This window comes from Vibrio tubiashii ATCC 19109 (assembly GCF_000772105.1).
Taxonomy (GTDB): Bacteria; Pseudomonadota; Gammaproteobacteria; order Enterobacterales; family Vibrionaceae; genus Vibrio; species Vibrio tubiashii.
In genome coordinates this window covers 1-47973 of sequence record NZ_CP009359.1, presented here as the reverse complement: position 1 = coordinate 47973, position 47973 = coordinate 1, and the positions used below count along the sequence as shown (strand labels likewise).

Annotated in this window: 58 protein-coding genes; 53 read left to right on the top strand and 5 right to left on the bottom strand. The window is 40.6% G+C overall.

Annotated elements, in window-relative coordinates; translation table 11 throughout:
- Positions 1-709 precede the first annotated feature (709 nt).
- The 10 genes from IX91_RS25575 to IX91_RS25525 all read left to right on the top strand — a co-directional run bounded on the left by IX91_RS25575 (position 710) and on the right by IX91_RS25525 (position 7168).
- Positions 710-1465 (top strand): SprT-like domain-containing protein, encoded by a 756-nt coding sequence (locus IX91_RS25575; protein WP_004745286.1) that lies wholly within the window; start codon positions 710-712, stop codon positions 1463-1465.
- Positions 1466-1662: 197 nt separating this feature from the next.
- On the top strand, positions 1663-2169 hold the full coding sequence (locus IX91_RS25570) for a J domain-containing protein (protein ID WP_004745284.1): 507 nt from the start codon (positions 1663-1665) through the stop codon (positions 2167-2169).
- 269 nt (positions 2170-2438) lie between these two features.
- Positions 2439-3041, top strand: a complete 603-nt coding sequence (locus tag IX91_RS25560; protein WP_004745281.1) for a hypothetical protein — start codon at positions 2439-2441, stop codon at positions 3039-3041.
- Positions 3042-3044: 3 nt separating this feature from the next.
- Positions 3045-3236 (top strand): hypothetical protein, encoded by a 192-nt coding sequence (locus IX91_RS25555; protein WP_004745279.1) that lies wholly within the window; start codon positions 3045-3047, stop codon positions 3234-3236.
- Between the two features lie 149 nt (positions 3237-3385).
- Complete coding sequence (locus IX91_RS25550; RefSeq protein ID WP_004745276.1) at positions 3386-4720, top strand: hypothetical protein; 1335 nt, start codon at positions 3386-3388, stop codon at positions 4718-4720.
- Between the two features lie 342 nt (positions 4721-5062).
- Positions 5063-5884 carry a hypothetical protein gene (locus IX91_RS26925; RefSeq protein ID WP_004745273.1) on the top strand — a complete coding sequence of 274 codons (822 nt, stop codon included), beginning with the start codon at positions 5063-5065 and terminating at the stop codon, positions 5882-5884.
- Positions 5885-5888: 4 nt separating this feature from the next.
- A complete protein-coding gene (locus IX91_RS25540) occupies positions 5889-6095 on the top strand; it encodes a hypothetical protein (protein ID WP_004745271.1) in 207 nt (68 codons plus the stop codon).
- 18 nt (positions 6096-6113) lie between these two features.
- Positions 6114-6296: a hypothetical protein gene (locus tag IX91_RS25535; protein ID WP_236643056.1), complete on the top strand. Its 183-nt coding sequence runs from the start codon at positions 6114-6116 to the stop codon at positions 6294-6296.
- A 123-nt stretch (positions 6297-6419) separates the two neighbouring features.
- Positions 6420-6722 (top strand): hypothetical protein, encoded by a 303-nt coding sequence (locus tag IX91_RS25530; RefSeq protein ID WP_004745268.1) that lies wholly within the window; start codon positions 6420-6422, stop codon positions 6720-6722.
- A gap of 11 nt (positions 6723-6733) precedes the next feature.
- A complete protein-coding gene (locus IX91_RS25525) occupies positions 6734-7168 on the top strand; it encodes a hypothetical protein (protein WP_004745265.1) in 435 nt (144 codons plus the stop codon).
- Positions 7169-7626: 458 nt separating this feature from the next.
- Here IX91_RS25525 and IX91_RS25520 read toward each other — a convergent pair whose 3' ends face one another.
- The gene (locus IX91_RS25520; protein WP_004745264.1) at positions 7627-8769 is read right to left on the bottom strand and encodes a GIY-YIG nuclease family protein; all 1143 of its coding nucleotides are present in this window, start codon (positions 8767-8769) and stop codon (positions 7627-7629) included.
- A gap of 894 nt (positions 8770-9663) precedes the next feature.
- Here IX91_RS25520 and IX91_RS25505 point away from each other — a divergent pair.
- From IX91_RS25505 to IX91_RS25305, 40 genes are all read left to right on the top strand, one after another.
- Positions 9664-9951 (top strand): hypothetical protein, encoded by a 288-nt coding sequence (locus IX91_RS25505; protein ID WP_236643054.1) that lies wholly within the window; start codon positions 9664-9666, stop codon positions 9949-9951.
- Between the two features lie 12 nt (positions 9952-9963).
- Complete coding sequence (locus IX91_RS25500; protein ID WP_004745258.1) at positions 9964-10215, top strand: hypothetical protein; 252 nt, start codon at positions 9964-9966, stop codon at positions 10213-10215.
- Positions 10216-10381: 166 nt separating this feature from the next.
- Positions 10382-11077, top strand: coding sequence for an MmcB family DNA repair protein (locus IX91_RS25495; protein WP_236643052.1), 696 nt, complete (start codon positions 10382-10384; stop codon positions 11075-11077).
- Positions 11078-11128: 51 nt separating this feature from the next.
- Complete coding sequence (locus IX91_RS25490) at positions 11129-11368, top strand: hypothetical protein (protein WP_004745254.1); 240 nt, start codon at positions 11129-11131, stop codon at positions 11366-11368.
- 7 nt (positions 11369-11375) lie between these two features.
- Entirely contained in the window at positions 11376-11666 is a 291-nt protein-coding gene (locus IX91_RS25485) for a hypothetical protein (RefSeq protein ID WP_004745252.1), read from the top strand.
- A 246-nt stretch (positions 11667-11912) separates the two neighbouring features.
- Positions 11913-12266 carry a hypothetical protein gene (locus IX91_RS25475; RefSeq protein WP_004745249.1) on the top strand — a complete coding sequence of 118 codons (354 nt, stop codon included), beginning with the start codon at positions 11913-11915 and terminating at the stop codon, positions 12264-12266.
- Positions 12253-12483, top strand: a complete 231-nt coding sequence (locus IX91_RS25470; protein WP_004745247.1) for a hypothetical protein — start codon at positions 12253-12255, stop codon at positions 12481-12483. Before IX91_RS25475 ends, IX91_RS25470 begins: the two co-directional genes overlap by 14 nt.
- 4 nt (positions 12484-12487) lie before the next feature.
- Positions 12488-12784 carry a hypothetical protein gene (locus IX91_RS25465; protein ID WP_004745246.1) on the top strand — a complete coding sequence of 99 codons (297 nt, stop codon included), beginning with the start codon at positions 12488-12490 and terminating at the stop codon, positions 12782-12784.
- Positions 12785-13851: 1067 nt separating this feature from the next.
- Positions 13852-14424: a recombinase family protein gene (locus tag IX91_RS25460; protein ID WP_004745244.1), complete on the top strand. Its 573-nt coding sequence runs from the start codon at positions 13852-13854 to the stop codon at positions 14422-14424.
- Complete coding sequence (locus IX91_RS25455; RefSeq protein WP_004745243.1) at positions 14414-14998, top strand: single-stranded DNA-binding protein; 585 nt, start codon at positions 14414-14416, stop codon at positions 14996-14998. Before IX91_RS25460 ends, IX91_RS25455 begins: the two co-directional genes overlap by 11 nt.
- A gap of 131 nt (positions 14999-15129) precedes the next feature.
- Positions 15130-15453, top strand: a complete 324-nt coding sequence (locus IX91_RS25450; RefSeq protein WP_004745240.1) for a helix-turn-helix transcriptional regulator — start codon at positions 15130-15132, stop codon at positions 15451-15453.
- Positions 15454-15617: 164 nt separating this feature from the next.
- Positions 15618-15815, top strand: coding sequence for a TraY domain-containing protein (locus IX91_RS25445; RefSeq protein WP_004745239.1), 198 nt, complete (start codon positions 15618-15620; stop codon positions 15813-15815).
- A gap of 335 nt (positions 15816-16150) precedes the next feature.
- The gene (locus IX91_RS25440; RefSeq protein ID WP_004745237.1) at positions 16151-16483 is read left to right on the top strand and encodes a TrbC/VirB2 family protein; all 333 of its coding nucleotides are present in this window, start codon (positions 16151-16153) and stop codon (positions 16481-16483) included.
- On the top strand, positions 16483-16869 hold the full coding sequence (locus IX91_RS25435) for a VirB3 family type IV secretion system protein (protein WP_138922205.1): 387 nt from the start codon (positions 16483-16485) through the stop codon (positions 16867-16869). Before IX91_RS25440 ends, IX91_RS25435 begins: the two co-directional genes overlap by 1 nt.
- Positions 16826-19216, top strand: a complete 2391-nt coding sequence (locus tag IX91_RS25430; RefSeq protein WP_456243275.1) for a VirB4 family type IV secretion/conjugal transfer ATPase — start codon at positions 16826-16828, stop codon at positions 19214-19216. Before IX91_RS25435 ends, IX91_RS25430 begins: the two co-directional genes overlap by 44 nt.
- On the top strand, positions 19167-19829 hold the full coding sequence (locus IX91_RS25425; protein WP_157781663.1) for a type IV secretion system protein: 663 nt from the start codon (positions 19167-19169) through the stop codon (positions 19827-19829). The genes IX91_RS25430 and IX91_RS25425 overlap by 50 nt, the downstream gene beginning before the upstream one ends.
- A gap of 8 nt (positions 19830-19837) precedes the next feature.
- Positions 19838-20794: a type IV secretion system protein gene (locus tag IX91_RS25420; protein WP_004745230.1), complete on the top strand. Its 957-nt coding sequence runs from the start codon at positions 19838-19840 to the stop codon at positions 20792-20794.
- A gap of 150 nt (positions 20795-20944) precedes the next feature.
- Positions 20945-21700, top strand: a complete 756-nt coding sequence (locus tag IX91_RS25415; RefSeq protein WP_004745228.1) for a virB8 family protein — start codon at positions 20945-20947, stop codon at positions 21698-21700.
- The gene (locus IX91_RS25410) at positions 21697-22461 is read left to right on the top strand and encodes a TrbG/VirB9 family P-type conjugative transfer protein (RefSeq protein ID WP_004750047.1); all 765 of its coding nucleotides are present in this window, start codon (positions 21697-21699) and stop codon (positions 22459-22461) included. The genes IX91_RS25415 and IX91_RS25410 overlap by 4 nt, the downstream gene beginning before the upstream one ends.
- On the top strand, positions 22454-23668 hold the full coding sequence (locus tag IX91_RS25405; RefSeq protein ID WP_004745333.1) for a TrbI/VirB10 family protein: 1215 nt from the start codon (positions 22454-22456) through the stop codon (positions 23666-23668). The genes IX91_RS25410 and IX91_RS25405 overlap by 8 nt, the downstream gene beginning before the upstream one ends.
- A complete protein-coding gene (virB11, locus tag IX91_RS25400; protein WP_004745331.1) occupies positions 23668-24684 on the top strand; it encodes a P-type DNA transfer ATPase VirB11 in 1017 nt (338 codons plus the stop codon). The genes IX91_RS25405 and virB11 overlap by 1 nt, the downstream gene beginning before the upstream one ends.
- Positions 24685-24686: 2 nt before the next feature.
- On the top strand, positions 24687-26468 hold the full coding sequence (locus IX91_RS25395; protein WP_004745330.1) for a type IV secretory system conjugative DNA transfer family protein: 1782 nt from the start codon (positions 24687-24689) through the stop codon (positions 26466-26468).
- Between the two features lie 107 nt (positions 26469-26575).
- Entirely contained in the window at positions 26576-27085 is a 510-nt protein-coding gene (locus IX91_RS25390) for a hypothetical protein (protein WP_004745328.1), read from the top strand.
- 22 nt (positions 27086-27107) lie between these two features.
- Positions 27108-27662 carry a conjugal transfer protein TraL gene (locus tag IX91_RS26760; RefSeq protein ID WP_174329859.1) on the top strand — a complete coding sequence of 185 codons (555 nt, stop codon included), beginning with the start codon at positions 27108-27110 and terminating at the stop codon, positions 27660-27662.
- A 13-nt stretch (positions 27663-27675) separates the two neighbouring features.
- The gene (locus IX91_RS25380) at positions 27676-28464 is read left to right on the top strand and encodes a TrbG/VirB9 family P-type conjugative transfer protein (RefSeq protein WP_004745323.1); all 789 of its coding nucleotides are present in this window, start codon (positions 27676-27678) and stop codon (positions 28462-28464) included.
- A gap of 59 nt (positions 28465-28523) precedes the next feature.
- Positions 28524-28859: a hypothetical protein gene (locus IX91_RS25375; protein ID WP_004745321.1), complete on the top strand. Its 336-nt coding sequence runs from the start codon at positions 28524-28526 to the stop codon at positions 28857-28859.
- Positions 28856-29725, top strand: coding sequence for a hypothetical protein (locus tag IX91_RS25370; protein ID WP_004745320.1), 870 nt, complete (start codon positions 28856-28858; stop codon positions 29723-29725). Before IX91_RS25375 ends, IX91_RS25370 begins: the two co-directional genes overlap by 4 nt.
- A 7-nt stretch (positions 29726-29732) precedes the next feature.
- On the top strand, positions 29733-31223 hold the full coding sequence (locus tag IX91_RS25365; protein WP_236643059.1) for a hypothetical protein: 1491 nt from the start codon (positions 29733-29735) through the stop codon (positions 31221-31223).
- Positions 31220-32347, top strand: coding sequence for a hypothetical protein (locus IX91_RS25360; RefSeq protein ID WP_004745317.1), 1128 nt, complete (start codon positions 31220-31222; stop codon positions 32345-32347). Before IX91_RS25365 ends, IX91_RS25360 begins: the two co-directional genes overlap by 4 nt.
- Positions 32337-32972 (top strand): hypothetical protein, encoded by a 636-nt coding sequence (locus IX91_RS25355; RefSeq protein WP_004745315.1) that lies wholly within the window; start codon positions 32337-32339, stop codon positions 32970-32972. Before IX91_RS25360 ends, IX91_RS25355 begins: the two co-directional genes overlap by 11 nt.
- A gap of 9 nt (positions 32973-32981) precedes the next feature.
- On the top strand, positions 32982-34580 hold the full coding sequence (locus tag IX91_RS25350; RefSeq protein ID WP_004745313.1) for a GspE/PulE family protein: 1599 nt from the start codon (positions 32982-32984) through the stop codon (positions 34578-34580).
- Positions 34573-35655, top strand: coding sequence for a hypothetical protein (locus IX91_RS25345; protein WP_004745311.1), 1083 nt, complete (start codon positions 34573-34575; stop codon positions 35653-35655). The genes IX91_RS25350 and IX91_RS25345 overlap by 8 nt, the downstream gene beginning before the upstream one ends.
- A gap of 24 nt (positions 35656-35679) precedes the next feature.
- Positions 35680-36171, top strand: coding sequence for a type II secretion system protein (locus IX91_RS25340; protein ID WP_004745310.1), 492 nt, complete (start codon positions 35680-35682; stop codon positions 36169-36171).
- Positions 36172-36179: 8 nt separating this feature from the next.
- On the top strand, positions 36180-36680 hold the full coding sequence (locus IX91_RS25335; RefSeq protein ID WP_004745309.1) for a hypothetical protein: 501 nt from the start codon (positions 36180-36182) through the stop codon (positions 36678-36680).
- Positions 36681-36691: 11 nt separating this feature from the next.
- Positions 36692-37645 carry a pilus assembly FimT family protein gene (locus tag IX91_RS25330; protein ID WP_004745307.1) on the top strand — a complete coding sequence of 318 codons (954 nt, stop codon included), beginning with the start codon at positions 36692-36694 and terminating at the stop codon, positions 37643-37645.
- 14 nt (positions 37646-37659) lie between these two features.
- On the top strand, positions 37660-38013 hold the full coding sequence (locus tag IX91_RS25325; protein WP_004745306.1) for a hypothetical protein: 354 nt from the start codon (positions 37660-37662) through the stop codon (positions 38011-38013).
- Positions 38014-38128: 115 nt separating this feature from the next.
- A complete protein-coding gene (locus IX91_RS25320) occupies positions 38129-39124 on the top strand; it encodes a trypsin-like serine protease (protein WP_004745304.1) in 996 nt (331 codons plus the stop codon).
- Positions 39117-39431 carry a helix-turn-helix domain-containing protein gene (locus IX91_RS25315; RefSeq protein WP_004745302.1) on the top strand — a complete coding sequence of 105 codons (315 nt, stop codon included), beginning with the start codon at positions 39117-39119 and terminating at the stop codon, positions 39429-39431. The genes IX91_RS25320 and IX91_RS25315 overlap by 8 nt, the downstream gene beginning before the upstream one ends.
- Positions 39432-39468: 37 nt before the next feature.
- Complete coding sequence (locus IX91_RS25310; RefSeq protein ID WP_236643057.1) at positions 39469-39990, top strand: lytic transglycosylase; 522 nt, start codon at positions 39469-39471, stop codon at positions 39988-39990.
- Positions 39991-39992: 2 nt separating this feature from the next.
- Positions 39993-40238, top strand: coding sequence for a hypothetical protein (locus IX91_RS25305; protein WP_004745299.1), 246 nt, complete (start codon positions 39993-39995; stop codon positions 40236-40238).
- 99 nt (positions 40239-40337) lie between these two features.
- Here the strand turns inward: IX91_RS25305 and IX91_RS25300 are convergent, their stop codons facing one another.
- Positions 40338-43982 carry an LPD7 domain-containing protein gene (locus tag IX91_RS25300; RefSeq protein ID WP_004745298.1) on the bottom strand — a complete coding sequence of 1215 codons (3645 nt, stop codon included), beginning with the start codon at positions 43980-43982 and terminating at the stop codon, positions 40338-40340.
- Positions 43976-44347: a plasmid mobilization protein gene (locus tag IX91_RS25295; RefSeq protein WP_004745296.1), complete on the bottom strand. Its 372-nt coding sequence runs from the start codon at positions 44345-44347 to the stop codon at positions 43976-43978. The genes IX91_RS25300 and IX91_RS25295 overlap by 7 nt, the downstream gene beginning before the upstream one ends.
- Before the next feature lie 129 nt (positions 44348-44476).
- Here IX91_RS25295 and IX91_RS25290 point away from each other — a divergent pair, with 129 nt between their 5' ends.
- From IX91_RS25290 to IX91_RS25280, 3 genes are read left to right on the top strand one after another with little or no spacing between them, the layout of a single operon-like run.
- Positions 44477-45109: a hypothetical protein gene (locus tag IX91_RS25290; protein ID WP_004745295.1), complete on the top strand. Its 633-nt coding sequence runs from the start codon at positions 44477-44479 to the stop codon at positions 45107-45109.
- Positions 45110-45118: 9 nt separating this feature from the next.
- Complete coding sequence (gene stbB / locus IX91_RS25285) at positions 45119-45856, top strand: StbB family protein (RefSeq protein ID WP_004745292.1); 738 nt, start codon at positions 45119-45121, stop codon at positions 45854-45856.
- Positions 45849-46256 (top strand): hypothetical protein, encoded by a 408-nt coding sequence (locus tag IX91_RS25280; RefSeq protein ID WP_004745289.1) that lies wholly within the window; start codon positions 45849-45851, stop codon positions 46254-46256. Before stbB ends, IX91_RS25280 begins: the two co-directional genes overlap by 8 nt.
- Positions 46257-46328: 72 nt before the next feature.
- Here the strand turns inward: IX91_RS25280 and IX91_RS25275 are convergent, their stop codons facing one another.
- Together IX91_RS25275 and IX91_RS25270 are read right to left on the bottom strand one after the other, a co-directional pair.
- The gene (locus IX91_RS25275) at positions 46329-46592 is read right to left on the bottom strand and encodes a hypothetical protein (protein WP_004745288.1); all 264 of its coding nucleotides are present in this window, start codon (positions 46590-46592) and stop codon (positions 46329-46331) included.
- A 367-nt stretch (positions 46593-46959) separates the two neighbouring features.
- Complete coding sequence (locus IX91_RS25270) at positions 46960-47973, bottom strand: replication initiation protein (RefSeq protein WP_004745287.1); 1014 nt, start codon at positions 47971-47973, stop codon at positions 46960-46962.

Here is a 47973-nt window from a genome sequence, read left to right as displayed (position 1 = left end):
AACTATTATCAATTGTTCCTAATTATCTAGCCAACTATGACGGTTTACTCTTCATAGCGATAAATTATTACTGTTTACTCCTAACAATGGGGAGTAAGTAGTAATATTTAGTTTAATAATGGGTAGTAATAGCGGAGTAAGTGGTAATAGTAAAGGGCAAATATTAGGTTTTGGGGGCTAAAGCGGAGTAATAAGTCATAATTAATCGCAAAAATGTAAAACGATTCGATTTAATCCAAGATATCAACACCCAAAGCAGCGATTACCGGAGTAAGTAGTAATCTTATCCGGAGTAAAGAGATAGTCATACAGGAGTAAAGCGATCTAGTTTAGGAGTAAAGCGATCTAGTAACCGGAGTAAAGCGATCTAGTAACCGGAGTGAAGCGATCTAATAGCCGGAGTAAACAGTAATGTTAAAGTCCATAAGTCATTGAAAAGTATAAATAAAACAAACCTTATAGATCTTATAGATCTTATAGAGATCATAGAATATACATATAAAGAATAGAGATATTATATAAATGTGGATTTGTGGATAACTGCAAGCAGTTACCCACGAACCCCACATAACAAACAATTGATTTTTTTCTTTTTTAATGAGCTTAAAAAACTAAAGCGATACGATGTCGAGTGATGGATATTTGTACATTTTTAAAAATGTATAGTACGATACAATTGTATAGTACGATACAACTCAAGGGGTCACATATGGAAACACCAACACAACAATTATATGGAGCACTTCAAATAGCCTACGACCATTTCAACGCTAACCTTTTTGACTACAGCTTGCCTCCTGTTTTGTTTACCACTCAAAGACAAAAAAGCGTGATGGGATATTTTGCTTGTAATCGGTGGGTTGATGCGAAAGGCGAAAAGTGTAGCGAAATAGCAATTAACCCTGCTTATGTGGGGAGGTCGGCTTTACTTGAGTTGTTACAAACGATCGTTCACGAAATGGTGCATTGTTGGCAATATGAACACGGCTCACCAAGCCGTCGAACTTACCACAATAAAGAATGGGCGCAAATGATGGAAGATATTGGTTTGATGCCATCAAGCACAGGCCGACCAGGAGGGAAAAGAACAGGCCAAAAAATCAGCGATTATCCAATACCAGGCGGTCTCTTTATCAAAGAATGCGAAAAATTAGTTAGGCAAGGTTTTGCGTTCCCGTGGGTTGATCGCTTTGCGGTGGCCACCGCTTCAAGTGTTGATAATCCATTACTTGGTGAGATAGTAGAATCTCTCGATCTCGATGACGAGCTAGCAGAACAGTTAACCGCTAATATAGATGAACTCATGGGCGAAGGGGTATTAGCTGAACCGGGAGAAAACGCAACAGTTAGCAAACCGAAAACACGATATACATGTCCCAATTGCAATTTAAATCTATGGGGTAAGTCAGGGTTAAGCGTTAGTTGTAATGATTGTCAGAAAGTATTGGTACAAAACAATAAATGAAGCTTTATTTGTGATTTTATGAATCGAAAGGCAATAAAAATGCAAACTAAACGCAATAGAAAAACAATAAAAAGACAAGAAAAAAGCAATAATAACATTGACAGTTGCTAGGAAAAAAACGATAATACATCCAGAAGTTAAGGCAATTAACTTCCAGTAACGCCCACTAGGGCAACAACCCGAAAGGATGTAAAACAATGTTTGTAAATGATGCTTTAAACCTACTTAATCTAACCTCTCCTGCTACACAAGCAGAAATCAAAGACGCTTATAAAAAAGCCGCTATTAAGTACCATCCAGACCGAAATACAGCAGGCGCAGAAATGATGAAACTCATCAATGCTGCTTTCGAATGCCTTAAAAAACTAGGCGACACAGTAGAAGCCAAAGAGGGCTTTAAAGCTACTGACGGTGCAGAAGATTACAGCGAGATCTTGAAAGCACTACACGAGCTAGACGGCTTAGAGATTGAAATCTGTGGTAACTGGATTTGGATCGGTGGTGAGACTCGCAAGCACAAAGACCGCTTAGGACGTAAAGAAGGTGGTTTAGGTTGCTTTTACTCTAAAAACAAAAAGATGTGGTATTACCGTCCTGCTGAATATAAATCACTTGGTCGTTCTAGTTCATCAATGGATGAAATCAGAGCAAAGTACGGCAGCGAAAAACCCGCTAAATCTGGTCGAAAAATTCTAGCAGCATAATTTGATAAAGGGGGGCGCAACGCTCCCCTAAGTAGGCAACATGAGAAAAGATATAAGATCCCTAAAGGCTTTAATAGTCCGCAAATCCTCTTTCTGTGGCTACTCGCTGCACCACGAAAACCCGAGTTATCAAAACCTTACTAGGTTAGAAGCTATCAAGGCAGAAGCAGCACAGCTAGAAATTACAAATCAAATGTCCGGCTTGCAAAAAATGGCTATCAATCACTGGGTTAATTCGCTAGAAAATCGATACCAGGGAGCGTTTGACGATGAATGTTGAAAAGGTTTGTGCTGAAAAGCTAGAAAAGGTTTGCGCTGTGCTCGGTGGTACGTGGCGCATGGATCATATTACATCAGCGAAAGAGCATCATTACGGGCTATATCTGTCCAACACAGCAGGGCTTTTTATCAACGTTCGCAATGGTGACAAAATTTGTAAATGGTCGCTGCTCTACAAGCATCCTAAATACAGCACTTTACAGACTGTAGAAACCATTGGGTGCAGCTTTAAAAACTCTGTTAATACCATTGTCGGAGCTATTAAAAGACGTTTGTTATCTCATACTGGCACTGCTTATGAAACGTTGCAAAAAGAGATAGAGAAAGCAGGAAAGGAGCGCAACAACAAAGAGAATCACGGCTATATCATGGCCGCACTTGATCGAGTGGTTTACCTAGACGAAAACAAACGTCATCACCATTACAGCAATGTAAAGGGCTACGATGTACAAAACGCTGACGGTCACACGGTCGCAAGGTTAGATAAAACGGTGGCTAGTGATTCATTTGACTTAAAGCTATCTGACCTAACAGCAGAGGAAGTGATACAGGTTTTAAACTTGGTTAGACCTAGCGCATTTAAAGGAGCGTAACGCATGGAATTGAGTATCAAAGAGTCTAGAAAGCGGTTTTTTATTATGGCAGGGAAAAGTTGTTTATCTACTGGTTTTAAATCGATGGAACTAGCAGAAACCGACTTGAAAAACAGACAGAGTTTTTACAAATATTGGGCTAACTCCATTGGTGTAAGTATTGAGAATACAGAGCCGATTGTGAAACATATCTGATAGATAAGCCTCCAAATGGGAGGCTTTTTTTGTGAGTCAGAAAGGAAATAAACAATAAAAATATTGACTGAAAGGTAGAAAAAAACGATAATAACCACGTCAGCAAAGATAACGCCCACTAGGGCAATAACCCAATAAGGATGATTGACATGAAATTATTCAATAAAGCTTTCGCTAATCTATTCACTGCCGCTGCTGTAAATTCACAATTAGAAAAAGGTAAGTCTTTCACCTATGAGATTCAATCTCTATGCGGTGATTACCTTTGCACTATCACTCTTGATAAGTCTGTATCATTTGCAGCATGTACCGCTTACATCGAGCTAACCAAAAACGGTTCGGTTTGTGACTCTGTTGATGGTCGTCCTTGTGCTTCTGTTGCTGACCTAAAAGACTTCTTGCGTACTTGTTTTGATGCTTGGAATGAGGAAAACCCTCAACCAGTAAGCACAGGCAAGGCGTTTATTGTTGGGTCTGATGGTGTTTCTCGACTTCTAGACCTGGCACACTTCAATAGTACTCAACCAGTGAGCGCACAAACTGGCAACCGTAACGCTCTAACTATCATCCGTATGCCCTATAAAGGTAAAGATTGTTTTACTATCGCTAACCGTAACGTTATGCCACAGGTAAACGTGTTCTTTCAGGTAGACTCAAGCCTATTTATTTCTGTAGAAAAACTACTTTGCAACCTTGGTGTTGCTAACAATGTTGTCTCAGTAAACCCTATCCGTAAGTGTGGCGAATCACAGGATTATGAAGTGATTTATAACATGCGAGAATCAACTGAAAGCCAGTCGGAATCCCTACGCAGCATTAAAGAGATAGAAAACGATAAGGGCAAAAAGAACGCTAATACTGATGTGTTTGCAAAGTACGGTTACACCAAAGAAAAATACAATAAATACACAATCATTCGTGATCGCAATGGCAAGGAGATTACACGTGTTTCTGGTGGTTCATGCAGTCATTTAGATGTGGAGTGGCTTATTACTTGCGCTTTGTTAGATGGTCGTAAGTTCGATAAACAGCCATGTGAAGCATACAAGCAATTTGAGGCGCTATCAGTGGATTCTAAGTTTCAGCTAGTTTTCCCTGGTACGGCATTCAATGCGATCATTGATTGTGTTAAATCGTCCGTACCAGGTAGTTACGATTGTGTAATCAAGGGCGAGCCTAAAACGTTAGAGTTTAACAAGGGTTGGACGAGTGCCAGTGTACGTACTGACTATGATTTCAACACAGAAGATCTAACAGTTGAAAAGATTCACGAGTGTTTAGACTGTGGTTTCAACGGTATTCAATACATTAGCAAGTCATCAAGAGACAAGTTTTTAAACATTGGAATCAAGGACGAACACGGTCGTTACCGTTTAACGCTTGACTGTTACGACAGCGGAAAACTAATCAAAAGTGACAGTGTGGTTACTATGTGGGATAGCGGGATTGTGGGACTAACTAAACAATTCATTCTCGACTTGTAATTTAACCAGGCTGCTCGATGGAGAGCAGCCTATTTAACTTGTAACGCCCACAAGGGCAACAACCCGAAAGGATGAAAACTAATGGCAATAACTACTATAAAATCACATGCTTCTCCTAGTTGCTGTGATACGTTTTTTGTCGATGCTATGCGCACTAAACCAAAAATGCAGGACGGGAAAAGTATTCGAAAAAGTTGTATTAGGTTTAGAAATCGCCTCGATTTGGCTTTGTTTTTAATGGAGTTTCGAGATTGGCGAAAATCTAAAAACGTATAGGTGAAGTAGCGCTTTCAGCTATGTTTGAGGGCGCTTAAATATATAACAGATATTGAAGGTAACAATATGAAACAGGTTCAGTTAGCAGGCGACTTCGAAAAGCCTACTGTTGGCGATTTCGTAAAAATGGCTAATCTAGCTGCTAGCAATAAATCAGTAGATCTTTTTGAGCTACATACTTTATTGGGAATTGGTGGGCGTAGTTTTCGCAATTGGATAGCAAAATCTGATGTTAATCCAGAGGCTAAATCATCCGTCCCTTTTTGGGCTTTTAACATTGTTCACGCTATGGCCAACGGTAAGCCATATGTAAAACCACTTAGTGTTGATTGGAAATCTCGCATTGACTCACAACTGATTATGACTGCGGAACAATATCAATGTCCGATTGCTGATGTACTAACAGATTTTGTTGGGAAAAAATCAATAACCGGTTTAACCAGGCAGGAGTTGGCCAAAAGGGTAGGAGCTGATAGTAATTGGTTAAGCATTCAGATTCGCGAAGCAAAAATAACGTTTGGTACATACGCCAATATTTTGCTTCTTTGTGGCGTTCCAGAATACATGATATTTCCAACAAACGAGAGCTCAGACCTATCATTTATAGAGCCTAAGAGGGAAACGGATGTGATTGCAGACACTTACATGTATAACGAGAGTTTGACTATTCGTACCAGTGATAAGATCGAGCGCTACCCACAAAAAACAGGCGATGGTAACGAAATCGTAGTTGTTTATGTTGACGAGGTTGAATTCAAAGGCGCAGGCAGTAAGTGGTCTAAACAAGGCTTTCGTTGGGCTATTGTAGAACCTCACTTAACCGAAGAAGAGATCAAAAACTGGTTACTCAATAACGGCCTTTCTACTGTACCGTTTCTTAGGGGGTAAAGCCGTGGATTGGACTACATACCTAAAACTGGCATCACTGGCCGTTGTCTTTGGTTTGTCTGTATTTGTTTTGTATGGTCAGTTTAAATCTCAGAACGAGTTTGAGCCAATGGCTTTGATTTATTCGCTTATCGTAAATGTGTTTGCTTTTAGCTTTGCAGCCTATTTAATCACTAACACGTTTATTGGTGATGCGATTAGAGTTATTTGATGAATGAGGGGAATAAAAGTGGATAAAAAACTAGCCCGTCAAGAGGCGCTAGATTATGTGGCAACATCATTGCTCAATGTAGCGCTAGATGAAATAAATACGATTATTGAAAACACCGAGTCGTTTGAGGAACTAAGAAAATCATTACTTGAAGCCTCTAAAAAGAATGACTCTCTAATGAGAAGTGATCTTAAGGGGTAAAGAGATGTCGAAAATATCTTTTAATAAGTATCAAAAGTTTGCTGTATGGGCTTCATTGTCAGCCTTGTTTATGTCTCTTTGTAGCCTCTATGTTGGCGATCTATCTTGAGAAGGAAATTAGCCATGAAATCAGTATTTGAACCACTTAACGCCCTTCTGTTTTTTTGTATGGTTTTGATTACATTGCTATTTAAGCCCACTGTAACTCAAACAGTATTCAAGCCAGTGATAGACAGTAAACGAAGCCTTTTGGTTAAACTGCGCTTCTTGAGTAAGTGGTTTACTAAGCAAGTGCCATATTTTGCACCTTTTGTATTGTCGGTGTCTGGTTTGGTTTACATGCTATTGGGTGGTGTAGAGGCAGTGGTATCCGTCCTGATTATATGCGCTCTACCAGTGTTGTTACCAACTCCAAGCAATCTATAGGGGAATCGAGCATGGCATTGATGCAAAAGAAAAAAATCAGGCTTGTGAAAATTTGTTGTTTGGTGTTGGTAGTTGTGGCCGCTATTCATATTCTTATCGATGAAGTAGTTAAGCGCACAACCCAAGATCTAGAACAGGCGTTTCTTAATTTGTCTACAGGCGTTTCTGATGCACTTGATTTTGGAAAGATGGACGCGTCAAGTTTTTCTATAGAAGTGGCATATGAGAATGGATATATATCACCAATTGCTTATGACACTTATACAAAAACTGATCTTATAACATTAACATACACAGATAGTTCGGTTGTCCTAGAGTCTAAAGTTGACTTTGAGGGGTTCTGTGATAATCACATGGTTACACTTTCGTTGTCAGGTACAGAATGTTCAAAGGTTGGGGGGAGTCTTAAATTGTCAACCTTTTCTGGTTCTAAGTTGAAAAAGTGATTTTTTAAGCAATAAGCCTGAGATTCCTTGGCAATACGGAGTGTGGTAAGTTGAGGGCGATATGCTTGTAAATCTGTAATAAAATTACACACGTAAAGGCGCTTACAATGGCAAGGTAAAATGCACTTTTTGAATATTTAGAGGAACAAATGCAGTGAAGCAGGCAAAATAATGCTAAAACCAGGCGATTTAACATAATAGCCACATCACGAACCAAAAAATGTAGGTGCAATTTAGTAATGTTGCTTTTTATCCTGGTTTACTAGCTAAAGTTGCTAACTTGATAAATTCATATAGCTTTTGTAGACTGACAGAGCCAACCTAATAAACTTTTGTTTACATCAAGTACTAATCCAAAGCCGTCTATTTCATGGGCGGCTTTTTATTGTTATCTAGGGCGAATAGATATCCTACGATGTGCAAGTTTTGACCTTGTTTCTAGTGGTCGCGTTTTCCCCTCATTTGTTCATGGCTGCTTTTACGCGCTTGACGGTTGAACGTCCTTTACCTGTAAATTCTGCGGTTTGGTTGATAGAGCGGCCATGTTCCAAGCTAGTTACAATATCTGAGTGCTTTACCAGAAAGTCGTCAGTGCTGACCGTAGTTCCTTTTGGCCGACCAAACTTACCGCTTTCGCGTTGCGTTAGCTCGATGCCACGCTTAGACGCTGCGAGTCGTTTTTCTTCATACTTCCAACGGCCTGTAACAATGAATCGTTCCGCTTTGTTGAACGGTTCATGGTTGTTAGTCAGCTTGGTAAATTCTGCTTTCAATCGCTTCAATGATTTACCATCAAGTACCAGGTATTCTGTGTGTGAGCCAATGTTAGCTAACTGATTGTTGTAACGATGAAAAACATACTTTTCAACGTGACCACAATTCGCAACTTTGCGCAAAATAGTGCTTTTAAGTACGGCTTTGCCTGTGGCTTTTTCTAGATCGAGTACCGTTTCTTTCAACCGTTGTTCTGGCTCTCTCGATGTTCTCCCAACTTTGTGAATAACGCTGTTATCCTCTAGTTGGTACTCAAACAGATACAGTGACGCTTTGAGAATGGCTTGCTGACGGTGCGCCTCAATTTCTAGCCATGCTCGATGTCGAGTCCCTTGTTCAATGGCTTCGCGCAATGTGTGAACGCGCATTTGTAAGGTGTTACGCATCCACTGGCTAAACCCTAGTAGCGGTAAGCTACCAAGGATAGTTCTTGCGGTATCGGTGAAGATAAGGTTATCTGTCCAGTCGTCACGGCTAAGCAGTTCTCGTTGGGCTGTACGTGTAAAGCGATGCAATCCAGACTTCCAGTGTTGAAACACGTTGGGCGACTTGCTATCCGCTTGATAGCCGTCTTTTAAAGCGTTGATGATCTCTAGCGAATAGTTGAGGTGAAAGTGATGCCAAGCGGGAATTTGCGGGATCTCATTCAAAGACTCTTTACAGGTTTCACCATCATGGCGAAAGTGAGCCGCCTTAGTTTTGCCTTTTACAGCAATTAACGGACAGTGACAGAAAGGACAGGCCAAGTGGCCTTTTCCTGATTTCTGCGAGTAGATGTGATGAAAGTTTCCTTGTGTATCTTTGCCAAGGCTTAAATATACAGACATGTATCACCATACTTTTTTGAACCTAGTTTGATTGTAGTTTATATGGGTTCAAATAAGTGTGCAAGTTTTGACCTTGTTTCTAGTGGTCGCGTTTTCCCCCAAAGCCAGTACAGTCATGTGGTTCCATAACCGACACAGCTCAAAGCCGTTGTGTGTTTATTTCTGACTCTACGAGGAAAATACACATATTCCTAAATCAAAATCTAAGGCTCACAAAATTATTTACTATCAAAAAAATGCTTGTAATGCTATCACGTATTTGATAGTATTAACTCATGGTCATAAACGACCTAGTTCTTTAACAATGTGAGGTGGTTATGAGTGAGGGCAACAACGATACTCCTGTCACATCTGAGCTTGAAAAGGCACAGGTAAGGCAAATTAACTCAGAGATACGCTTAAAGACGTTTGGTTTTTGCCAACGCTGGCTTATAATCTGGTTAACTATTGGCGGTTTCATCAAATTAGACATAGCTAAGGAGGTGATTTCATGGATAAGTGGATAGAAAATCACATGATGCTGACTTCTGTCGTTATCATGGTTTCCGGTTTAACTTTAGGTTTCATCCTCTTCTAAAGTAAGCCCCGTCAGGGGCTTGTTAACATTCAGAATTAAATGCACCCAAACGATAAAAAACTCAAACTAATCCTAGAGCACCTTTTTAAACGAGAGGAGCAAAGGCAGTTAGTAGAAGCCGTTTTAAAAGATAAAGTTTCATCGGTTTATGAGGCTGAAAAGCGGTTTGGAATCTCACCTAATACTGGAACCCGACACATAAAAAAGTACGAGAGTCATATCGAGTATTTGAAGAGTATAGGTTTCAAGTTCTAACAATCAATCACCTCACTAGCCCACTGTTTACAGTGGGTTTTTTATTAACTAAACGAGGGGAAATGAGCATGGTTAAAAATGGTCAAAAAGTACAGGTTTGCATTGATGGTGAACCAACTAAAAGCGCGGTAGTTTTAGAGCGTATTGAGCGTGACTATGGGGTTGTTTATGAGGTTCAGCTAGAAGGTAGCAATGAAACAATGATCGTTAACGAATCACAATTGCAATCGAACCTTAAGGCCGTGTTTGTTGAGTCTGATGTTTCGCAACTGAAAGACGCACCTATTGGAGAGTCAATTGCTGCAAACGCATCGTTTAAAGTCATGCTTAAGCAAGACAGCGAATCGTAGAGGGAATAGAGCATGGCATTCATAGAAGACGTTGAAGTGTCGCTACTAACAGAATCTCATGTGGTTGAGCACATTAAAGGCGTTGAGCTTGAGATTGTTAGCAACAAGCTTATAGCGCACACAGAAACAGAGTTAAAGAATTTGCACACTCATAAACTCAAGCTCTCTTATGAAGCAGCAGAGGCGCTTTACATTAAGCTTGGCCAACGACTTAAAACGGCGCAAGAATTGGTTGAAGACGATTTTGCAATCATCACCGAGTAACGGGGGAAATGACCCCTTTTGCAGAGAGAATGGGCTGATGTAGTGCGGGAACACTACACCAACCCTGCCAACAAAGACTAAACAGGAGTCATTCATGGCGGCATGTAATTTAACTCACAATGAGCTCGCGAACAATCTTGCTCGTCACCTAATGGGTGAAAGTCGAATGGTATGGGAAGACCTACCCGCAGGTAAAAGCGGCTCGGTTAGACCTGACGTATTCACAATCGAAAAAAGCTTTGCGAACCCTAACCCTATTTCTTACGAAATTAAAGTTAGCTTATCGGACTTTCGTTCTGACGTTACTAAGGCAAAATGGAAAAGCTATCTAGATTTTTCTTACGGGGTTGTTTTTGCTGTTCCGAAAGGATTAATCACTAAAAAAGACATACCTAACGGATGCGGCCTAATCACATTTAATGGTGAATTTTGGAACACTGTTAAGCGTCCAACACTTCACCCTGCCAAGCTAAATGATGAGCTTTTATTGAAACTACTCATAGCTGGCAACCAAAGACAAACGCAGCCAGAAATTATTCAGCCTCGTGAGTTTGATTCTTACAAGGAACATGAGAAGTTACGCAAAAAATTTGGCAAAGACATTGGTTCTAAACTTCATTTCATTGAGAAGTATCCCTCAATGAAAAAAGAGTTGAATGATATGCGACGTAGTTTCTCAAAGCTTTTCGACCTCGACCTAGATCACTGGAGCTTTGAATCTAGTGTTCGTTGGCATATTGAACAGTTGGAAATAATGGCTAATGAGAATGAGAGAAAAGCGGCTATAGCTAAAGAACTTGGAAGCCTATCGAATGACATAGAACGTAGGTTTAATTTGGTTATTGACAAATACACGTCTTAACGGGGGAAAAGAGCCCTTTTGCAGAACTGCAAAAAACAGGAGAAATAGAGAATGCTTAAATCACTGAAATTAAAGTTACAAGGTAGTGAAAAAGTGCGCGAGTTCTTTGAAGACGAGTTGGTGAACCTAAAGGTGATCGTTTGTTTATCCACTGTGGCGACTTTTTTGATGTTTATATCCGCGCTGTTTGCAGATAGAGGTTTTTATGAATCGACTATTTACTGTGGTTCGTTAGCTGTGCTGTCTTTTATCGGGTATCAATTCGCCAAATGGCAAAAATCAAACAAGTAGGGAAGTGATGGATTTTTCAAGACTAAGTGAGCTAACACGCTCTCACAATCCCAACCGCAAAGCGGTTGAAGTAAATCAACCAAGTATCAACTCCTTAAATGGTCGTGATGTTGCTACATTGAACAGTGAAGAAAGTGCAATTTTTGAGACTTTAAAAACACATGGTCGTAAATTTGGTGTCTCTATCACAGTAGTGAGCGAAGCACCGAAAGAAGAATTGGAACGAGCAGTCTCTCGTCAAGAATACGATGAAATTATTGCGCGTTGGCCGTCTCGAATTACCATCACAACAAGCTAGGGGCAATTCGTGAAGATAGTATTTATTTACGTAGTTAGTATTCTTACTTGGTTAGCATTAGCAGTTTGGCATCTAGAACCAGGAGGAGTATTTGAAACTTTCGATAGTGTGCGCCATTTTGGGCTAGGGTACTGGCTAGGTGTGTTCTTTTTGATTGTTTCGTTTGGCATCCTGGTCTTTTTTCTTCGCAGAGATGTAAGCCGGTTTATCGAAAGTAAGCTCAAGGAAAATAAATAGGAGCACTACATGGCGCAGTTATTTGGGTGGCTATTTGGGTGGATATTTGGAATCTTTATTGGCGGTGGAATGTGGTTGATTCGGTTCTTGTATGAGCGAGTAGCCAAGGTTTCGCGAAAGCTCTATGAAGCGGCAATGCAAAAGAAACTAGTAGGCATACTCTCTGTCGTTTTGTTTGGTTTACTCGCTTTTGCCTGCCATTTGTACTTCATCAATGTAGATGAGTTAGTGGGGGGGGAGTTGATTAGCTTTATGGGGGAGGTACTTTATTCACTGCATAAACTGTTAGCTTTCGGTTTGATCTTTGTCTTCTCGGTCTTTTCATTTGCTTGTGTTTTGGGGGTAGGAAATGTTTCAAAATAAAATGGTTATCTTCTTATTGGGTTGGTTTGGCTGTGGGCTTGTCTTATTTGTGGCGTTGATAAGTGGCGGGGCGGCTTTCATGCTTAATAATGATGAAAGTGGACTGGCGACATTTGGGACAATTGTAGGTGCAATTGCTGCGGTTTTGTGTGTCCTGGCCATTCCCATGATCATATACAAAACTTACAAAGCCATGCGTACTAAGAGAGTAAGGTAGCGTTATGGCAACCGTATATAAATTAGAACGTTCTATTGGTTATGTTGATAATGAAATCATCGAAATGACTGCTGACCTGGTAGGTTGTGAAGTATTCAATTATTCAGATGGTTCAAAACAGTTTACTAGAGTTGTCTTAGGAAAGCGCATTGCGCAGTCACCAAGGCTGAGTGAAGATGAATTGACCATTTTTTGCGTGGCTCATTTTGATAAGTATCAGATACATTATGATAAGTATTGTGACTTCCTCATTGAAGGAGAATCAGAGGCAATGCCTGTGTTACCCAAGTTTTGGCACTAACTCTAGAACATTTAACGAGATAGTAAGCATGTGCGCTATTTTAATGCAGCAAAGCGATAACCTTTGAAGGTCGATGTGAAAACGTCGGCCTTTTTTATTCGGGCAAGGTGCGAGGTGAGATTGACAGTAGGGGGATGTATATCGCTCGCAGTTAACAACTTGACAAGCGCTTATAATTTAGCAATACAGCGTCACTGGATGGAACAAAGCCATTGTGTGCAGTAGCTTTAAAGGTCTGTCAGTGTGGGATGTTCTGGCGGTTTCGCTTCGCTTATCCCTGCGGGGCTTTTCTCTGCAAAACTAAACTCTTGTTAGTCTGAAAAGCTTGTAAAATCAAATTTAATATGTGAATTAATTCACAAATCAAATGATTCACCATATTTATTGAACCAATATCTTAAAAATGACACGGTTTTATAAATGATTGAATTAAAAGTAACTTAGTTTTTATACATCATTAAAAGTGATGACTGTCAACAAGGTACTGCGTCATGTTGCACATCTTGCAGTATGGCCTTTCTTTTTATAGAGTTCAGATACTAAATAAAACCCGTAATAAAAATGGGTTAGTACACAACGTACAGGTTGGCTCTTTAACATCTTATCTGAGAAACACTGAATGACAGTGTAGCTTGCTATCGGCTTAACTAAGCAAGCTTATTTATCCCCAAGCTGTAGGGTAAGTGTATTCTCAAAAAATCAGACCAAATCAAACTAAACTGCACTAACTCGCTATTACCATAATCAAGCGCAGTACAGAGAAAGCGAACGCCTAGTTGCTAATCTATCTAATGCAATCTCCTACCTCTTATTTGTAAAAATTCTCAATCGTACACTTCATGCACAAAAACACTATCAAAACGGAATAAAAGCCGATATGATAATGCTGTATCAAAACGGATTTGATAACGAAATGAAAAGGAGAGTAATCGCAAGAATATTGCTCATTTTCAAAGGGTGTTGTGTGGATTGATCAGAAATGAATGAAATGATGTGCCTTATATCGCTTAATTTTGGTAATAGTCAGATAAACTAAACAGTTTGGAATTATCAGACTAGGTGATTGAGTGAACTATTTATATCGACGATTAGCACACAATGAATTAGCAAATCATAAATTAGATGATTATGAAGTGGCTTTTATGGACGTTGAAGATTATGAATCAGGTTTGACTCCTGAGCTAGACAAGATGATCGACAGCCTGAATTACGGTGACACAGTTGATTTTGAGTCTATGGCCGAACTAGGTATAACCGCAGAAACCATTCTTAATGTGCTTGAGCAATTAGCTGAAAAGCACGTTTCTATACGATTCCAAAAACATGACTTACTGATAGAGCATCATCAAATAGAAAGTAGTGTAAGTATCCTTAAAGCTTTCTATGAGGCGGGGCTTGTTAATGAAAGTGGGTTTGAGTCATTCCAGGAAAGAAAGAAGCTAGATCAAGCTAGAGAGGCGGCGGTATTAAAAGGAGATCGCTTAGAAAAAGCGTTATCCATTACTAGGGCGCATCTTATCGAACGGGTAGAGCCTAAACAATTGGCTAAAGTGCATGGTGTTGGGATTGCTACCGTTTATCGGTACATCAAAAAGTACACAGCACAAGTGCAAATGGAGATTAAAGATAATGGCGAGTAGAGGGGTTAATAAAGTTATTTTAGTTGGCAACCTTGGTTCTGATCCAGAAGTTAGGTTTATGCCGTCCGGTGGGGCGGTGGCCAATATCACAATAGCTACGTCTGAATCGTGGCGAGATAAGGCGACGGGTGAGCAGCGAGAAAAAACGGAGTGGCATCGAGTCGCCTTGTTCGGAAAGCTTGCCGAGGTAGCAGGGGAGTACCTTCGAAAAGGTTCACAGGTTTACGTGGAAGGTCAACTACAAACCCGTAAGTGGCAAGACCAAACTGGACAAGACCGGTACACAACAGAAGTTGTGGTGCAGGGGTTTAATGGTGTGATGCAAATGCTTGGTGGTCGTCAAGCTGCAGGACAAAAACCGCAAGCGCAACCTCAACAGGGAGGTTGGGGGCAGCCTCAACAGCCTATGTCACAACCTAGTGATGAGTCTTTACACCCAAACAACCGTGAACCTAATAATAGTGGGCGTCAACTAGCACAGCCCCAATACAACGAGCCTCCAATGGATTTTGATGATGATATTCCATTCATAGATGAATATCGTCGTCACCGTCCTCTTGGTCACTGTGTTTGATAGACATGATGACAAAATTAGGTTGGAGGAATTTATAACGAGAAGTAACAAGAAAGTGGGTCGGTGAATGAAAAGGGTCAAAGTCTGTTCATTCACCTAACTCTACAACTGACCAAACCGAAGTGAGAGCTATGACAAATGATACCGCACCAAATGGCTTATTTGTAGGAAATGATTTAAGTGATATTCAGAAATCATTGTTTAATGACTTAGATCTAACAGAAAAACAATTTTTCAGTTTCTATATGTACTCAAATGGGTTCAGTGATAAGCAAACAGCGATTATGGATAACACGACAGCCGATAACATCAAGTATCACCTTTCTGTTATCACGAAGAAGCTAGAATGCAACAGTCGTGCAGAATTAAGGATTATTTACCTTAACCGCATAATGGCGGCTCAAATGAGAATGTTTGCTAGATTAAGCTCTGCTGAAATAGCAAAACTAAACTAAACAAAACTCAAAAAAACAAAAGCCTTGCCCTATTAAGCAAGGCTTTTTTTTGCCTAAAAAACCTGTCACTACCCTTTTCGGTAGTAACGCGCTGATCAATAAACATTTTAAAATAATCGAAACGATTTAACACGAATCGTTTGGATCTAAAAGAACCAAAAAATATGAAAAATACAAATTCAGAAGAACAAGCAGAAATTACGGTGCAAGTAACCCTCAAAGGGGAACGCGCTAGACGTTTTGCACAAAGCGTTAAGACTTCTGGTCGTTCTAACCGTGGAGAGGCAAAGATTCGCCTTGAACACAGTTTAGATAATTTCAGTTCCTTAGCTGCAGTGGATCATGCAGTAGCTAGAAACTAACTCTTTTGCTCTTTAACAACTTGAACCATGAACGACTAAGCGCATTGATTTTTAATGCGTGAGATCACTCCGAGCTCCAGTGACGGAGGACAGTAATTCACTGAAATAGACCTTATTCACCTCTTTGGCGACCGGGCAGTGCGACCTATAGATAATGGAAGTACGTTTGTTGGTATGGCTTAACCGAGAGTATGACCCACTATGTGAATAAGCCCCGCGAGTCTCGGCGGTGAGGTAGAGGCAGTTGTCTTGCCTGTATACAGGCAAACAACCAAAAACCACCAAAATGAGGTGGTTTTTGTTTGTTCAATAGAAGATTAAATTTAGGTAATGCTATGAAAAATAGAAATGTTTTAGGTAAAGATAAGTCTACATCCAATGTAAAGAATGGATTGATTACTCTTGCCACATTAGGGGTGTTGGTACTCTCTTCCGACGCGTTAGCGGCCAGTGGCGGCTTAAGTAAAGCTACTGATACAGTGCGAGAAATTCAAACGTGGTTGTATACGGTAACTGGCATTGGTTGTATGGCTAACATTAGTTATTTAGGCATCATGGCCAAGTTGGGTAAAAAGCAGTGGGCTGATGTGATTGTAAGTATCGGCCAAACGGCTCTATTAGGTGCGGCAGTCGCTCTTGGTACTTGGGCGTACGGGTTGTTTGCATAATGAGTAGCGACAGTGAGAAAACCTTATACCCAAGCTACAACTCACTGTCACGTAAGCCCTTAATGTTCGGGGTTCCAGTAATTGCATTTGTAGTGTTAACGCTTCTGATATTGGTTACTGGAGTTTTCGGTTTCATTCTATTTGGTATCTACAGCTTAATTGTCCCTATTTTTCTTATTGCGTGTCTTATCGGGATTCGCTTTGAATGTGCGGAAGATTCAAGGGCGGTGGAGTGGATGAAGTGGGACTTTAAAGGGTGGTTAGACAGGTTGAAATGTCGCTCTAATGTTACATCGTTCACATCCAATGTGGATCATTTGAAATCACAGGAGGCGGTTTTACGTGAATGGCTTAAACACAATTCCACTACAACAACGGATACCTAATTATGGCTATCCAATAAGCAAACACATTAGCTCTCTTGATGACGGCAAATTGATGGCCACCATTCAGTTAGAGGGGATACCTTTTGAATCTGAATCAAAAAAGTCGCTTGAAGCGGCTTTTTTGACAGTAAGAGGGGTGTTTAACCAACTGGCTACTAAATACGGGGGGCGACTTGCTGTTTGGACGCATATCGTTAAAACAGAAGATGAGTTGAGCACCAAGTATGATTTTTCTGGTAATCAGTTTATGCAGACACTCTCTGATAAATATATCGGGTCTTTTTCTGGTTCTACCTTTTTTAGCACTAGCTACTACATCACATTAGTTTATCAGTACGATGAAGCATTAAACCTCGCAGTGAACGAATTTGAAGAGGTATTGAGGACTGTGACTACACAACTAAAGCGTTTTAACAGTCACATGCTTGGTGTTAATGACGATGGTAGTAGCTGTAGTAATGTTGAGTTTCTATCCCAATTGCTAAATAACAATCGTCGGTCTATTCCGATGGTTGAGAACAAGATCAAAGATATTATTGGCCATAGTGACTGGCACTTTGGTTATGACACTTTGGAAATTCGCAATGCAGACACCCAAACAAGTAAGTATGCGGTGTTTTACGAAGTGGATTCTATGCCCGCTACAACTGAAATGGGGATGTGGGATTTCCTACTGACACAACAGTGTGAGTTTGTTATTACTCAATCTATGTTCTTATTCAAAGCGCCCAAGACTATACGTATTCTTGAAGAGCAAATGAATCAGATAGAATCGACAGACGCAAATCACACTGAGTTACTAGAGCTTGAGATAGCTAAAGATGCTGTTGTTAGCGGCAACGCATGTTTTGGAGATTATCATTGTTCAATCGCTGTATTTAATGAAGACCAAGCGCTTTTAGTTAAAAAAGCCTCTGAGTTTGCAGGTGAGTTTGGCGCAAGAAATACGTTGCTTAAGCGTTCTAACTTGAAATCGGCTTTTTCGTTTTTGTCTGCATTACCGGCTTCTAAAGAGCGTATTACCCCATCACCAAGAACAACTGCTAATTTAGCCTCTACTTTCTCTATTCACAATTACAGTAAAGGTAAGCAGTACGGAAACCCAATAGGAGACGGGACAGCGTTGATGCCATTAAAAACGCTGTCAGACACCATATTTCACTTGAACTGTCACGCCTCTGAACCTGGTAAAAACGTGGTCGGCAAAAAATATGCGGGTCATGTGATGCTGCTTGGAGCAAGTGGTGCGGGTAAGACAACGACGGAAGGTGTTTTGGTTGGTTTTTTGACGCGATGGAATCCTCAAATATTCGCTATAGATTATAACCGTTCAACTGAATTATTCATTCGGGCTTACGGAGGGCAATACTTCTGTTTCGATGAGGGGGTTGATAGTGGCTTAAATCCCTTTCAGTTAGAAGATACGCCAAGTTTGAGAAGTTTTTTAAATCGTCTCTGTTATCGCCTTTGTTCAAACAATGAAGGTTTTTTGTCTGAACTGGAAGAAATGGAAGTTAAGGCGGGTATAGATTCCGTTATGCTTCTTGACCATGAACATCGTGGATTAAGTGCGCTCTTGAGTACCATTCAACAGCCGAGTTTACGAGCTCGACTATCTAAATGGTGTCACAGTGAAGGGGGGCAATATGCTTGGTGTCTCGATTCTCCACTAAACAAGTTTAATCCTGAGACAATGGATAAAATTGGTTTTGATACTACATTGTTGCTTGATGACGGTGGCCATCCTGCGTGTGAGGCCGTCTTAGCTACTTTGTTTTATATAAAAGAACTGATGCAAAAAGAGGGACGTTTACTTTGCACCATCGTTGAAGAGTTTTGGATGCCTGCCAACTACCCACTGACTCAAAACCTAATGAAAAAAGTCTTAAAAGCCGGTCGCTTAAAAAGTGAGTTCATGATTTTGAGTTCTCAGTCACCAGAAGATGCAATAGATTGCAAAATCTTTGCTCCTATTGTTCAGCAGACGGCAACCAAAATATTCCTTCCTAATCCTGATGCTGAGTTCGAGTCTTATCAAAAATGTGGGCTGTCTTACACCGAGTTTAAAGAATTATCGTTGCTAGACAAGCAATCGCGAATTTTTCTGGTTAAGCAAAGTCACAACAGTTGTTTCGCACGTCTCGACTTACACGGATACGACAACCATCTTCCAATTATTTCCGGTACTACTGAGGATATTTCGCTCTGTGAGGAAATTCGCCAGGAGCATGGCGATAAGCCTGATGTATGGATTCCGTTATTGCTTCAAGCCATTAAAGAGAGAGAGGAGAAAAAAAGTGAGAAAGTATCTAATAGTTCCGGTGCTACTTCTAACACCAGTAGTTAATGCTACCGGCATTCCTGTCGTTGATGGTGCAGCATTAATGCAAATGGTGACAGATAATATTCAAAGGGCGGCACAGTGGGCGAAAGAAGCCGACCAATGGGCGAAGTCTAACGGGTTGAGTGTTGATCAGATTAAAGAGTACAAAGCTCATGCAGACCATTACCAACGAATGGTTGAGGGGCATTACTCTTTTGAAGATTTAGTCAATGATCCAATACTAAATAACGTGGCTGAAATGCAGGGGTGGCGAGAGCTATACAACACGATTGAAGACATTGAAGAGTTGAGAGCCCGATTTAATATTGATCGCGGGGATGACCGCTTTGATGATTTAATCAAAAAGTATGAGCTTGTTGACCGCTTTTATAAGCGTACATTAAAGCGTAATGACTCGTTACAAAAGCTGCTAGAACAGTTCAACACAGCAGATACCCCTGCTGCAAAAGCAGATCTAGCGAACGCGATTGCCTTTGAGCAGACCAAAATCAAAAATGACCAGGAAATGTTAGCCTCCTTGCAAAGCATCCAAGAAGAGCAAGCTAATATCCGTCATGCGGCTGAATCACGAAGAAAAATTGATCAGCTTTTTGGTGATGGCATACCTCGTAAATAGGTGAGGCTATGTTTGAAACTCTCTTTAATTTTCTAGACGAAGTAATAACTAAGAATATCTCTGAAATGGTGGTGGTGTTTGCACAAATGCTATCGCCATTTATGGGGGTATTGGTGGTAACGTTTTTTTGTTACATGGGGTATCAATCTCTCTATGACGGGCAGAAGGATATATATAAGGAGTACTTCAAGGCGATTATTTCATTAGCGTTGTGTGCGTTTGTGGCGTTTAACACTGAGTGGTATCAAGCGAATGTTGTCCCTATCGTGTTGTATATGGGAGATGATTTTGCAGTAGGGTTGCTCGGTGCGGAAGCAGGGAGCAGCGCAGCAGCGTTACAAGCGATTACAAACTCGATGCTTGAGCAAAACGGTATGATATGGGACACCATTGATGTAAGTGTCACTGATGGGGATAGTATCGTACATTTCTTTCTGGCTACCGGCTTGATCATCATTTCATTTATGGGTTTTCTGCCTTTCATTGGTATTAGTACGGCTTACTTAATGGTTGCCAAAATCATGGTTAGCTTTTTGCTAGTGCTTGCTCCCCTTTACGTCATGTTCGGCTTCTTTCCTGCAACAAGAAGTATGTTTAAAAGTTGGACAGGGCAAGCATTAAATTATGTGCTCTTATCCGTAATTTACCCAATAGCCTTCAACTTGTTTTTACAGCTTATTCAAGTCGCGGGGTTAGATGGAAACATCACTGCTACATCAGTATTGCTGACGTTCATCATTATGTTTGCATTGATCCTTCTTGCGACACAGATTCCAACCTTTACCTCTGCCTTATCTGGCGGCATTGGCATTAATGGTTTAGTGGGTGGTATTGGTGCAACGGCCGATAGCGCTTTAAACACGATGGGGAATATTTATAAAGGGGGTGAAAAAGGTGTGGGTTTGGCCAAACAAGCGAAGCAATGGGCGGCTGATAAAGGCAAAGGCAACATTTCACCAGGTTAAGCTATGAACAAAATTAAATGCGTTTTCATTACTTTAATAGTGGCGACTTTAACAGCCTGTTCAAGTTCGCCACCAGAACCGATACAACCAGAAGGGGAGCGATTCCCTGTGAACCCTGCGAAAGTTTTAGTTACTGATTTGGAGTCATAAATGGGCGATTTGGAAAAAGCTTTTTCTAGTAACAGGGAAAAGATGCAAGCGAAAGACAGTAAAGAGGTGAGTAACGCTGCCAAGTCTTTGATCGAACAAAAAATGAAGTTCGAAGAGGATAGGGTAGAGCTCGCTAAATCTGATGCAAAGAAAGCATGGAAAGTAGCGGCAGGCTTTGGGGTTGTGGCTATCTTATCTATTGGGGCTGTAATTGGCCTAACCCCCCTAAAAACAGTTGTTCCTGTAATGATTTTGGTAGATAGCCTAACGGGGCAAACTAAAATTATCGACTCTTTAGAAGACTCTAAAGCGGTTAGCTATGGTGAAATACTTGATAAGTATTGGACAAAGCAGTTTGTGATTTATTACAACAGCTACGATTGGAAAACGGTACAGAGTAATTACAATGCCGTAGAACTTATGTCTGACAAAAGTGTATTCACTCCCTATAGCAAAATGATGCAAGGGAAGAAATCACCGGTTGAAATACTTGGTGATACGAACAGTATTAACATCAAAGTTACGTCTATAACGTTCTTACCCTCTTCGCAAGAAGACAATATGGTTGCTCAAGTCTCTTTTGTTCGTGATGTGGTTGATGGTAACGGTGTGACAGCACAGAAATATAAACCAACGTCATGGGAAGCCACATTAACCTTTGATTATTTAACGGACATTACGACGGAAGAAGAACGTCTTATTAACCCGTTAGCGTACCGTGTTACATCCTATCGAGAGGACATTGTAAGCCAATGAAAAAACTAGCAGCATTATTTACCCTGATGCTTGCTACCACATCAATTCATGCCGCAATTCTCCCTACACCAAAACCCTACGACTACCGTATGACTGAGGTTTTATACAACCCTTTCAATGTTACAAACATTAGAACCGGAGTTGGAACAATCACAGTGATACAGTTAGAGCCTGGTGAGAAAGTAATCAATGAGAAAAACGGTTTGATGTTAGGTGATGCAGCAGCTTGGGGATTTGACATTATCAATAACAGCATCTTTTTTAAGCCTACTGTTATCAACCCTGATACTAACTTGATTTTAACTACGAATAAGGGGCGAACATATACCTTCGATTTAATGGTAGATGATTACCCTCATTTTATGGTGAAGTTTCGTTACCCAACCCCTCCAAAGAAAAAGAGTGAGCCTGTTAAACCGACAGTTCCTTGTTTTGATGGGACTGTAAATTATCAATACGAAAAGTGGGGCGATATGGAAATATCACCCACTTATATGTGGGATGACGGTCGTTTTACTTGTTTAAAGTTTAATGAAGCGTTTGAACTTCCTGTGATTTACCAAGTGCTCGCTGATGGTTCAGAGTCGTTGATTCAATACCACATGAGCAAAAATACAATGGTTGTTCACGGTGTTTCAAAAGAGTTTCGTTTAAGACTTGGTGAGCTCGTGTTAGGACTGCACACCAAACGCGCCCAAACAACAAGCCATAACGATAAGAAAACCAGTATCGAAGGCCAAAGGGTAATCAAGCATGAATGATAAAGTGAGCAGTCTAACAAGCAAGGTTGATAGGTCAGAACTGAACGTTAACGGTATTAAGAGCTCAAAAAAGAAATGGTTTTTATTTGCCGGTGTGCTGTTATTTCTCGTTTCTCTGGTTGTAGCAATTAGTGTCGCCAAAAGTCGATTCGAAGCAGCGGTAAGCTTCAATGATGAAAGCGGTAAAGAGGAAACGCTCAACTACGAAAAAGGGGCAAACAAAACGTCAATTGACCACAACCCTAACTGGTTAGAAAAGGCGAGGAATAATTTCAAGGCAAAAACTGCACCACCGCCACCGCCAAAGGCCAAACCTGAGCCTAAGCCTCAACAGGTTAAGGAAACCAAGAAAGAAGAGGTTAAAAAGGACGTAGAACAATACGTTAATAGGCCAGAACCCAAAGTAACATACACCAATTCTAACCCACCCTTACGAACTCAAGAGAATGAGCCACCCCCACCGACGCAAGAAGAAATTGATTTGCAGCGGAGATTAGCCGGTTCACTGAGCGCGTCACTAGAGGAAAGCTCTCAAAACGTTAACCCTGATGATTATCTCGATGAGGGGAGTGCTCAAAACTATGATGATAGTTTTGATGGTTCTGTTTTTGAACCAGGTAGAGCGAGTGTTAGACCAAAAGGGGCAAGGGATTTCATTTTAAGTCATGGTAGTTCTATTCCTTGTGCGCTCTATACGCAGATCATTTCTGACTACGACGGGTTTGTAACCTGCCGTGTGACTCAAGACGTTTACAGCTCTAACGGTGCGGTGTTGTTGGTTGAGCGTGGGTCGTTAGTGAGTGGCACACAAAAAGTTGCAATGGAACTTGGAAAAAGCCGTGTGTTTACCAATTGGGGAGAAATTGAAACACCGGAGGGTGTCATAGTTCGAATCAATTCTTTAGGTACAGGTCAATTAGGTGCTGCAGGTAATAAGGTTTGGGTTGATAACCACTATTTCGAGCGATTCAGTGGGGCGATCATGTTGTCGTTTGTTGACGATGCTCTAGCCACAGCTGTAGATAGCGTCTCTGGGAATGTTGTCACAAGTAGCAGTGTTGATAATGTAGGTAATATTGCAGAAGAAGTCTTATCAAAAAACCTCAATATCGCTCCTACAGGTTACACACAAATTGGCCAGAGAATTAACATCATGGTTGTTCGAGATGTCGATTTCTCTACCGTGTATAGATTGGAGGGTTTCTAATGAGTCAGCATCACGACCATTCAACCGTTGTCAGAAATCAACTTAGCATTTCTGGATTACAAGAAATTCTTGATTTAGATGGAATTACCGAGGTGGCCATTAATGAGCCAGGGGGAATTTGGTTTGATAGAGGGAACGGTTGGGAGTTTAAAGAAGAACCCGAGTTAACCTTGGGTCGATGCCAAGGTTTGGCGAAATCGCTAGCTGTTTATTCTCGGATAACAACACCGCTTGAAGAGTATCCCATTGCTTCTGTGACCTTGCCTGATGGGGAAAGGGGACAAATCGCAATACACCCTGCAACAGAGAAAGACATTGTTAGTATGACCTTTCGAAAACCCTCAACGGATCGCTTTTCTTTAAATGACTATCAAAATTCAGGGCGCTTTGATGGGTTTGGCGAAATGAATATCGAAGAGATCACTTTAAGCGATACTCAAAAAAAACTCATTGAGTTAAAAAGAACCGGCCAAATTGAAGAATTTTTCAGATTGGCCGTGAAAAGTAAGTTAAACATTTTGATTGTAGGGGGAACAGGTTCAGGAAAAACAACTGTGATGAAAGCAATGGTCGATTGCTACCCAACCGATGCAAGAATCATCACGATTGAAGACGTTCACGAGCTTGATTTACCTAACCATAGAAATCATTTACACCTGTTTTATAAGCAAGGAGGGGTAACGCCTAAAATAATTATTGAGTCATGTATGCGAATGAAACCTGACCACGTTTTATTGGCAGAGTTGCGCGGTGATGAAGCATGGACGTATTTAGAAATGCTCAATACTGGCCATGATGGATCAATCACAACCATTCATGCTAACGATTGTCGCTCTGCTCCTTCAAGGCTAGCAGGCTTGGTGAAGCAATCACCAGTAGGGAAAACACTCGATTATGACCACATTATGACCACGATTAAAAAGAGCATTGATGTGATTGTGTTTTTTAAGAAAACACATTTGGTTGAGCTCTACTTTAATCCTACAGAAAAGAATAAATTATCAAGTAAGGTGTAGTTATGGCCAAGAAGAAAAAGCCTAACAAAGCCGCCCTGTACGTTGTGTTTGGGGCGGCTTTTTTTATCGCCTGGGTTGCTGTAGGGCTGATGCTCGGAGGGGCAACGTTTTTTAAGTTGGCCGCGATAGATTATGAGCACTTACAACTCGACTCTCTGATTTATTATTGGCAACACTATGGAGATAGAAAAGATGTTCAGTTGGCCTTAGTGCCTGGGACGATAGTTTGTGTGCTTTTTGTCGCTGTTCCCTTTGTTATCACGGTGATAGCCCTAATCCCCGCAAAAGAAGAAATTCACGGAAGCGCTCGATTTGCTAATGATCAAGATTTAGCAAAATCTGGATTGTTCAATGAAGAATCAACAAAGCCTGAATTGCTTCTCGGAAAAATGGATAAAGGAAAATTTGCGGGTAAGTATGTAAAAACTGAAGGGCAAACCTTTGTTGGTGTGTCTGCACCTACGGGTTCAGGAAAAGGGGTAGGGTTTGTCTTACCTAACCTGGTCAACTATTCAGACTCCGTGGTGTGCATGGATATAAAACTTGAAAACTTTGTTAAGTCAGCAGGTTTTAGGGCTAAATGCGGACAGAGTGTATATCTTTTTTCTCCTGACGGTTACGCCGTCACAAAAAGAGATTTGGAAAACGGACAACTTAGGTCACACCGTTGGAATCCTTACTACTACGTGCGTCGAAAGGAAGCATTTCGAATTGGTGATGTTCAAGTCATGGCCAATTCCATATATCCACTTACTGGTGACGGTAAAGCGGATATGTGGAATCAATTAGCACAACAATTGTTTAACGGTCTATCACTTTGGATGTTGGACACTGAGAAAGTAACCGGTGTTGCCCCAACCTTTCCTTACTTGCTGTCTTTACGCTCTGTAGAGGGCGGTTTTTATACTTGGCTGAGAAGTGAAGTTAAAAAAGAATATTTGAGTGATGAGTGTAAAAAGGCACTGAACGCATTCCTTACTTTTCCTAACGAAACACAAGGTTCAATTCTGGCCACCTTTGATGCTCAATTGGCAATCTTCAATGATAAAACCGTCGCGGCTGCAGTAAGTGATAATGACTTTGATTTTAGGGATATGAGACGCAAAGGAATATCTATTTATGTAGGTGTTCAGCCACCCAATAAGGGACGGTTTGGGCGATTGCTTAACTTGTTTTTTGAGCAACTTATCTCTGAAAATACGCGGGTTCTGCCTGAGTTCGATGACACTTTAACTCATCAATTATTGGCATTGTTAGACGAATTGCCTGCCCTCGGAAGAATCAATCAAATCAAAGAATCCATTGGTTTCACCCGTCAGTACAATGTGCGATACGCACTGATTTACCAGGATAAGTCGCAACTAGAAGATAACTCGCTCTATGGTCAACAAGGGGCAGAAAATATCCTTTCTAACCTACTGTGCGAAATTATTTACCCGCCAAGCAAGGTTACGCCAAGAGTTGAGCAAATATCTAGGTCACTAGGTACTAAGACGGTAGAGGTCAAAACCGAGTCGGTGAATAGGGGAGCAGGCAAAACCAGTCGTACAACCAATGCTACACCTCAACGTAGGGAGTTAATGAAACCCCATGAGATTGTAGAGCTAGGTTATGAAACCCATCCTGACAACCCCGATTTAGGGCTAAAAGTCTTGATGTTCAAACAAAATCAACGAGCTTTCATTATGAATAAGTTGATTTCATTTGATGATCCAATGATTGCTGAACGCATTGCTTATTCTGAGAGTAACGTTCCGCAAGTGCCACTTCTAAACATTCAATAAAATACTTGTTCACCAATGGAACAGAAAACAACGACAAGAGAGTTAAGTACCTGTATTCAGATGAAAAACGGCAAATGAGAGTAAAAGGCCGTTATTAAGGAATTAAAATGAAAAAACTATTACTTCTTCTGTCACTGCCACTAGTGACTACGAGTGCTTTTGCCGACTACAAAGTTACTTTAGATATTGAACAACCAGAAAAAGATCCACTCACTATTACAGAGGTCGTGGACGCGAATCATATGAAGGAATTCAGTTCTGTTAATAGTGTCGAGTATGTATCAGCAATAGAAACTACAACTATGTGGTACCACAATTTACTAGGAATAGAACCAGCGCCTAAAGAGCGTCTGGCCGAAATAGAAGTTGGCATTAGGGGTTATTTAAAAGTTTCCCCGACTAATAACAATAGTCAGATGTTGATTGCATTGGACGGTCAGATTGTGGAACTACTTTCAATGAATACTTTTGAGCATGACATTGTAGAGTTTCCCTATAGTCAAAACTCACAAGTGGCTATTACCCAAGTATTAGAGTTAGACAATGGGGTGGGATGCTTGAAACCGTTCTCTGCGGCCAAGGATTATTTATTCAATGTATGTATCGAAAAACTGTAGTTCAACATATTAAGGCTCGCTTATGAAACATCTGACTATAGCGTTAGCAATGTTAACGCTATCTCTTGCCATGCCTACTAAATCCTATGCAATAGATAATGCCGCTTGTTCTATTTGGCTTTGTTTGCCTACAGGTTTTGGCCAAGGCTGTGGGGATGCAAAAAGCGCTTTCAAAAAGCGGATTAAGAAAGGGCAAAGCCCTTTACCAGATTTAGGCTCTTGCATGGTAACTAACAACTTAGTCAATTCATCTAACGACAGTGCTAAACCTTCCATACTCACTTCAAAGGATGGAATTGGTGCATATATTCCTGAGTACAAAATATGTACTCAATGGGAGTACGTACGCCAGGGTAAAGAGTCCGAGAAAGTGTGTGTGAAAAAAGAAGTAATTCAAACACATGTCAAACACGATACGCCTTGCCGTTATTACAGAGTAGATAAGCATCAAAGGGAAAGACGACCTTTCAATTGCTTGATGACGGTCAGATACGTTCAAACGTTTATGGATGGTTCACAGTACGGTGATACCTATTATTTCGATTCAAGTGGTAACAAAGTCCACGTACCACGATAGGGAAAATTAAGTTATGAAAAAAACGATTGTTGCATTGGTATTATCGGCTATGTCTTCTGCGGCATTGGCTTACGACTGCCAAGGGATGAATTATCAATCAGGGGATGTCATTACCGTTAATACATCCTCTTTATTAGGTACTCGCATTGAGTTGCCTTCGAGCCTGGTTGAACTCCCTTTAGTAACGAACGCTCAGCGATGGGATGTACTTGGTGATGTTGGAAGTAAGCATATTATGCTCGCCCCAATAAATAATGAAAAAGGTGGTGAGTCCACCATGATTTTTGCTTTTACTAAGGATGGTAAAGCGTTTGATATTCGTGCAGACCGTGTTTTAACGAATGATAAAAACGACAGTTGCGTGATTATTGGAAATAGAAGCAAGTTTAGTCGAGCGAGCACATATAAACAGCCATTATCAGAAAACGTAGCAATTCCTGCACCTCCCAAAAAAGAAGTTGTACCAACACCGAAGAAAAAGCCGGTGACTGTGGATACACAAAAGCTCGTCAGCAAAGCGATGAAGGATTATCAACAACAGATTTTTACCAATTATAAGTGGAAGCAATCTGGAAGTTTCTTTGGTGAAAACGTCTTGTCTGACATTTACGATGACGGAAGACAAACCTTTATTCGATTGAACAAACCGAATCAACGAAATGTCACAGTCGAAACAATTTTAAATGGCAATGCCACATCTCAACCTGTGAATGTGGTGGGGAATAATCTCATAAGCGTTTACGGGGTATACACAAAATTTGTGATTAAAGTCGCTGACGTATCCGTAAGCGTGACTCGTTAGACTCGGCATTTCTTAGCTACATATCAGCTATTCAATATCAATTTCAATGAGGCGTATTTGTGAAAAAAATACTGCTATTCCTTATTGCGTTTGCTGTCTCTAATTTGTCCCTGGCATCGAGCTCCGCGCTATCTATTCCTGTTCGTCTTACTTTTCCTGAAAGTGCTAAGACCGTTAAAGAAGCGGTGGAATGGATGATTGCACCAACGCAATATCGGATTGTTACCGATTACCAGGATTCAAAGGCGATTTTAGAACAGCCTGCACCAAACATTAACAACAAGAATCTTGTTGTTCCTTTAATAGACGCTGTGGCCGTGCTTGTTGGTGAACAAAACACCATCCTCGTAGACCATGACCACAAGCTTATAACCTTTATAAGAGGTGATGAATGAGTAACAAAATGGGACTCCTAACGGCTCTTGTTTTAGTTGGTATTAGTGGCTGTGCTAATAACGAAAGCGCATCATTAGATACCACAAAGACAGAGCCCCGTTACAACCTTGTGGAAACGGATCTCACTGTTCGACCAACTAGCAACTATGTAGCTTCTGAAACAAAGCCGGTTGCTGTGGCCAAGACACAGCCGAAAGTTGCATCAAAGCCGGTTACTGTGGCCAAGACGCAACCGAAAGTTGCATCAAAGCCGGTAGGTGTGGCCAAGACGCAGCCGAAAGTTGCATCAAAGCCGGTTGCTGTGGCCAAGACACAGCCGAAGGTTGCATCAAAGCCGGTAGGTGGTGCAAAAGAGAATTCCTTTGAAGTATATAAAGGTGAAACGTACAAATCAGCCTTAGTTCGATGGGTTAGAGCTAAAGGCTATAAGGGAGTTGCCTGGGCTGCTACACCATCAACAACAAAAGCTCTCATGCAGGTTTCAAAAGAGAATGAAGTTCTAGATGGTGATGTTGGTCAGCTTATCGCAAACAAACTATCTCTGGATTTTGAAATAGTGCTAGATGAAAAAACACACTATGCAGCAATCCATGAATGGAAGGGCTATAAAGTTAAAGTAGTTGAAATCAATGGAGATACGCTAGAAGAAGTTATGCGTAACCTTGTTACTGATTTTGGGTGGAATTGGAACAACAAAAAAAGTTGGCGCACCAAAAAGAAGTTGCATGGTTTTTCAATTCCTTTTCCTGTCGTTGCTCCTGCACACGACATAGCTATGGTTTTAAACCAAGTATTAAAAGATCGTCCGGTTCGTTCTGAATACCATGAAGAAACGCAGACGGTGTTTATCATTGATGACAAGTGAGCACTCCATGAAAAACAATAAACTATCTTTCGTTCTAGTGGCTTTGTTGTCACTTTCTGGTTGTGTGTCACAGTCATACAAAGACAACCAAAAAGAAAGCCAAAATATCGGTGACGAAATCCAACAGTACACTGCTAAAGCGAGTTATGAAAAAGCAGTCAGTATCGAGCTCCCTCCTTTCGATCCAAGTGAGCTTGAAAACTCAAGCGATCCTTTTTGGTTAAAAAATCGAATTAACTACACCGTAGCAGGAGTGAGCTTAAACATAGTTTTAGAGCAGCTTATAAATAACCGACCAGACCAAAAGCAAATTGAAGTGTTTTATGGGGAAGAAGTCGATCCCAATCAATTGGTATCTCTTTCGTTAAAAGATGGAACGATTAAAGAAGCATTTAATCTACTGACTTCTGAAACTGATTATGGGTTCATTTACAAAGAGAATCGCGTTGAAATAGAACGCTTTATCAGTAAGTCTTTCTCTATTCCCGTTCCTCCTGGTGAAACCTCTATGCAAATGGGTAATCAGGGTAAGAAAGCAAGCGATGATGAGGGGGCGATAATTGAAGGCCAGTTCATTAACACTGTTATTGAGAACGAAAACATTGTTAATAAAATGATTCAAAACATTGAAGGTATTTTGACTGTCAATGTAAAAGATGAAAACGGGAGAGAAACCTATATTGATGGAGCTGTGAGATCTATTGATGGTCTTTCGATGCTAACCGTCACCGCTAGCCCTTCCAAAATGCGTAAAGTAGAAAATTACGTTAACGATGTAAAAGCAGAGCTCGCAAAGCAGGTTCTTCTTGATTTTCGTGTCTTGGAGTTTCGCTCGACTCTTAATGATGATAGAGGTGCAGACTTAAACTTAGTACGTGATATTGGTGAAGGAACGCTGCAATTCTTTACTCAAGGTACAAGTTTGAACCCTGTTTCTGCAGGTTATGGGTTTAGCTTTAAAGGGGTGAATGGTTGGGAAGGAACAACCGCTTTTATTAGAGCGCTTGAAAAGCAGGGAACGGTTAGTGTTGAAAGTCCAATAACCAAATTAGCTATGAATAATTACCCTGTACAAGTAACGCAAAACAAACAAAACCCATACCTTGAAGATTTATCAACAACGGTCAATGAGGGTGTTGTAACAACTGATTTCACCAGGGGTAACGTACCAGAAGGTATAGACTTTGCGACGATTTCCAATGTTCAAGAAGAGTTTGTATCTGTTCACGTAACAGGAAAGATGAAATCGGTGGTGGGGCAAGAATTGCGAGAAATTGGCAACAACAAGATTCAATTCTACACCACTAGAGAATCCGACATTAACTTTACTGGTAAAATGCGTTATGGGCGTACCTACATTATTGCTCGCGTATCTCAAACAAAAGTTGCTAGTGAGAAGACGGAAAATTTTGGTACTGAATACATTGGTTCGAATGCGGCCAATAAAGAGCATGTAGAGACGTTAATACTTCTTACACCTCGGAGATTTGAACAATGAAAATACCAATCTCCAAAAGCGATGAAAGAAAAGTGCTGTCGAAATCTGACAGCTTTTTTTTGGCCAAAGATGACTACATAGCTCGGTTTGAACGTAGGGGAAAGCAGGTTGTTTATTCCGCAAAGTGTGAAGTCGTTTGCTTAGGTGAATACTTTATAGATAAGCATTCACCCAATGAACATTGGGTACTCATTTATCAATTAAGTACTGAAATCTTTTATTCTGCCGTTATTCGAAATGGATTAATCATTATCGAAACAACGGGGTCAAAAGAGACTGTATTCAACTCTAACGAATATGATATCAACCTAGCCAAAACCCTAGTGACTAACTTCAACCATTCACAAGAAGAAATTGAAGTAATTAACGTCGGTCAAGTGGACTTAACATCAATCCCAAATCAATACGTTACCTCTAATGATGAAGCAAAAAAGAAGTATGGGCGCAAAGCCCTTCTTCAAGGGTTGACAGTAGCAACTATTCTAGTTGTTTCATTAATTGTTTTTTTTGGGGTTAAGGGCGATTCAAAGCAAAGTGTGCAATATGTGGACATTTATAGTTCGTATAAAGCAGATATCGACGGGCAAATTGACGCGCATCATGCTTTGCAGCAGGCGGCCTATCTCTATGCGTTAAGTATGACTCTTCCTGAAGGACTAGAAATACAAGAGATTACTAAAGTTGGTAACGACTTAGTGATGATGTTTAAGAGCAATGACTTCCGTATATCTTCAATACAACAATGGATTGAAGATAACCCCGAAATCAAGCCGTACTACGTTAATAAGCAGTTTATCGTTAGCTTAAGCGGTTCAAGTAAGAAGTGGCGGAAAAACATTTTACCCACGTCTGGTTTCCCTGATTATTTGCATGACCAGGCATTAGAGCTAGGAGCAAGTAACGTTGTTCTCTCAGATATTGTTGATAACGGTGCTTATCAGCAGCAATCCATTAGTGGGAGTTTTGACCGACATGAAATAGGTGTGGTTTCGCACTTTTCAGAGTTGTTGGAAGATACACCATCCTTTCTCACATCGTTACGCATTACTCCTTCTGACGGTAAATCCTCTCTAGTTGGTGTTCAATTTGGTATCTCTATCAAAGGGAAAAACAATGGAAATTAAAAAATCACTAAAAATCGTTGGGCTTGCTCTAGCTATGGTTAGCAGCCTATTCGTGGCGTGGAGTGCCTACTCTAGTAAAAGCCTTTCTAACCCACCAAGTAAGGTTGTTCATAAAACAGATGTTGTTGAAAATCTAGACTATGAAATGCCTGGTATTGTCATGGATAGAGATACGGCAGAGCTCATTTCTATATCAAAGTCTATTGCAATGTATAAGCAAAAGGCATCACTAAAACTTGCTGAAGCTGAGTTCAATGCGGCACAAGAGTTAGAAAAAACTAACGCTGAGTCTGCGCAAACAGTACCAAGTAAAGCAACAGCAAGATTAGCCTCTACGGTAGTTGACAGTACCGAAGAGGTTAAGAAAGAAGTTGAGCAATATGAAGAGGGTGACAGGGGGGCGAAACCTAAAACGGCAAGTCGCTCTAAAGTGGAAATATCCGTTAAATCAGTTCTCATTCCAAACGGTGGTATCCCCACCGCAATAATTGCTGTCAATGGTGGTAAACATTCATTGGTTAAAAAAGGCGATCGTTTAGAAGGGATGGAAATAACCGATATATCTAGTGGTCAAATTAGCATATTTCATAAAGGCAAAAATCGTGTTGTTTACGTTGCTCAATAGGTGGCTACGATGGAAAAAATAATTATTGATGAGCGTTTAAAGTCTCTCTATTACCAGGGCAACCATAGAACGTTTGTAGCGGTAGATGCAGGGAAAAGTTGCTCTATCTACTATTCGGAACATTCAGAATCTATTGATGAAGCGCGAAACTACATCATCAATAGCCCTTCGTTGTTAAATGGCAAGTACCACAATCAAAGCATCAAAGTAGAAAAAAAATCGCAAATAGATATCGATGATTATTTCTTAGAAAAGAATCAAAGAGAGTCTGATATTCAGTTAAATGCTGATGAAGAAGATTCGGTAAAATCTAAGATTCTTAATGTTTTACAAGAAGGCGTAAATCTTGGTGCGTCGGATATTCATATCGAAATATACGCTAGAGAAACTTTAATAAAGGTTCGTGTGGATGGTCGTCGTAAGCAAATACGTAGCATACCGGAAAATTTGGAAGGTATGCGAATGGCAAGTGTTTTGTTTATGAAAATGGCCAAAGATAAGGAGACTGATTACAAGTCGAACAAAGTTAATAACGGCAACCTTGTCACTCAATTAAACGTTAAAGGAACTCGCAGGGTTACAAATTGGCGGGTTGGATGGATACCTGCCATTAATGAAGGTGGAAAAATTACACTACGGTGGACTGACCGCAACGTAAAACCACCGACTCGCGAGGAACTTAACTGGGAAAGAAATCATATAAAACAGTCTGATGAATTTATCGAGGGTAGACCAGGATTGTTCATCATGGCAGGGCAAACAGGGTCGGGAAAAACCACCACTATTTGTTCAATGATTGATAGCATTGATAAAAGCTATAGCGTTCACACTATAGAAGATCCACCGGAATTTGAGCTTGATGGTGTTATTCAAACTCACACGAAACCGCATGAAAAAGTCAGCAAAGACTCTCACGAATATCTTGACCAAACCTACTATGCGAAATCGCTGTTACGACATGATCCAGACTATGAGTTTCATGGTGAGTTAAGGACAGCAGAAGCAGCAAAAGAAGTAATGCGTAAGGGCGAAACAGGGCAAAAGGTTTTTACTACCGTCCACACATCTAGCCCATTGGGTATTCCGATAACCTTTATTGAGCAATGGGGAATGTCGCCTGCTCTGGTTGCATCCCCTAATTTATTGCGTCATTTAGTCTATCAGGTATTGGTGCGTCAAATCTGTCCTCACTGTGGATTGACACTTGATGAGGCTATGGATAGTGAACTACTCACTGACAGTGAGAAAACACATTTATCTAGCACTATCAATAAACTAGTAGATGAAGACTCGTTGACTAATGAGCAAACCAACAATTTTAGGTTTAAAAACCCTAAAGGATGTAATGAGTGCATTGAAGGTGAAAAGGAACGTTTGCCTCTGGTTGAGATGATAGTTGTAAATGATGTTGACAGAGAATTTATCAAAAGTTGTGACTTTTTAGGGTGGCAAAAGCACCTCATGGCCAACGGATATAAGACTGTTCGAGATCATGCAATTGTTCGAATGAAAAGGGGGCAAGTTGACCTATTTACTATCGAGCAAAAGATTGGGCGATTGTTCGAAGAGGATGTAAGCCAAATCAACAGGAGTATGCTTGATGATTGATGAAAGTGACGGCTATACAATCAAAAAATGGTTTGCTTTTGTTGTTCGAGAAGCTAGGAAAAGTCTCAATTGGAGCAAGAAAAAGCAAGCCGAAACACTAAGTACTCTATTGGTACTTATAGAGAACAAACTCTACCTTAAAGATGCTGCAAGCTTGCTTGTTGATCATGGTAACAACAAGGAGAAATACATAGGGGCGAAGATAGATAGGCACTTGGGGAATGGCACTATTAACGAGGCCGTTGACTCTCTAGAGCCAGATTTATCACTCACAGCTTTTCAAGCGCTAAAGGCCGGTACATATGCCAATGATATAGAAGCAGGGCTAAGTAACGCGATTGAAGCCTTACGATTAAGTGACTCTGTTTCTTGGTCATTGTTTTGGCATTTAATCAAACCATTTTTCGGAGTAATCATTTCCTGCGGTATTACCATTATTTTTTCAAGTAAGGTCATGCCGATTATTGAAACAATTATCGATGTTGAACAATTGCCAGGAATTGTGATTGTTGCTGACTATGTGGGAAGCTTTTTTGAAATCATGGGATTACCAATATTGGTAATATGTAGCGTGCTACTGACCGCTATATTTTTTTCATTACCTTTCTTAACTGGTAATGTAAGACAAAAGTTAGACGCCCTCCCTATTTACAAACAATATCGAGTTTTAGTTTCAACCATGCTTCTTAGGTCATTGACTGACCTAATAAAATCAAGTGTCAGTCTCGATGACGCACTAAGCAGAACAAAAGCTATTTCTTCTCCTTATCTATCAGAACATCTGCAAAAAATGATGGGGAGTGTCGATAAAGGCGAATCAAATATCGGGGTCATTTTGGATACGGGCTTATTGCTTGATGAACAAGCGCAAGTGCTCAAGATATTGGGAAAAACGCCTGATCACGAAGCCATTCTAAAGTCCAGTTCTGAAATCCACAAAGCAAAACTAACGACCACCATTGACCATGTTAAAGCATACGGTCAAAGCATAATTAAGAGCGTTGGGTTTGCCTTTATTGGGCTAACTCTAATTGCAATCGTACTTTCTTTTCTCACCATACGTGCAAGCGTATAAATACAATATTAAGGGTCAAAGACAATGAAATACTACCAAAACAAAAGAAAACAAGGCGGCTTTACACTAATTGAAATGGCGTTTGTTGTTGCTATCATCGCAATTCTCGGGGCTGCAGGATTGTATACATTACCTCAAATATTCGGAGACACCGCTTTAAGCAATCTTCAACAAGAGGTGACGGACGTAAGTACCGCAGCTTACAAAGCGAAAAAGAACCGTCCAAACTACAAAAATCTTGATATGAAGAAACTATGTGATGACGGTTATCTCAAAGATAAATACTGTGAGGGTACTCCCGGGGTAGGCGTTAACTCCTTTGGTGGTGATGTTATTTTCACCCCTCACCCTACCAACTTTGCTTTGCGTAACATCAAAGTGACGATTCCAAACGATCTAAGTCGAATCAATGAAATCGCGGATACGTTAGCACCTCAAAGCCGTAATAAGTGTACCTCAGCATCAGGGTGTACAACTCTAACAATCGCAGGTAACGCGATTACAATAACCATGTAGGTAAAGCTATGGGGTTACTTGAACTTAACGTTCGAGTAGCCATTAGTGTGGCTCTGTTAGTCAGTATATTTGCAGCTACAGTGCCACCTCTAATGCTCTACTCTGAACAGAAAGAATTCACAAATAACATAGATGAACTCACTCACGCTTCCATAAACAAAATTAAACTTTCTAACCTTCAAAGCAATTGTCCCACCTCCCTATCAAACATAAACGTAACTGACCTAGTAACGGAAAACCTACTTGATAGCTCCTGGTTAGATAGAGGAACTAATTTCACCATCACTATTGAGCATAAACGGATAAATACAAGTGTTGGTACGTCCTACACTAAGCCTGCTTTTGTTCATATCCAATACAGTTTTGCATCAATACAAGAGGCGCAGCCATTCTATGAATTGGCTGATTTGATTGATAAACAAAACATCTCATTTATCACTGCAATTAACAGTAATGATTATGCGCTAAATAGTTATTACCTAACAAAAAATGGTTGCAGCACTCTATAGGGAATATAACCGTGAGAAGAAAGCAACGGGGTATAAGCCTACTTTCTTTGGCTGTTGTGGTTGCCATTCTTGGCGGGTTGGCAACGCAAGCTCTCCCCTTAATTCATCAAGCAAGAATTAACGAAGATGCGGAAAAATTAAAAAATCAAGTTACCTATTTATGGGAGCAAACAAAGACATACCAAGCAGATAGATTCAATGCCGGCATCCCATACACGGACTTAGCCTCTTTTCCTGCTACCGTCGATGATCTAATGCCTGATTATCTTCCTCAATGCTCTGTTACGGACTATGAGGGTGGGAAATGCCGAAGAATAGACTATACGCCTATGGGGGAAAGGATCACGCTTAACCGACAATTTGTCACTCTATCAACAGGGGCTACCGTTCCTGGTATGCGCATTGTCATCCCCTTTAAAAATGAACCTTCGCCGCAAATCCTCAATACATTTAAGTCCAAGCTATCAGACCTCCCCAATGGTCAGTACAACGAAACGTCAAAAGAGTTCATTCTCCAATTCGGGCGAATAGGTAGTGAAGTTGAACATGAGGCATTAGTGCAGCGTGACGGTTCAACAACACTTACTGGTGCTGATTGGGATACCGGTGGAAACACTTGGATAACAAACATTAAAGGTTTGTTCCTACGTAATGCCGATGGTAGCCAGTACAGCGTTGCATCGGGACTTCAAAGAGTCGCTGTTGTTGATAGTGGAACATTTATACCAACTCACAGTTGCCCTTCTGGACATAGACCAGACCTCGACGTAATGATTAAAAGTATTGAACCTAGAACTAATGCAGAAAAATTCACAAGCATAGGTTCTTTCACTCCTTATTACACTGCTGTATCAGGTGGTTGGCGCGTCTACGCTAAATATTTTGCAAAATTACAAGGAGGCTCGAAACAATGGGTCTTCTTGGATAGCGCGTATCTAAAAGTTACGCAATTGTGTGTGCAATAACAAAGGAGAAATAAATGAAACGTCTGTTATTAACGTTACTTAGCATTTTAACTTTATACGGGTCTACCCTAGCCTACGCCAGTAGTGAAAAAGTCACAGGAGAGCAAGCCTTAGCGAGCTCCGCCAACGCTAAATTAACTAGTATCACTGGCTATAATGCTAGTTCGCCTTACGCGACCTTACCGAGAGAAAACGCAGTAGCTGGAGAGCGTTACAGTTGGGGAGGGATGTTTAAGTTAAGTCGAGGGGGGTGTAACAAAACAAATGTTCATACTGGTGGGTGTAGCTGTCCTAGTGGATTTAGTACCAAGAGAATTGACTTATATAACAGTGATGACCTCTATTTTTGTGAAAAGAGAAACTACTAGATAGTAGTAAAAAGCGACTTAGCTCACTTTTTATAAAAGATACTATCGACATACCAGTGGTATGTTGATAGTATCTACTACGAAGCTAAAGAATATTGAAAGTTAAGGAAAAAATATGAACGTTAAACTATCGGCAATTTCTCTTGCAATTGCACTTACAACATCTTTCCAGGCTAACGCTATTATTAATGGTACATCTGAGAACAAAGCTAATTTTCAACAATACGTTGAGATGGGGTGTACTGGTAATATTATTGGTGGTAAGTGGGTTCTCACTGCTGCACATTGCGCAACAAATTTAGGGATGAGGGATGTTGTTAGATATGATGGTTCAATTGCCAAAACAAAAGCACAGCATAATCACCCTGCATTTGACGGTACTCTATCTGACATTGGTTTTTGGGAGCTTGAAAGCATTCAAGAAGTAAATCAAATCAACACTATCTCTGTTAGCAATGTAGGAGCAGGTGAAACAATTACTGTTTACGGTTTTGGAGGAACTGCACCAAATCTAAATAAAGCCATACAAACATCAGAGGCTGTCAGTGGCAATGCTCAATGGTTGAGGACTGTTGACATTTCACAAGGTAGTTCAACAGGTGGTGATAGTGGTGCTTCTTACTTAAATAGTTTGGGTCAGATCGTGGCGGTACATGGAGGGGGCAGCTCTACAAGCTCTAATGGAATGGAAGGATACCGGACAGAAACAGGCCGTAGTTTCATCTTAGATACAGTGAATGGGTGGCACTATCCAACTAGATTAAGTGTTAGCAACTCCGCAACTATTACCGTACAAAGTTTGCATGTAGGCGGCACTACCGACGCTGCTTATACAAATGGAGACCTAACAATAAACTATGCTGCATCTACGTGTGATGACGGGGCTATTGGTGAATTTGCAACATGTACGTACAGCGTGACAACAAACGGTGGACATGGCCAACTGTTCTTATCTGCTAATGAAAAAGTAGAAATCAATAAACCTGTATCAACCACAGATGGAAACTCTACAACTTCCGGTGGCGGTGGCGGCGGTTCTTTCGGATTTGCCTCTATCCTCGCTCTACTTGGCCTTGGTATTCGTCGCTACAAGGCGAGCCCTAATGCCTAGCCTGCTAGAAATTGAAATAAAAGGAAAAACCAGTGCCGCTTTTTATCGAAAGTTAGTGCTTGCCTATTTAGTGGATTCTAAACCAAATATGAACTTAAAGGCTTTAGAGCTAGAAACAGGGTGGCCGCATATCACGATCCAAAAAAGCGTTAATGAGTTAGATAGTATCAGCATTAAAACTAGCTATCATGGCACTGCAAAACAAGGTTATTACTCGGTTGATAGTTGGGGCGTATTTGATAAAAAAGTCGTGTATGACAACATCAAACCGATCCGAGAAAAACTTAATTCGTATTTCACAAAGTAACCGAGAAAAGGCAGTTTAACTGCCTTTTTTGATGTCTATGTTAAGAAAAATAGTCCTAACCTTGAGCTTGTTTAGCTCTGTCGCTCTAGCCAATTCTCACAAGCAAATTTATGAAGACGTTGAACAAAAGCACAACATACCTAAAGAGGTACTTTACGCGCTTGCACTAACCGAAACGGGGATCACGACAGACGAAGGGCAGTTTATGCCCTGGTCATACACATTAAATTGGCGAGGGATTAGTTATCGTTTCAATAGCAAATCCTCTGCCTGTGAATCCCTAGAATGGATTCTAACGGTGTCAAATGCCGTCGATATAGGCGAAACACAACTGCACTGGAAATATCACAATAAGGCTACTGGAAGCGCTTGTGATTACTTCGATAGAGATATTGCGATTAACAGAAGTGCGGAAGTAATGAATGACTGCTACAAAAAGCATAGCAATTGGATCAAAGCTGCAGGGTGCTACCATCGTCCTGCGGGGGGCGAGTTGGCCAAAATCTACGAAATGAAATACTTAACACATCTCAAAAACGTCTTAAACCAGGAGTGGTAAACATGTTTATTCAAATTATACCGAAGAGTGAGCACCTTATGTACGCGAGTACAATCGAATCTTTAGAAGATATAGCCAAAACAGATGCGTGTAAGAACAAATACATACACTGTACTTTCCCTTATGAGCAATATGAGGAAAGAACATCACTTGGCCGCAACCTAGAAAACTTAGGGGTGGTTGGATTGCTTTGGGGTGGCCAACTTAAGGTCAGCTTAAATAAGCCCGTCCTCGATGATGCTGCATGATTCATTTGCGGTGTCAGGGTCAAAGGTGATACCGCAAATGGATTGATGTAAAAAAGCCGCCCATCTTCGGGCGGCTTTTTTTTGGGTGTTATTTGGTGATCACTTTAACTTTGGTACGTTGGTTTGTTTCTCGTCCTGGTTTACCACTTCACCAGTTAAACCATAGGTTTGCGGTACAGGTTGCGCCCCTTTAGCTTGTCTTTGCTGTAGTTCACCGGATTCTATTTGAGCTAAAGTGAAATTCTTCAAGAAACCATCTTGTTGTTGAATAGCGAGCAATACCTTAGTTTCAACTGTACTTGGCTCTTGGCCATTGATAGTCACTCTCAGCAACGATGTTCCTTCTTGGTGTTCATAATCAACTGCGTAGCTATCGGTTTGTTGTTTAGATGCAACAGGTGGCTCTTGATTGACGGCCTCATCTACAGCGGGGGTGTTTGATTGTGTGGCTTCGTGCTCTATTGGCGCACTTTCAAGTGTTCGCCCAACCACCGTAACTTCCCACTTATTACGATGAGTGTCGATCACATCTGTACCTGTTACTTTACCTTCATTATCTCGCTGCAGTTGGGTTAATTGAACATCCTTTTTCCCTACGCGCTCCACTTCCACGACATCCCCTACCTTAGCCTTGCTTTTCGTTATTGCCTCTTTAAGACCAACGCCCCATTTAACCTCACCATTACTTAATTCAACATAGTAACTTAGCTTTCCATCTTTTTTGTTCAGATAAGGCGCTGCACCGTGGCCAACAAGAGTAACTAGTGGTTTATCCGAACCATCTATCGCAGTCTCGCTCGATGCACTAACCTGTTTCTCTGCTTCTGCTTTGGTTTGTTGCTCCTTACGAACCTCTATCTCTTTGTCAACCAACGTCTGGTAATCCTCGTTATTCTCAGCGCCAGATAACATTGCATCTTCTACGATTCGGTAGCCTGCAGTACCTTGGTGGGCTTGAAGCATATCAACATGACTGCTTACGACCTTACCTTTCTGTACATCATCCAAACCTTCCAATTTTTCCAAGTCAGACTTAACCTTATCACTATTAGTTAACGCCTCCCTGATAGCCGCTGCGCTTCTATTTTCAGCTAATCCACCTGTAGAGCCAGTTTCTATATTCACTGCAGACTGCGCCACACTCTGCGCGTTTTTCGTGTCGTGCTTTTTCGAAGCTTGCTCAAGAAGCGCGTTTTCTTTCGCTAGCTGTTTACACTTCATAAACTGTTGCTGAAGCTGTTTATTAGCAAAAACTATATTAAGATCTTTCGCTACAGCCACATCAATCACTTGCTGTTTGAAATCCTTAGAGCCAGTAATATTGACCGTACCAAATTTTTCAGAAGCTAATGCCATAGCTGCAGCCACATGATTAACATCAGGGTTGCGTGAATTCATTACGATTTTGTGGCCATGATCTCTGAATAGTTTAATGCCCGTGTTTTTATCTGAAAAATCGACATACTTATCTTTCAGATCTTTACTGGCCACAATGTCGGAGAGTTTTACCGTTAAACTCTGCGCTAATTGCTGTTGTCGCAAGAAAGTATCAGTTATGTTTTGATAACTGAGCTCATCATTGCTAATGGCATTTTCATTCGCGGTTGGGTTATCAGTACGGTGTTTTAGTTCTGCTTCGCTTAATGACATTTTACGATCCTCGTATTGTTCTTTTTGTTGCAAGTATTTGAATATCTGCAACGATTCATTGACTCTCGATAATTTAGACTTACTGCTGTAACCCTGCGTCGTGTAGTCACTTGCGAAGACAATAGCATTCAGTTCGTGTTGTTCGTCTCGCTTGGCTAACTTATCCTGGTACAGCTTAGTTAAAAGATGTTTGGTTTCGTCCCATTCCAAGTGCATATGCTTAGTGCAAAAATCACTTGCTGTGTACGCTCTGTTTCCTATCCTTATCCTTGGTGTTCCGTCTTCCCTAGCCTCTATCGAATAGTTACGTTTAATGAGTCCGTGAGACTTCTCAAAGTGATTCAGTAGTGCTTCTGGATCGATATCCCTCCTTATTTTTCTAAAGTAATCAAGCTCTGACTGAGGGGTTTTGTACGTCCCTTGCTTGTACTGCTCGATCAGACTGGTGGGTTTCTCTAGGCGACGTTGAACATTTTTTCTAACGCCTGGTATCCCCTCCTTTACGCCTTGTTTAAAACCCTGCTCTAGTCTTCGTCGAACATCGTTAGACCGTCGCAATTGACGATCTCTATACTGTCCTGCCCACCCCACACGATTGTATTTGTCGGTCGGCAATACACCTGAGCCTGTCTTACCCCGTCCTTGTCGACTTCCATCCACATTGCGTGGTTGCATACTTGGCAAGCCGTTTCGAGCTTCGGTAGGTTGTCTTCGTCTTTCTCCGCGATGTTCTGTAACACTGGGCTGGCTACGTATTTCCCGTCGCTGCGCTTCATTATTGACATTGTTTGTTTCCTCTTGTGATTTTTGATTAGGAGTGGTTTTAGTGTTTAATCGCTCGCTCGATGCGCTAGGTTCTAGCGTCTTGAGCGTGGCAAATGTCGATGCAGCAGGTTGTTGGTTAACCACACTATGGTTATCTGTCCTTTCTGCTGTTTTGGTCGTCTCGGAATCGAATACCGGTGGATGAGTGCCATTTTTTTGCCAACTGGCCACATCATCCATGCTCGAATCCAATTCGTTCATACCTGGTATGTCCGTGGTGGCCGATTTAGTGGCTCTGCGGTACTTTGGCGAAGAAGAATCATTAATCTTGTGGGCGTCTTCATAACTAGCTTTCAGTTCCAGAAGCCGTTTGGTTCTTTCTGCTTGATTGAGCTTGTAATACTCTTTTCTTATTCTTGGGGATGCAGGGTGGATAAACTTGTTTTCTTCGCTTCTGGTTTCGAGCCATTCACTCAGATCACCGGCTATCTTTTTATCGCTTGGCTTTACTCGCTGTAGTTCTCTTTTCTCTATGTAATCTTTAGTAAAGCAAGTATGTTTGAGCCTTATGTTCTTAGTTTGACCAGGTAACTTAATCTGATAATACTCATCAACTGCACCGGCCTTTCCTTTACTAACTTGGCCATGTGAAGCTAACTCCTTTTCAAAGGCTTTCATTGTTCGAATCTCTTTAGCATTAATAGAGTCGAAAAGTTTTTCCTTAAACTCTCTATTTCCGCTCTTGAACGTGTCACCTTTATATCGACTAATAAAATCCGAATCGTCACCTAATATTCTATATTTCCTTTGATTATCATAAGGAGATTCTAATTGGTGAGTCCTATTTACGGTTTCTTGAATAGCATCATGGTATTTAATATTGTCTGTATATCTACCAAAAGGATTAATTGACTTACCGGTTATCATATTTCTTTTTGGTATTACCATATGAACATGTGGAAATCGTTCTACCACTTCACCTGTTTTTTTATCTACATAGCTCTTAACTTTAGGGTGATGTATTTCAGCATATACATTATACTCGTCTTCCCCATATGCAGACATCAAAAGCTTTTTATATTGATTGTAAGAATCAATAATTTTGTCCTCTGATAAATCCCTTTCTGCATAGCTCAAGGTAATATGCAAATAATTATCTTCTCGACCTTGAATGTTAAGCTGATTAATTAACTCTTCGGTTAAATTCAGATCACCATCAATACAAACTCGTTCGTCGAGTTCATCCCTAGATAATGACCTCCCCGATTTATGACCATTTTTAAGATAGTCAACAATACCTAATTTATTGCTACTAACTCTAGCTAGCATTTTTTAACAGCCTCGTTCCACAGTTTTTGTAAATCTTGGAGGGTGTTAAGCGTTCGTATGTAGAGATTTTTATCAACCACATCTGCTCGGTGTGATTGGTGTACACGTTTCGCTAACTGGTTCAGGTTGTTTGAAACCTTGTTTGCAAGAAATAGTAATCGCGCTGTGTCTTTTGGCAGCTCTTTTGACTCTACAACGAAGTGTTGATTGGCCAAGGTTAGTTGTCTAAAGAAAGAGGATTTGTTGGTGTTGTTATCTTCTATCTGCTTTTTGAACGGCGCGTATTGTTCAGCAGTCAGACGGAAGGTGATCACCTCGTCCTTGTTTTCATTGTCTTTCTTCGATGTGCTTTTTGTAGTGCTCATATCATCAACTCGTAGAGTCCAAACCAGGGTTAAAGGGAGAATCCCTTTGCACGCGAATTATATCAAATTGGAACAATTTGTATACATTCGACAGCGTGCCTACAGCCTACCCATAAGGGTAGTGTGTAGTTGAGAAAACATGGCAATCTGCTTGAGTTTTGCTTGATTATCTATGGCAAAACTATTGCAAATAAATCTAAAATATTGCATTTCGCTGTTGAAATTATTGCAAATGGCTGTATATTTAATTGCAATACAAGGCAAGGGGTAACTAATGTGGACATTGAGACAGTTACACAGAAGATTAAGCAGGAGATAGAAAGCAAGGATTTCAAACTTCAAGCGGTGTTTGATCGAAACATTGAGTCCATTGAAGCGCTAAAAAATGATGGTTATAGCTACAAGGCCGTCTATAGCCGATTGGGTGGATTAATCGAGCTTTCCCACTTTCGCGATCTCGTTTATCGCGCTAAGAAGAAACGGAGCAATACGCCCTCTTCCGCAAATCGCCTTCAGGCAAAAAAGAATCAACATGAGCAAATGGAAACATTAGCTCAAGAAGATGAAATGGCAGCTAATGAGGCCGCACACAACACATCTCACACCAAGAAGGATTGGCAAAAAGTTGGTGTCAGAAGTGAGAAGTTAATTTCAGAACTAATGGGGAATGGTATTACCCCTGAAATGGTTAGCAAATGGGACTGTGCAAATGAAATGGGCGTGTCCAAGAAGCTAGTAGAATATTTGATTAAGCAAAAGTAAGGTTAAAAAATGGAATTATTCGTTAATATCGCAATGGTAAATAACTCCGGTAATGTGGGCAAATCAACGTTGTGTGAGGTGCTATTAAAACCACGTCTACCAGGTGCGGAAATTGTAAAAGTAGAAACAATCAACTCTGACGGTTCAGACGATGTGAAATTCTCTGCCAAAGAGTTTGATGAAATATTGAAGCGTATGGATTCAAATGATGTGAATATCATAGACGTAGGCTCATCAAACATTGAATCATTTATTTTGCAGATGCAAGAATATAAAGGCTCTCAGGATGATATTGATTATTTTGTTATACCAGTAATTCCAAAACACAAACAGCAAATCGATGCAGTATCTACCGCAATGATGCTTTTATCGCTTGGAGTTGAAAAGGATAGAATTAAATTTATCTTCAACCAAGCAGATAAACAGCTAACAATTGAAAAGCAATTTTCTGATTTCCTAGAAGGTCTAAAGAAAATTAAAATCAAACTTGATAAATCGCAATATTCTGTAGTTTATGAAACAGTTGCATTCTCTGCGTTAAATAAAGCAAATAAAACATTTTCCGAGATCGCAAATGATGAGCGTAATCTACGCTTAATGATTCGACAGGAAAAAGACCGAGCAAAACGCGAGGAACTATCAGAACAACGCACACTTAAACGCCTGATTAGCGGTGTCAATGACGATCTAGATATCGCCTTTGAAATGCTTGATTTAGACCTAATGGAAGAAACGGCCAATGCGTGATATGGATGAGATCATTGATGCTAGATTAAAGCTCATGCTCACCGACACAACAGAACTATTGGGAGCGCTCCAAGCGCTTCCAAAAGAGTTTGACGGCAAAACGCAAGAAGTGATTGCATTGGTAGAAGCAATGAAAAAAGCGGTTGCCACTGTGCCAAATGAACTTGATGTGAGCTTTAACAGTAAGATTAATAGAGTGCTAGATCTCGCAAACGAGATTGATAGACACACCGTCACACTAGAAAAAATGCTTGAGCGTAAGATCCCTACGTTACTGGATGAACATGCAAAAGCAATAAAGAAAAACGTTACCCCTCCCTACCTATTGGTCTTCTTTGTCGGGGTCATAGGTTCAGTTGTGGGGAGTGCTTTTACCTTATTATCATTAAGCTTAATGTAAAATGTATCGTACTATACAAAAAGCCTCCCAACTTGGGAGGCTTTTAGTTATGTCGTGCTAAAAGTGTTGCTGCTAAATCAGGATGATAAAGTTTTTTAAGGTAAGAACAATCTCTAGCAATGAGCGAGCGATAAAACGGTCACTCTTGGTATCATTTTGAACTTCACCATTAAGCCAATGCTCAATACCACAATCAAAGGAATTCGTTAGTTGCTCAACATGAAGCGTTACCCACTCCGCTTTATTAGTTGAAGCAAACTCAATGTAAACTTGGTTGGTAGGTTCTAAGTCCTCAGCCAGTGCTGCAATATCAAAATCAGAAAGATCAAATCTCATATAAAGCATCCTTTCGGGTTGTTGCCCTAGTGGGCGTTACAGGGGAAGTTAATTGCCTTAACTTCTGGGTATATTATCGGATATTTCCAAGAAAAATACAATGGTTATTGTTAAACACACCGAATAATAATTGTTTTTTACCAACATAAAGATAGGTGATCACACTGTCGCGCTAACGCTTGCTTGCTCAAAATTGCAGTAAATATGTTCGCTCGCTCTGGCTCTCTCCTTATATTCACTTCAATTTCGCGCCCAACTAATCTGAAAGCGGCTTTAATCGCTCTAAGAGGCTGTTTAAGAGAAGGTGGGATGAATAGAAAAGGCCGCTACAAGCGTTAGTGATGCTTAAATGGCGGCCTTTCAAGGTTTATGAGGGTAATTTTTCGCTAGCTTGGGTAACGTCTCGTAACTTAGTAAAGAAACCACCAGAGAGATCGTGACCTTCTTCACCCAAAGAAACAAGATGCTCTTTTAAATTATCAAGCTCCCTAAGCGAAGGAATGCAAGATCTAGACACTACCTCATTATAGGTTCTTTTCGCGTCTTCATAGCTCAATTGTCGAGTGCTGTTAGCGGCATCACCAGACCATTCAAATAGAAATTTAAGGCCAACAATTTTTCTACCTTCTTTGATGTAAGAAAAACCATAATTCCCCGTTTTTCCATCCACAAAAAACGCGATATTAGACTCTTTTTCGTCGATCTCTTTGATTGCAGGCTTAATTATCCTGTTAATGAAATTGGCATTAACAGCATATGTTTTCTTGGTCAAGTTCCCTTTTTCATCGAGTAAACCAAAAAAGCCGTGAAGATTTTCAATTGTTTGAGGGTGCAATTCTGTGTGCGGTGCTCTAAATCGACAAAGCATTGAGTACAGTCTTTTACCATATTCGGTTTTAATGCTTCTAAATGAACGATGTGGGATTTGCGCGTGGCCTTGAGAGATACCGAGAAATTCAGCGATGAGATCATCATTTGGTTTAATGGTTAATGTACCATCATTATACTTAACGCGCTTAAAAAGCGGGATGAAATCAAAAGATTTTCCTTCTTGCTGTACACCTATCTTTTTGCTTGAAAGTCGATCACTAGGCTTATACAAAATGTTGTAAAGGTCTTCTCTTTGCGCTCCAAACCAATCACAGAGAATATCACTTTTAAACTCATAGATAGGTGACAACATTTTTCCTTCTAAAAAATCCTGCCAATGGTCAGCATGTAACCTCGACAAGAGCAAAGCAAAAATGTCATGTTCTACAGGTGAAAGAGAGAGACTAGAGAACACAAACGCGTGCGACTTCTTAAAAAAGTCACTTGGTACATCTGTTGACGCAGAGCTAGTGATCGTTGTCTCTTTCGATTTATATAATTCCGTTTGCAT

Bases quoted from the DNA above. Each gene is read 5' to 3' on its own strand.
- IX91_RS25405 (WP_004745333.1), top strand. From the start codon at position 22,454: ATGAATGATAAAGTGAGCAGTCTAACAAGCAAGGTTGATAGGTCAGAA.
- IX91_RS25450 (WP_004745240.1), top strand. From the start codon at position 15,130: ATGACAAATGATACCGCACCAAATGGCTTATTTGTAGGAAATGATTTA.
- IX91_RS25270 (WP_004745287.1), bottom strand. From the start codon at position 47,973: ATGCAAACGGAATTATATAAATCGAAAGAGACAACGATCACTAGCTCT.
- IX91_RS25280 (WP_004745289.1), top strand. From the start codon at position 45,849: ATGCGTGATATGGATGAGATCATTGATGCTAGATTAAAGCTCATGCTC.
- IX91_RS25500 (WP_004745258.1), top strand. From the start codon at position 9,964: ATGGCATTCATAGAAGACGTTGAAGTGTCGCTACTAACAGAATCTCAT.
- IX91_RS25390 (WP_004745328.1), top strand. From the start codon at position 26,576: ATGAAAAAACTATTACTTCTTCTGTCACTGCCACTAGTGACTACGAGT.
- IX91_RS25455 (WP_004745243.1), top strand. From the start codon at position 14,414: ATGGCGAGTAGAGGGGTTAATAAAGTTATTTTAGTTGGCAACCTTGGT.
- IX91_RS25355 (WP_004745315.1), top strand. From the start codon at position 32,337: ATGGAAATTAAAAAATCACTAAAAATCGTTGGGCTTGCTCTAGCTATG.
- virB11 (WP_004745331.1), top strand. From the start codon at position 23,668: ATGAGTCAGCATCACGACCATTCAACCGTTGTCAGAAATCAACTTAGC.
- IX91_RS25365 (WP_236643059.1), top strand. From the start codon at position 29,733: ATGAAAAACAATAAACTATCTTTCGTTCTAGTGGCTTTGTTGTCACTT.
- IX91_RS25350 (WP_004745313.1), top strand. From the start codon at position 32,982: ATGGAAAAAATAATTATTGATGAGCGTTTAAAGTCTCTCTATTACCAG.
- IX91_RS25275 (WP_004745288.1), bottom strand. From the start codon at position 46,592: ATGAGATTTGATCTTTCTGATTTTGATATTGCAGCACTGGCTGAGGAC.
- IX91_RS25525 (WP_004745265.1), top strand. From the start codon at position 6,734: ATGGCATTGATGCAAAAGAAAAAAATCAGGCTTGTGAAAATTTGTTGT.
- IX91_RS25415 (WP_004745228.1), top strand. From the start codon at position 20,945: ATGGGCGATTTGGAAAAAGCTTTTTCTAGTAACAGGGAAAAGATGCAA.
- IX91_RS25520 (WP_004745264.1), bottom strand. From the start codon at position 8,769: ATGTCTGTATATTTAAGCCTTGGCAAAGATACACAAGGAAACTTTCAT.
- IX91_RS25315 (WP_004745302.1), top strand. From the start codon at position 39,117: ATGCCTAGCCTGCTAGAAATTGAAATAAAAGGAAAAACCAGTGCCGCT.
- IX91_RS26760 (WP_174329859.1), top strand. From the start codon at position 27,108: ATGAAACATCTGACTATAGCGTTAGCAATGTTAACGCTATCTCTTGCC.
- IX91_RS25440 (WP_004745237.1), top strand. From the start codon at position 16,151: ATGAAAAATAGAAATGTTTTAGGTAAAGATAAGTCTACATCCAATGTA.
- IX91_RS25570 (WP_004745284.1), top strand. From the start codon at position 1,663: ATGTTTGTAAATGATGCTTTAAACCTACTTAATCTAACCTCTCCTGCT.
- IX91_RS25305 (WP_004745299.1), top strand. From the start codon at position 39,993: ATGTTTATTCAAATTATACCGAAGAGTGAGCACCTTATGTACGCGAGT.
- stbB (WP_004745292.1), top strand. From the start codon at position 45,119: ATGGAATTATTCGTTAATATCGCAATGGTAAATAACTCCGGTAATGTG.
- IX91_RS25340 (WP_004745310.1), top strand. From the start codon at position 35,680: ATGAAATACTACCAAAACAAAAGAAAACAAGGCGGCTTTACACTAATT.
- IX91_RS25435 (WP_138922205.1), top strand. From the start codon at position 16,483: ATGAGTAGCGACAGTGAGAAAACCTTATACCCAAGCTACAACTCACTG.
- IX91_RS25465 (WP_004745246.1), top strand. From the start codon at position 12,488: ATGGCAACCGTATATAAATTAGAACGTTCTATTGGTTATGTTGATAAT.
- IX91_RS26925 (WP_004745273.1), top strand. From the start codon at position 5,063: ATGAAACAGGTTCAGTTAGCAGGCGACTTCGAAAAGCCTACTGTTGGC.
- IX91_RS25295 (WP_004745296.1), bottom strand. From the start codon at position 44,347: ATGAGCACTACAAAAAGCACATCGAAGAAAGACAATGAAAACAAGGAC.
- IX91_RS25560 (WP_004745281.1), top strand. From the start codon at position 2,439: ATGAATGTTGAAAAGGTTTGTGCTGAAAAGCTAGAAAAGGTTTGCGCT.
- IX91_RS25320 (WP_004745304.1), top strand. From the start codon at position 38,129: ATGAACGTTAAACTATCGGCAATTTCTCTTGCAATTGCACTTACAACA.
- IX91_RS25475 (WP_004745249.1), top strand. From the start codon at position 11,913: ATGGCGCAGTTATTTGGGTGGCTATTTGGGTGGATATTTGGAATCTTT.
- IX91_RS25345 (WP_004745311.1), top strand. From the start codon at position 34,573: ATGATTGATGAAAGTGACGGCTATACAATCAAAAAATGGTTTGCTTTT.
- IX91_RS25530 (WP_004745268.1), top strand. From the start codon at position 6,420: ATGAAATCAGTATTTGAACCACTTAACGCCCTTCTGTTTTTTTGTATG.
- IX91_RS25445 (WP_004745239.1), top strand. From the start codon at position 15,618: ATGAAAAATACAAATTCAGAAGAACAAGCAGAAATTACGGTGCAAGTA.
- IX91_RS25490 (WP_004745254.1), top strand. From the start codon at position 11,129: ATGCTTAAATCACTGAAATTAAAGTTACAAGGTAGTGAAAAAGTGCGC.
- IX91_RS25420 (WP_004745230.1), top strand. From the start codon at position 19,838: ATGTTTGAAACTCTCTTTAATTTTCTAGACGAAGTAATAACTAAGAAT.
- IX91_RS25325 (WP_004745306.1), top strand. From the start codon at position 37,660: ATGAAACGTCTGTTATTAACGTTACTTAGCATTTTAACTTTATACGGG.
- IX91_RS25550 (WP_004745276.1), top strand. From the start codon at position 3,386: ATGAAATTATTCAATAAAGCTTTCGCTAATCTATTCACTGCCGCTGCT.
- IX91_RS25360 (WP_004745317.1), top strand. From the start codon at position 31,220: ATGAAAATACCAATCTCCAAAAGCGATGAAAGAAAAGTGCTGTCGAAA.
- IX91_RS25395 (WP_004745330.1), top strand. From the start codon at position 24,687: ATGGCCAAGAAGAAAAAGCCTAACAAAGCCGCCCTGTACGTTGTGTTT.
- IX91_RS25505 (WP_236643054.1), top strand. From the start codon at position 9,664: ATGAGCATGGTTAAAAATGGTCAAAAAGTACAGGTTTGCATTGATGGT.
- IX91_RS25555 (WP_004745279.1), top strand. From the start codon at position 3,045: ATGGAATTGAGTATCAAAGAGTCTAGAAAGCGGTTTTTTATTATGGCA.
- IX91_RS25335 (WP_004745309.1), top strand. From the start codon at position 36,180: ATGGGGTTACTTGAACTTAACGTTCGAGTAGCCATTAGTGTGGCTCTG.
- IX91_RS25310 (WP_236643057.1), top strand. From the start codon at position 39,469: ATGTTAAGAAAAATAGTCCTAACCTTGAGCTTGTTTAGCTCTGTCGCT.
- IX91_RS25380 (WP_004745323.1), top strand. From the start codon at position 27,676: ATGAAAAAAACGATTGTTGCATTGGTATTATCGGCTATGTCTTCTGCG.
- IX91_RS25410 (WP_004750047.1), top strand. From the start codon at position 21,697: ATGAAAAAACTAGCAGCATTATTTACCCTGATGCTTGCTACCACATCA.
- IX91_RS25495 (WP_236643052.1), top strand. From the start codon at position 10,382: ATGGTATGGGAAGACCTACCCGCAGGTAAAAGCGGCTCGGTTAGACCT.
- IX91_RS25485 (WP_004745252.1), top strand. From the start codon at position 11,376: ATGGATTTTTCAAGACTAAGTGAGCTAACACGCTCTCACAATCCCAAC.
- IX91_RS25300 (WP_004745298.1), bottom strand. From the start codon at position 43,982: ATGCTAGCTAGAGTTAGTAGCAATAAATTAGGTATTGTTGACTATCTT.
- IX91_RS25470 (WP_004745247.1), top strand. From the start codon at position 12,253: ATGTTTCAAAATAAAATGGTTATCTTCTTATTGGGTTGGTTTGGCTGT.
- IX91_RS25370 (WP_004745320.1), top strand. From the start codon at position 28,856: ATGAGTAACAAAATGGGACTCCTAACGGCTCTTGTTTTAGTTGGTATT.
- IX91_RS25575 (WP_004745286.1), top strand. From the start codon at position 710: ATGGAAACACCAACACAACAATTATATGGAGCACTTCAAATAGCCTAC.